Annotated in this window: 41 protein-coding genes and 3 pseudogenes; 24 read left to right on the top strand and 20 right to left on the bottom strand. The window is 59.0% G+C overall.

Annotation, left to right across the window (positions count from 1 at the left end):
- Window positions 1–317 precede the first annotated feature (317 nt).
- The 4 genes from IVA82_RS10670 to IVA82_RS10655 all read left to right on the top strand — a co-directional run bounded on the left by IVA82_RS10670 (window position 318) and on the right by IVA82_RS10655 (window position 3,942).
- Window positions 318–683 carry a hypothetical protein gene (locus IVA82_RS10670; RefSeq protein WP_247380720.1) on the top strand — a complete coding sequence of 122 codons (366 nt, stop codon included), beginning with the start codon at window positions 318–320 and terminating at the stop codon, window positions 681–683.
- Window positions 680–1,696 (top strand): 3'-5' exonuclease, encoded by a 1,017-nt coding sequence (locus IVA82_RS48515; protein WP_247380722.1) that lies wholly within the window; start codon window positions 680–682, stop codon window positions 1,694–1,696. The genes IVA82_RS10670 and IVA82_RS48515 overlap by 4 nt, the downstream gene beginning before the upstream one ends.
- 991 nt (window positions 1,697–2,687) lie before the next feature.
- Window positions 2,688–3,445 (top strand): IS5 family transposase gene (locus tag IVA82_RS10660; RefSeq protein ID WP_247493288.1). Its coding sequence is split into 2 segments (ribosomal slippage): window positions 2,688–3,030 and window positions 3,030–3,445, totalling 759 coding nucleotides; the frame shifts between segments, so codons are not numbered across the junction.
- A 197-nt stretch (window positions 3,446–3,642) separates the two neighbouring features.
- Entirely contained in the window at window positions 3,643–3,942 is a 300-nt protein-coding gene (locus IVA82_RS10655) for a hypothetical protein (RefSeq protein ID WP_247380725.1), read from the top strand.
- 1,413 nt (window positions 3,943–5,355) lie between these two features.
- Here the strand turns inward: IVA82_RS10655 and IVA82_RS10650 are convergent.
- The 6 genes from IVA82_RS10650 to IVA82_RS10620 all read right to left on the bottom strand — a co-directional run bounded on the left by IVA82_RS10650 (window position 5,356) and on the right by IVA82_RS10620 (window position 9,488).
- Window positions 5,356–5,610, bottom strand: coding sequence for a hypothetical protein (locus IVA82_RS10650; RefSeq protein ID WP_247380726.1), 255 nt, complete (start codon window positions 5,608–5,610; stop codon window positions 5,356–5,358).
- 791 nt (window positions 5,611–6,401) lie between these two features.
- The gene (locus tag IVA82_RS10645) at window positions 6,402–6,665 is read right to left on the bottom strand and encodes a hypothetical protein (protein ID WP_247380728.1); all 264 of its coding nucleotides are present in this window, start codon (window positions 6,663–6,665) and stop codon (window positions 6,402–6,404) included.
- Window positions 6,666–7,177: 512 nt separating this feature from the next.
- Window positions 7,178–7,558 carry an FAD-dependent monooxygenase gene (locus IVA82_RS10640; protein WP_247380731.1) on the bottom strand — a complete coding sequence of 127 codons (381 nt, stop codon included), beginning with the start codon at window positions 7,556–7,558 and terminating at the stop codon, window positions 7,178–7,180.
- A gap of 133 nt (window positions 7,559–7,691) precedes the next feature.
- Window positions 7,692–8,021 (bottom strand): hypothetical protein, encoded by a 330-nt coding sequence (locus tag IVA82_RS10635; protein WP_247380733.1) that lies wholly within the window; start codon window positions 8,019–8,021, stop codon window positions 7,692–7,694.
- 16 nt (window positions 8,022–8,037) lie between these two features.
- Entirely contained in the window at window positions 8,038–8,826 is a 789-nt protein-coding gene (locus tag IVA82_RS10630) for a type I restriction enzyme HsdR N-terminal domain-containing protein (protein WP_247380742.1), read from the bottom strand.
- 239 nt (window positions 8,827–9,065) lie between these two features.
- A complete protein-coding gene (locus IVA82_RS10620) occupies window positions 9,066–9,488 on the bottom strand; it encodes a M10 family metallopeptidase C-terminal domain-containing protein (RefSeq protein WP_249815204.1) in 423 nt (140 codons plus the stop codon).
- Window positions 9,489–10,193: 705 nt separating this feature from the next.
- Between IVA82_RS10620 and IVA82_RS10615 the strand changes: the two genes are divergently transcribed.
- Window positions 10,194–10,397, top strand: a complete 204-nt coding sequence (locus IVA82_RS10615; protein WP_247380744.1) for a hypothetical protein — start codon at window positions 10,194–10,196, stop codon at window positions 10,395–10,397.
- Between the two features lie 32 nt (window positions 10,398–10,429).
- Here the strand turns inward: IVA82_RS10615 and IVA82_RS10610 are convergent, their stop codons facing one another.
- A complete protein-coding gene (locus tag IVA82_RS10610; RefSeq protein ID WP_247380746.1) occupies window positions 10,430–10,636 on the bottom strand; it encodes a cold-shock protein in 207 nt (68 codons plus the stop codon).
- A 1,795-nt stretch (window positions 10,637–12,431) separates the two neighbouring features.
- Between IVA82_RS10610 and IVA82_RS10605 the strand changes: the two genes are divergently transcribed.
- Window positions 12,432–12,605, top strand: coding sequence for a hypothetical protein (locus IVA82_RS10605; protein ID WP_247380748.1), 174 nt, complete (start codon window positions 12,432–12,434; stop codon window positions 12,603–12,605).
- 202 nt (window positions 12,606–12,807) lie between these two features.
- Here IVA82_RS10605 and IVA82_RS10600 read toward each other — a convergent pair whose 3' ends face one another.
- Entirely contained in the window at window positions 12,808–13,011 is a 204-nt protein-coding gene (locus tag IVA82_RS10600) for a CsbD family protein (protein ID WP_247380750.1), read from the bottom strand.
- 397 nt (window positions 13,012–13,408) lie between these two features.
- On the opposite strand from IVA82_RS10600, the pseudogene IVA82_RS10595 reads away from it, so the two are divergent.
- Window positions 13,409–13,597 (top strand): annotated as a pseudogene (locus IVA82_RS10595) (hypothetical protein); the annotation flags it as partial.
- Between the two features lie 46 nt (window positions 13,598–13,643).
- On the opposite strand, the gene IVA82_RS10590 reads toward IVA82_RS10595, so the two are convergent.
- The 7 genes from IVA82_RS10590 to IVA82_RS10560 form a co-directional block, all read right to left on the bottom strand.
- Complete coding sequence (locus IVA82_RS10590) at window positions 13,644–14,252, bottom strand: integrase core domain-containing protein (RefSeq protein WP_247493287.1); 609 nt, start codon at window positions 14,250–14,252, stop codon at window positions 13,644–13,646.
- Between the two features lie 247 nt (window positions 14,253–14,499).
- A complete protein-coding gene (locus IVA82_RS10585; protein ID WP_247384048.1) occupies window positions 14,500–15,549 on the bottom strand; it encodes an HD domain-containing phosphohydrolase in 1,050 nt (349 codons plus the stop codon).
- 37 nt (window positions 15,550–15,586) lie between these two features.
- Window positions 15,587–15,850, bottom strand: coding sequence for a hypothetical protein (locus IVA82_RS10580; RefSeq protein WP_247384046.1), 264 nt, complete (start codon window positions 15,848–15,850; stop codon window positions 15,587–15,589).
- Between the two features lie 8 nt (window positions 15,851–15,858).
- Complete coding sequence (locus IVA82_RS10575; RefSeq protein WP_247384044.1) at window positions 15,859–16,182, bottom strand: PilZ domain-containing protein; 324 nt, start codon at window positions 16,180–16,182, stop codon at window positions 15,859–15,861.
- Window positions 16,183–17,594: 1,412 nt separating this feature from the next.
- Window positions 17,595–17,888 carry a hypothetical protein gene (locus IVA82_RS10570; protein WP_247384043.1) on the bottom strand — a complete coding sequence of 98 codons (294 nt, stop codon included), beginning with the start codon at window positions 17,886–17,888 and terminating at the stop codon, window positions 17,595–17,597.
- Window positions 17,889–18,248: 360 nt separating this feature from the next.
- Window positions 18,249–19,478: a TAXI family TRAP transporter solute-binding subunit gene (locus tag IVA82_RS10565; protein ID WP_247384052.1), complete on the bottom strand. Its 1,230-nt coding sequence runs from the start codon at window positions 19,476–19,478 to the stop codon at window positions 18,249–18,251.
- 782 nt (window positions 19,479–20,260) lie between these two features.
- Window positions 20,261–21,358 (bottom strand): FAD-dependent oxidoreductase, encoded by a 1,098-nt coding sequence (locus tag IVA82_RS10560; protein WP_247384041.1) that lies wholly within the window; start codon window positions 21,356–21,358, stop codon window positions 20,261–20,263.
- A gap of 476 nt (window positions 21,359–21,834) precedes the next feature.
- Between IVA82_RS10560 and IVA82_RS10555 the strand changes: the two genes are divergently transcribed.
- The 4 genes from IVA82_RS10555 (at window position 21,835) to IVA82_RS10540 (ending at window position 27,413) form a co-directional block, all read left to right on the top strand.
- Window positions 21,835–22,545, top strand: coding sequence for a gluconate 2-dehydrogenase subunit 3 family protein (locus IVA82_RS10555; RefSeq protein WP_247384039.1), 711 nt, complete (start codon window positions 21,835–21,837; stop codon window positions 22,543–22,545).
- Window positions 22,546–22,554: 9 nt separating this feature from the next.
- Complete coding sequence (locus IVA82_RS10550) at window positions 22,555–24,333, top strand: GMC family oxidoreductase (RefSeq protein ID WP_247384037.1); 1,779 nt, start codon at window positions 22,555–22,557, stop codon at window positions 24,331–24,333.
- 43 nt (window positions 24,334–24,376) lie between these two features.
- Window positions 24,377–25,570: a cytochrome c gene (locus IVA82_RS10545; protein ID WP_247384035.1), complete on the top strand. Its 1,194-nt coding sequence runs from the start codon at window positions 24,377–24,379 to the stop codon at window positions 25,568–25,570.
- Window positions 25,571–25,634: 64 nt separating this feature from the next.
- The gene (locus tag IVA82_RS10540) at window positions 25,635–27,413 is read left to right on the top strand and encodes an adenylate/guanylate cyclase domain-containing protein (protein ID WP_247384051.1); all 1,779 of its coding nucleotides are present in this window, start codon (window positions 25,635–25,637) and stop codon (window positions 27,411–27,413) included.
- Between the two features lie 76 nt (window positions 27,414–27,489).
- On the opposite strand, the gene IVA82_RS10535 is transcribed toward IVA82_RS10540, so the two are convergent.
- A complete protein-coding gene (locus IVA82_RS10535; protein WP_247384054.1) occupies window positions 27,490–27,942 on the bottom strand; it encodes a hypothetical protein in 453 nt (150 codons plus the stop codon).
- An 18-nt stretch (window positions 27,943–27,960) separates the two neighbouring features.
- Here IVA82_RS10535 and IVA82_RS10530 point away from each other — a divergent pair.
- Both IVA82_RS10530 and IVA82_RS10525 read left to right on the top strand, forming a co-directional pair.
- Window positions 27,961–28,183 (top strand): annotated as a pseudogene (locus tag IVA82_RS10530) (IS5/IS1182 family transposase); the annotation flags it as partial.
- 627 nt (window positions 28,184–28,810) lie between these two features.
- A complete protein-coding gene (locus IVA82_RS10525; protein WP_247384033.1) occupies window positions 28,811–29,059 on the top strand; it encodes a hypothetical protein in 249 nt (82 codons plus the stop codon).
- Window positions 29,060–29,262: 203 nt separating this feature from the next.
- Here IVA82_RS10525 and IVA82_RS48930 read toward each other — a convergent pair whose 3' ends face one another.
- The 4 genes from IVA82_RS48930 to IVA82_RS10500 form a co-directional block, all read right to left on the bottom strand.
- On the bottom strand, window positions 29,263–30,321 hold the full coding sequence (locus IVA82_RS48930) for a DUF417 family protein (RefSeq protein WP_346659670.1): 1,059 nt from the start codon (window positions 30,319–30,321) through the stop codon (window positions 29,263–29,265).
- A gap of 66 nt (window positions 30,322–30,387) precedes the next feature.
- The gene (locus tag IVA82_RS10510; RefSeq protein WP_247384031.1) at window positions 30,388–30,885 is read right to left on the bottom strand and encodes a zinc-binding dehydrogenase; all 498 of its coding nucleotides are present in this window, start codon (window positions 30,883–30,885) and stop codon (window positions 30,388–30,390) included.
- Window positions 30,858–31,361: an alcohol dehydrogenase catalytic domain-containing protein gene (locus IVA82_RS10505; protein ID WP_247384030.1), complete on the bottom strand. Its 504-nt coding sequence runs from the start codon at window positions 31,359–31,361 to the stop codon at window positions 30,858–30,860. Before IVA82_RS10505 ends, IVA82_RS10510 begins: the two co-directional genes overlap by 28 nt.
- 16 nt (window positions 31,362–31,377) lie before the next feature.
- The gene (locus IVA82_RS10500; RefSeq protein ID WP_247384028.1) at window positions 31,378–32,268 is read right to left on the bottom strand and encodes an alpha/beta hydrolase; all 891 of its coding nucleotides are present in this window, start codon (window positions 32,266–32,268) and stop codon (window positions 31,378–31,380) included.
- 245 nt (window positions 32,269–32,513) lie between these two features.
- Here IVA82_RS10500 and IVA82_RS10495 point away from each other — a divergent pair, with 245 nt between their 5' ends.
- The 11 genes and pseudogenes from IVA82_RS10495 to IVA82_RS10445 form a co-directional block, all read left to right on the top strand.
- Complete coding sequence (locus tag IVA82_RS10495) at window positions 32,514–34,160, top strand: ATP-binding protein (RefSeq protein ID WP_247384027.1); 1,647 nt, start codon at window positions 32,514–32,516, stop codon at window positions 34,158–34,160.
- Entirely contained in the window at window positions 34,157–34,777 is a 621-nt protein-coding gene (locus IVA82_RS10490; RefSeq protein WP_256469640.1) for a response regulator transcription factor, read from the top strand. The genes IVA82_RS10495 and IVA82_RS10490 overlap by 4 nt, the downstream gene beginning before the upstream one ends.
- 296 nt (window positions 34,778–35,073) lie before the next feature.
- The gene (locus tag IVA82_RS10485; protein WP_247384023.1) at window positions 35,074–35,454 is read left to right on the top strand and encodes a response regulator; all 381 of its coding nucleotides are present in this window, start codon (window positions 35,074–35,076) and stop codon (window positions 35,452–35,454) included.
- A 148-nt stretch (window positions 35,455–35,602) separates the two neighbouring features.
- Window positions 35,603–36,196: a sigma factor gene (locus IVA82_RS10480; RefSeq protein WP_247384021.1), complete on the top strand. Its 594-nt coding sequence runs from the start codon at window positions 35,603–35,605 to the stop codon at window positions 36,194–36,196.
- Between the two features lie 58 nt (window positions 36,197–36,254).
- Window positions 36,255–36,959 (top strand): TMEM175 family protein, encoded by a 705-nt coding sequence (locus tag IVA82_RS10475; RefSeq protein ID WP_247384020.1) that lies wholly within the window; start codon window positions 36,255–36,257, stop codon window positions 36,957–36,959.
- Window positions 36,960–36,961: 2 nt separating this feature from the next.
- The gene (locus IVA82_RS10470; RefSeq protein ID WP_247384018.1) at window positions 36,962–37,672 is read left to right on the top strand and encodes an alpha/beta hydrolase; all 711 of its coding nucleotides are present in this window, start codon (window positions 36,962–36,964) and stop codon (window positions 37,670–37,672) included.
- Window positions 37,673–37,797: 125 nt separating this feature from the next.
- The gene (locus tag IVA82_RS10465; protein ID WP_247384017.1) at window positions 37,798–38,616 is read left to right on the top strand and encodes a haloacid dehalogenase type II; all 819 of its coding nucleotides are present in this window, start codon (window positions 37,798–37,800) and stop codon (window positions 38,614–38,616) included.
- A 152-nt stretch (window positions 38,617–38,768) separates the two neighbouring features.
- Window positions 38,769–39,671: a DUF427 domain-containing protein gene (locus tag IVA82_RS10460; RefSeq protein WP_247384016.1), complete on the top strand. Its 903-nt coding sequence runs from the start codon at window positions 38,769–38,771 to the stop codon at window positions 39,669–39,671.
- Window positions 39,672–39,705: 34 nt separating this feature from the next.
- Window positions 39,706–41,469: an MOSC and FAD-binding oxidoreductase domain-containing protein gene (locus IVA82_RS10455; RefSeq protein WP_247384015.1), complete on the top strand. Its 1,764-nt coding sequence runs from the start codon at window positions 39,706–39,708 to the stop codon at window positions 41,467–41,469.
- A 117-nt stretch (window positions 41,470–41,586) separates the two neighbouring features.
- Window positions 41,587–41,880, top strand: coding sequence for a VOC family protein (locus tag IVA82_RS10450; RefSeq protein WP_247384014.1), 294 nt, complete (start codon window positions 41,587–41,589; stop codon window positions 41,878–41,880).
- Between the two features lie 827 nt (window positions 41,881–42,707).
- A pseudogene (locus IVA82_RS10445) lies at window positions 42,708–43,037 on the top strand (transposase); the annotation flags it as partial.

The raw sequence follows: 43,037 nt of genomic DNA, 5'->3' as shown, positions 1-43,037 counted from the left end.
GGGGCGTCGAGATGGCCCGCAAGGGCGGCGTGCCCGCGGACCGGGTGCTGAACGCGATGTCGCTGGCGCAGATCACCAAGTACCTACGGCAGAAGCAGCACTCGTTCGCTAGGGCGGCCTAGCCGCTCATTCGTTCTTCGGGCCGGCTCCCCGAGATGAGCGGAAATGTTCTTCGAGGTCCTCGAGCGCGTCGCCACCCCTACTGGAGCCGGAGCATCGGGTCCGCAAGCCGGCGCGTCATCTAGGTCAGCGTTTTCGTGGTTCGAATCATATCAGGCAGCCTCGGCGAGTCGGTAGGACCAAGTGTGGACAACCGGGTGGCGATTGACGTCGTCGATGCCGGCCATGATGCGCTCCTTAAGCTCGTGTTTTGGCGCCCTCCTGAAATTGAGGCCAGCATCGATGAGGCCTTGGGGCAGAAACCCGAGGAGCAGTTGCGGCGGGCCAATATCCGCGATCCGGCCGATTCCGCTTACATGTCGAGCGAATGCTTGGTCCATCTGGTCCGCGAGGCACGACTGTCCGGCGACAAGCGTGCCGTGGACAGGCTCCTGATTCCCCTCATGTCGCGCTGCGAGCGCCGGCTCAAGCGCACGATTCCGGATAGCCGGCCGGATGCACAAGGTCGCGACACGCCTGCTCGAGTCCCTCATGAAAGCGCGGCCGATCCATCGAGATCGTGACGGTCCATAGCTCTAAAGGCCTTGAGTGGCCGGTCGTCATTCCTATCAACCGGGCTTCGATGCCCCGCCCGCCCGAACCCTTTGTGTACCGCCGGAGCGACGAGAGCCTGCACTGGGCGCTCGGCCAGGTGACGCCGCCCACGCTGCAGAGCGCGCTGCAAGGAGAGAACCGGGAAAAGCGTGACGAGAACCTTCGGCTGCTCTACGTGGCTTGCACGCGCGCCATGGAATTGCTCGTCATTCCCGACTTCTCCTGGTGCGACGAGAGGTCCTGGGCGAAACAGCTCGACTTCGGGCTCGACGACATCCCCGAACTGGACGTCTCGAAGCTTCGGCGCGCCGTCGTCGCCGCACCTAAGTCGAGCGAGAATCGACAGTCGGCGGAGGTCTTCGCCGAAGAACAGTCGCGGATCGAGCGAGGCTTTCCACCGATCGCATGGACCAAACCCAGCGAGAGCGACCCGGATGTCCTGCCGACCCAGCCCCCGGATTCCGCCGAAGACGCGGCGCTCGACGCCCCGGTGCTGATCCAAGGCAGTCGCCTGCGCGGCGTCATTCTGCACAAACTCATGGAGGAGCTGGCGACCAGAGAGCTCGCCGCGAAAGCCGGCGAAATGAGAGAGCGGGCTCACCTCCTTTGTCGACAACTCGCCACGGACGCGACGGCAACCGGCAAGCCCGATCCCGGCGAGATGGCGGACACCGCCCTCCGCACATTCACCCTGCCCGAATTGCAGCCGTTCATTCATCGGTTCGTTCCGGAAGTGCCGTTGTACGGCGCAACGACCGCGGGTGCCGGCGAACTGATTTCCGGGCGCGCCGATGCGGTCGCCCTGGCAGACGACGGCGATCTGGTCGTGTTCGATTGGAAAAGCGACGTTGCGACGAGCGGACGAAACCGCCTGGCCTATCGGGAGCAACTCGGTCAGTATCTTCATGTCTTGGGCGCACAGCGCGGCGCGATCGTGTACATGACATCCGGCCGCATCGACTGGATCACCGCAGCAGGTTGAACGGACAGGCCGGCACAAGTCGCGTAATTCTCATCGACGAATTCCGTCCTCTTTTCCGGACGGACGTCCCGCTGCCAGAGCCTCACATTCCGCGCGTGTTGCAGGGGTCTAGCTGCAAAAACCACCCGCATCGGACGGTCCTCGCCGCCCCAAGCCGCATTTCCGCCGACGACAGGGTCTTCGTCAGGGCCATTGCCGGGTGCGGCAAGGCTTGGCACCGGCTCTGGACGAAGGTCGGTATCCTTCTCGGAACCGAAACCTTTCCGGATCTCGGTGAATTGACCCGGCAGGCTCGGGGCTTCGCAAAATGTGCGAGGCACGCCATGAATTCGTTTTCGCCGGGCGAGGCGTTCTGCACCGTTGCCGTCATGACGGCCACGTTCCTGATCGAGGTCGCATTTTTCGTACTGATCGGGGTGTTCTGATTCCGCTAGTTCCGTCACCCGCGCTGAGAACTTGCGCGAAGAGGCCTTAGATTCCCACCCTCGGCCCGCCCCGATCAGCCCGGCAGCTCGATCGCCGATCCTCCTACCAGCGGTCGCGACTGGGCGGAACGGACGAAGCGCTTGGCCGAGCGGATGCCCGGTCTAGACATCTTTTCGCAAGCTGTTGTTGAGCGTTCAGGCGGCGGTTGGCGCATCACGGAAGCTCGCCCTCGGGATCCGGAGCCGGCGGCCGAGGCGCATATGGAAGGCCTTTCAGGCCAGGTTTTGGCCCATTGGGTTGGTTGGCACACCGCAGCGAAATGTCTGGAGTGGGAGGTAGAGCAGAAGTCGTCCCACTCAGCGACCGACCGCCGCCTCTAACCCAATTCAGACACCGGCTCTCACTCTTTTTGGTGTAGTAGTCTTTGAATTGAGACGCGCCGACCAATTGTCGGCGCGCTCGTCGATTTCATATCGTCCGCGAACTAGGGCCGATCGACATTCAGGATTCCCAATCGGTTTGATCGCTGATTCATAGAGCTCCATGATTCGACACGGAGCGGATGATGGCGGCGAAGCGATACGAGTTGAACGAGACGCAATGGGCGAAGATTTCGCCATTACTGCCGGGCAAGGCTGGCGACCCGGGACGGTCAGCTGCGGATAACCGTCTTTTCGTGAACGGATGTTTGTGGGTGTTACGGTCGGGCGCGCACTGGTGCGACCTGCCGGAGCGGTACGGCAAGTGGAAGACCGTGCACCAGCGCTTCAGCCGCTGGTGCCATGCCGGCGTCTGGGAGCGGGTATTCGCCGCGCTGACCGCCGATCGCGACAACCAGTATCTGATGATCGATAGCACCATTGTTCGCGCCCACCAGCAGGCCGCAAGCGGAAAAGGGGGGCCAAAGATCAGGCGCTGGGGCGCTCCCGAGGCGGACTGACCACCAAGATCCACATGCTGGCTGATGCGCTCGGCCGGCCGCTCCGCTTCATCGTCACGGCCGGACAGGTTGGCGACATCACCCAGGCGCCTGCGCTGCTCGACGGGCAAAGCGGCGATGCAGTGCTCGCCGACAAAGCCTATGACAGCAACGCCCTGCGCGCGATCATCGCCGGGATCGGCGCAACGGCGGTGATCCCGTCAAACCGCACCCGCAGGATCATCATTCCGCACGACGCCGACGCCTACAAACAGCGCAACCGCATCGAGCGCTGCTTCTACCAGCTCAAACACTTCCGGCGCTTCGCTACCCGTTATGACAGGCGAACCGCGAGCTTTACCGGCTTCATCCATCTCGCAGCCGCCATGATCTGGATGCAATGAATGTCGATCGGTCCTAGCAGGGGCTGGGGGCTTTGGAGCCCGGAGGCCGCGCAATCCTACGCTCGACGGCCGAGAATGATGACTGCCCGAAAGAGGCACCCCTTCGGAGTGTCGTCCATATGGCCTGTCCGGAGAGGTTTGCCTGGCACTATTTTAGCTGCCGGGGTTTAGTTCGCTTCTAGCCAACGGCAACCGCAATGCCTCTTACCCTCCGGAAGATCGGCCCTGATGACTACACGGTCCACGAGGACCGGCAGCTAGTCGGCCGCATCGTCTACGCGACCGAACGCTCTCCCGGGCTCTGGCTGTGGACCTGCGTCGTGACACTTCCCGGACCGCCTTTTGGGGACGCCGGCTCGCTCGATGAAGCGAAGGGCCGCTTCAAGGTCGCATGGGAGAACTTCAAGGCGAAGCATACCGCGGAAGCGTTGGCGAAGGCCTGCGCTGAGATGGACCAAGCCAACCGGCCAGATCGTTATCTGCGTTCAGTGCGTTAGTGCGTCGGCTGGCAGACCTCTCTTAGGGAGTCTCTAGAGAGCGCAGTAGATCCCAACCCATTTGAACGTAGCGAAAGAAATACAGCTCAATTAAACGGGCAAATTGAGGCGAGGAAATGATGGCTACGCCGAGCAAGATTATGCCAGCTGACCCGATGAGAATCTCTTTGATCTCGCGGTGCATGGGAGCAATGTAGCTGATGCGACGGCAGGCTGCGAGTGGCGATTCCAGGCAGCGGATTTGTGCGGAACCCGCGCAAAGGTCTATATCGGCGGCCGTGCCGGGAGTGACGTTCCCAAGTTGAACGTCACTTGCTCGACCGTGTGATGAAACCTCGCCGAGGTGTTAGGGTGGCGGTTCACGGCTGGGATTTCTCTTTCTAATGACAAGCGACGACAACGTGCCACCTGGGGTGCTTGGCCTGTCGCATGGTATAACGTCTAATCCCAATCCCTAATGAGTCGGGGGTGCCGTGGGTATTGTCTTACTCTCGCTCGCGGCGTGCGTTGTCGGTGTTCTTCTCCTACTGGCATTCCGCCGATAGGGCCGACTGCGGCCGCAAGAGTTGCCTTGAATCCTCAGCCCAGCGCCGAAATTAAGCTTTCCTGCGGGTTGTTTTTGACTGTACGCGATTGAGCGCGTTCACTCCATGGCGCGGATGGAGACGAACGTGATCAGTTGGCTGGTAGTCATCATCATCGCGGTCAGCGTTGCAATCCTGATCGCCCACGCGATTGACGCTATACGTTCCTGAGGCGCAGCGCAGCGGCGCGAGATGCCTAGCGTTATCTTAGCTTCTGGGCCGGAATCATACCGCCCAAGCAACGAGAGGAGATATGATCTTAAGCACTCACGCAGTTGTCGGCGGCGCCATCGCTAGTCTGTTCCCGTGGCACCCAGTCCTGGTTGCTGTCGCGGCCTTCGCAAGCCACTTTGCGATCGATGCAATCCCGCATTGGGATTATCCACTTCGAGCGATGATGTTAAAGCATGGCGCCAACAACCGCCGCCTGCTAGCGGATCCGAGGCTTTTTCTCGATTTGACCCTTATCGGCTTGGATGCGTGCGCGGGTCTATTGATAGCAATTTGGCTTTTCGCGACACCCGCAACGATTGGAGTAATCGTGCTCGGCGCCCTTGCAGGGATGACGCCCGACCCCTTACGGGTCGTGCACAGGATGCTTCCGAGGCAGCCCCTGACGACCTTGCAACGTTTTCATGGATGGGCCCACACGAAGCGGAGGCTTAAGTGGCCGCTCGGCATCAGCTCGCAAGCACTCTTTGCCGCATCCGTATCATGGATAGTTTTGACCGTCGGTTGAGGAAGCGCTGCCGCTGAGTGCTTGCATCGCCGAATTCATGGACGCCGCATGTGCAGTCCGTTGATTGCTGGCGACCCGGGGTAAACGGCCTCAGGCGGCGCGCTCCGATGCCGGTGGGAGGATGGTCAGTTGCTTTTGCAGGGTGGCGACGGTCGTCTGCAGGTTGTCGCGACGTTCTCGCAAGCTCAGAGCCAGCATCGGGTAGGAGTGGTTGGCGGGGTTGAAGACACGAGACTTGCGCTCTTCCTCCTCAATGTCGGCATCTAGGAGTTGAACGCGCCGTCGCAGGTCGGAGATCAGCGCATGGAGCTGGGCGGTTGCTTCGAAACGGAGCATCGGTTGCATCGGCTCGCCTCAATATGAAACAGGCCCACCTTGGGTCTGACGGATTGGACATTGCAGAGCAAGTGGAGTGCCAGTCCGCACGCGAGGCGATTTTGATGGTGCTTCAACCGGCCCCCACGGCGCGCCCGTAAAGGAGCAATGGTTGCGGACATCGGAGGCTAGGCCCTACTAATCGGCCCCCGTGCTGGCCGGAGGTCCGCACATGAATCCGCAGCACGGGGGCAGAGCGTATCGGCGCCGCCGCCGACAGCAGGCTCATGATGCACGTGCCTCGACGGGACGCAACAAAGTAAGTTTCAAAAGCTCAGCGGCATGGCGACCGAGGCAAAATGCCAAAATAGCTTTGGGCGAGGGCAACTCCAATGATGCCACCCGCGAGCCCGAGCGGGCAGGTTCATAAATCTTCGCGTTCCAGAATTAACGTGCAGCGCCGACGTCAAGCTTAACACCGGAGTTAAGTTGCCGGCGATCGGGAGCCTTCTAGTGTGCTTACAAACCGTGGCACCATCCGATGTGGCGAAATTTTCCTTACCGTACTAACGGGCTCGGCCAAATCATTCTGGCTGCGCTCACTCCAGACGAGACTTTCGAATTTGAGTGGTTAGCCAATCAGATTCACAGAACTCCTGCTGACGAAATGCGCTTTCGGTCCTTGGCTATGGAGTGCGGTGTGGCAGAAGCCGGCCCAGGCGCAACTCACGTTGCCGGCAGAGATCAGGGCCTAGAGAAGTCCACTGCCGAAAAAACGGGGTCGGCAATACATCAGGTATCGATCGCCCTTGCTGCCGTGGCTAGATGGCGCCGATCTTCAGGCATATCGCGTGAGCAATCATGAACAGCGGGAGCGCGATGAGGAACCATACAATGGCGTCCGAGTCGCGACCCGGCGCAAACTCGCGGTTCGCGTCCGTCTCTTGGCCGTGAGGTACGACTGAAAAGACCTGACTCGGTCGCGTGTGCTTGGCCGCGCGGCGCAAAAGCTGTTTGACAGTTGCTTCGCGCTTTTGCGTGATCTCCGCGCGCTCTTCTAAGTCGGACATCAGCTTAACCTTCAACCCGATCTCACTCCTTCTCGGCGGGCGGCATGCTAGGCGGCGGTGGCGGTGCTCGCTGTGGGGTTTCCGCTGCAGGCTCCGCTGCAATGCAGTCGCCCGCCCAGATCTTGATGCCTCGGACCGCACCGACTAACTTGCAGCCTATCGGCGCTTGCGGCTTCAACTGAGTTGGTGGCGGCCTTTTAGCGGCTTTCGGGGAAGATTGAGCAAGGGCGGCGGTAGTCGCAAAGACCAGCGCGATAGCTCCGAAGATTAGCTTCATGGTCTTTATCCCCTGTGAGTGTCGAGGCACTTATTTCGCGTTTGCCTTCAGCCCGATCTCGACTAGGCGCCGGACGGCGCCTCTGCGGCAGACGCTAACGGGGCCGCTTTGGCTGTGGCCTCGTCCCTCGCGGAAACCTTCTGAAGCTTTTTCACATATGCCGATGCAGCGGCGCCCTCCTCGCTATCAATGAGTTCGCGTTTCACGATTTCATTCTCTAGCAACGAAAGCAAATATTCCGAATCTAACCTTATCCCAGAGAGCCGACGAACTTCCTTGCGGATGGACTCCACCACTTTTTCCGTATGCAAATGGGGCCAGGAATTTCCGGCAGCAGTTTAGTGAAATCGAACGCCCGCTGCTCGGCGACGTCTGGCGACCAATCTTCATCGTAAGGAACGTTGCGCTCCACGTGGATTGCGCCTTTCTCATACAGGAGGTTTAGAAGGCCAAGCCGCTTGAATTCGGCAACGCCCCAAGGCGCAATCCATTCACCTCGTACTCGATCAGGGTAAATCGTTTCACGCTCCAAAACGATGACTTCTAAGCCGCTCCTGGCCAATACCGTGGCCATGGTGCCACCACCAATCCCTCCGCCAATAATCACGACGTCAGGCGACAAATTGGCCATGCAATTTCCCCAATATTAAAAACAAAGTAATCACCAAGTCGGGCGCTTCCAAAGTTCGAATCATATCGCTTCTCTCGAAAGAGCGACGTTGGGCACCCTAGGATTTTCGCATGCGAATCTCACTCTTCAGGCACTATTTCTTGTGTTCCGAATCCGTCGCCGGGCTTGTTTTTAGTACACCGCTCTGAACCATTCTGGCTGTAAGTTGCTGGATCTGATTCATCAGCTCGACGGCTGCCCCCGCAGTGAGAACCAATCGGCAAGAGGGAAATCGCTTCGCGATCGCTGGAGCGGTTTGCTCCGACTTTTCAAATCTCGTCACACCGAAATTTATCCTGGGCGTTTGTCCATCGAAAAAAACCAGATCGATTGCATCAGCGAAAGTCTCGCCGAGTTCGGGCAAATCGACGTGTTGGATTTTCAGCGTTTGCTGTTCCGTTGCTTCTTGAACTTTCTTGACCATACATCACTTCCCATTCCTAAAATGCGCCTAGCGCTCCGGCGTGGGGCAGATCATTCTGATATGAGTTTAAGCATGCAGGAGAAAGTCGGACGCGCTCAATGAAGTCACGCCGGTCAGATTGATCTGCATAGCCTTCGCGCGCCACGTAAGCTCTGTCTTCGCGCCGAACTGGATTGAATACGTGAGCTAGGTCGGCTGAAAGGGTCGCACCGAACGAATTTAAGCCGACGATATCGGACTGAACGGATGCTCCACCGACCAGCCGTCGGGGCTTCCAATATCGTTGGGGTTTCACGAGAGCGCTTAGGCGAGCGTACTCCCTTTCGAGGGTATCGCGACCCAAGAACTCATAAAGGGCGGACAGCTTTTCAGAGTATGGATCTACATCAGCATAGGACAGCACGAGGTGAGGCTTAGCCTGATCGTGAAAGCCCGCCCACAAATGATCGCCATTTACGGCTACGACACGGCCAAGTGGATTTAGATTGGCTGGGAACATCGCATTCATTTCAGCCGCATAGAGACGTGCTTCCCTAAATGCGTCATCAAGATCACTACCGCGTTCTTTGGCTTCAATGACCAGCAGCGGCAGGTTTGCTTTCACAACAAGATAATCTGGAAAGTAGCTCTTCTGCTTTGTGCCCTTGTCGATCAAAAATTTTCGGACGTTTCGCTTGGTTACGATGCTCTCGCTCGAAATACCCAATCCGTAGGGGTTTTCGGTAAGCAGAAGTGGCAAGACAAACTTCTGCTCGACGTCGCTTTCGTTAAGGAGTTCCGATAGTTTTGGCTTCTCGAATGGCATGATCATATCCCCCAGCGACGTAGTTTAGCTGCTGACTGCGGCCTTGTCTTCCTTGTCTGTCCCACACGTGACAATCGGTATCGGCCTGGACTTCTAGCCCGGTCGCGCATGAATTCGGTCCAGATGCCCGCGAACGCGCACAGCGGGGCGGGCCTCGTTCCACATCCTTTTCTCGCTCTTGGGGGTTCGGCTCAGGCGCACATTCGGCGGAGCTGTCGAATGGCACGAGGCAACCGTTGTCAGGCTTCAGCAAGCCGCGCCAATGCGGCGATGTTGTTGATCGTCTCCGCTAATGAGCTGGCGTTCGCATAAATGATCGTATTCTGACCAATAGTGACCACGTCGATGGTGTGAGCTGCGATACTTGTGGGCGTCGAATTCGCGATGAAATTTATCGCTACGTTTTGAACCGCGCTGTTCAATCCGCTGATTGCAGAAAAGTCGAACTTGTCAGCATTGTGAGTGAAGTCGGTAATGGTATCAAACTTACCAGCCCCGGGCTGCGAATCGCCGATCGAGGTATAGACAAAGATGTCGTTGCCGGCTCCTCCAGTGAGAGTGTCGCGGCCACCCCCGCCCTTGATGACGTCATTACCGCCATTGCCAATGATAATATCGTTGCCCGCCCCACACGTCGCCTGCACCGTTGATGCCTGACGCAACCGTGTACTGCGTGCCCGGCGCGGGAACATCGTGCTGGGGGTCACCGGCGAGGGACCTTACCGGCGCGACTGAGCAGCGCGCGCAATTTGATGCCGATGTCCGGTGCGCAAACCTAATCGTTCAATGCGCCGCCGCAATCAAAGCCTCAAATTAAGATTGATGTCCGCGCTGCAGGTTAATTCTGGAACTGGTCGGGCGTAGTCTGCTCACGATGCTCTGATGGGCTGAGGTGGATTCTGGTTTCACCTCGGCGCCGGGAGATTTATCCAAAGCAGCATCAAGGCTGCGATGATGGAAAAGCCTCTTAGGCAAGTCGGCAAGAGCATGCCTTCACGATGACCTTCATCCGGTTAGTAATGTGAGAGCGATACCGACTCGGCTTGTTCTGGGGCGACTGTGTGCCGACCAGCATGGCCTGAAAACCAACAAAGCCGCCGCGGCGGAATATTGGGTGCGACAGCTTCGGCATGGTGAGCCGGACGGCCCAAATGCTCGATGCGGGCGAAACTACCTGAGCTGATGGTCGTCGCAATCCATCAAGCTTCATCTCAGCCCTCAGAATTCGTTTTCATTGAGAACTCAATTCTTTCGGAGACATTGCAATGGCAAAACCTGCCGTTTCCCGTGATGCCTTTCGTGGATTGTTCGCTTTCTATGCTGCGAAGGCTCATCACGACCATTAGCGCGAGGGCGAACATTGCCTTTTGAAGCTGTTCGGATCTGCGGAAGACATTCCTGAAAGCTTATTGCAGCAATGGTCGGACAGAGTTGACCTGCTCGGCTTCGAAACCGTTGATCGCATAATGGAGCCGCGCGCCCGTCAAATCACGGATGACAGCGCGCGTTACGACCATGCCAGCGACTTTCTCCACGCGCTCTTGAGAGACCTCGGACAAAAAGTGCAGTGATCAAAACCGCCGCGCTAATTTTGCGGCCGTCGTCAAACGCGCAGATTTTCTGCGCTGCTCTTGCCGCGCTTACGATCAACTTGGACTTCATAAGAGACCTTCTGGCCCTCAGCCAAGCCCGATAGGCCAGCGCGCTCCACTGCGCTAATATGCACGAAAACATCTTGGCCGCCGTCATCGGGCTGGATGAAGTCGAAACCCTTGGTCGCGTTAAACCACTTCACGATGCCTGTCGCCACGTCCGCCTCCCGTTGAACAATGCCAACAGCTTAGGTCGAGCGCGCAGGAGCGAGCAAGGAAAAACTCCCAGCGTTCGAGCGCTGGCGGCGTTTCGAAGCGATGCTTAGGTGTAGCAATGGTTCACCAATAGCAGACGATGCCTCTTGCGTTTGTGAAGTGGTTCACAGATCGGGACAAAAAGGCCAGCCGGCGGGCTCATGCTTTGAACCTCATCGCTTCCCAGACCTACAACTGGAATGGTGTCAGAGGACCGCCTTAGAATGAGGTGCCCAAATGGTCCCATCCTTTCATAATGCCGATAGACCCACCCACTGGCGCGTGATGGCAGTCGGCTTGGTATTTTGCCTAGCGTTCGTCGCGGTCAGCTTTGCGCTGCGACCGCCGCCGGCTGACGATCGAGTGCTGGTGAAGGCGGATCGCCTGGTGCGCACCGCGGGCGAACCGAGCAAGGCGAGATAGTCTCGCCAGTTGTCGGGCGGCTTTCAGCTACCTAAACGCTCGCGGCCCGACGCGTCTTCGTCCGGTGATCGCGCGCCGGGCCTAACCATTCCCCGCTTCCCCCGTGAGGTTTGGCCGAACCGAGCATAAATCGATTCTCAGGGCACTCATACGTGGCCGTGCGCCCCCCAGAAGGCAATCGAGATCACCCCGCGGACTGTATGACGCGCGGCGGCGGCTCGGCACAGGGCCCCGCCGAAATGATGTGCCGAGCCTAGCCGGTGTCGCTGGTCAATTACTGACCGGATGAGGCCATCATGAGGGCAGAAGGTGCTGTTGGATATTGCTCGGCTGCAACACACGCTAGATTTCAAGAGGCCACAAGCGCCATGCATTGGCCGCCAACCAGGATTGACATCGGTTTTCATGATCCCGCTTTTGCTGAATTTCCTGACAATCCTTTTCATCATCGCAGGCTTAGTGCTGCTTTGGATGAACCTCCGAGCATCGCGGCGAAACAGAATCAACCTCAGCCCGCAGAAGCCTGGTGAGCGGACTAAGCCTGACCAGTTCCAGAATTAACCTGCAGCGCGGACATCAATCTTAATTTGAGGCTTTGATTGCGGCGGCGCATTGAACGGTTAGGTTTGCGCACCGGACATTGCCCCGTCCGGATCCACCCAGGCGAAGCCCTCGCGCATCGCCAGCGCAGACCACATTCTAAACGAAATCCGAACTGTACTTTCCTACTCAAACTCGGGTCTTCGGGGGCCGCGACGTCTTGATCTTAAAAACGGGCCTGAACACTTTCAGAGTGACATTCGCTATTCCTATTGATGGTACCAAATGTCATTTGTCCGAACCTACCCGAGAGCGTGACGGCCACCATCCTTGAAAAGAGCAGCACCGGGTTCACGGTGATTTTCACGCCGAGCCGTGTCCCCATCGAAATACTACCTCTCTTCCAGGCAGACGCTAGGCTTTAGAACTGCCTCGACGGTGGCAATCGAGAAATCCAGGAAGCTTCGCCGACTTCTAGCCGCTGAATGGTCCAGAGCCCGCCCGAATTGGTTAGCGGGTTGTTAATCGGCGTTCGGCAGGCTTGCGGTCAGCGCTGCCGATCAACCCCCAGCCCAAGGTGGCGCGAGCGATGGCCGGCGGCAGTGATGCCCGCCGGCCATTGTCCACATCCACGAGCGGCAGTGGTCGGCCAGCTTTTCGACACGCGAGCAATTGACAATTTGCAGGCCTCATCCGTTTAGCGCCTTCCTATCGGCATGCCCGTCCTCAGCCGCTGTCGCAGCAAGGACGCTCCCCACCGCGTGGCTGATCTACTTCGGCGACGCCCGGGTCAGCGTGATCGGGCGTCGCGTCGGCGTCCCGAATTCGTCGCCGCAATGGGGCTGCTCTTGCGGCATCTACGCGGCGCGCAAGCTGGTCGAGATCGCCGCCCGCATCGAGCCGACCATGCCGCGAAAGAACTATCGTCCGTGCGGCTTCCCGGGGCCCGACTGGCCGGTCGGCTCTTGAGCAACACACTCGCGTGCATCAGCCGTTAATCTGAGCGGATTGCCCACAGTGCCTTGGTAAAATTCGATACCGTCGGCCAGTGTGAGAACCGGTGACTTCGAAATAACCTTCGCGAATAGCTTCGGCCGTCCTGATAGTCCTCCTCGTACTCCCCGGAACGTGAGCACTTTAAGAAAAGCTCCGCAAAAAGCGGGGCTTCTTTTCACCACCTCTGGCGGCCATACCAATCGTCGACCTCTTTTCTGGCTTGGTCCTTGGCGTATCCATATCTCTTCTGCAGATTGCCTTCGAGCTGTTCTTGCTTGCCGTTGATGACGTCAAGATCATCGTCAGTAAGCTTGCCCCACTGTTCCTTGACCTTGCCTTTCATCTGTTTCCAGTTGCCTTCCACGCGGCTCCAGTCCATGGGGCTCCTCCTTTGATTGCCGGAATCATCAACGGAAAGACACGTGGCTAGTTCCTCCCCTTATTGCGCTAAGCGGCACAGAGAATTCCTGCAGCTCCGGAAATGTGTGGCTCCTCGTTTGTTTGTTAGTGAGTGAGTGAGTGAGTGAGTGAGTAAAGACCTACAGAGGAGATTGGTCATGCGACTGTCGACTTTAGCGGTGCTCCTGGTTACTGCCGGCGCTATCGGACCAGCTTTGGCCCAGCAGTCAGGGAGTGCCCAGAACCTTCAGAGTGAAGCGGACAAGGGCATCAAGACCGAGAATTCAGGGGCCTCCGGCTACGTCGGAGAGCAAGAAAAGTCGGGCTCTGCTGCTCATCCGCCGGGCCAACCTAACCTCACAGATATGTCAGGCGCGACGGCAACAGCCCCAAGCGCCCAGAATTCAGGAGCAAGCATCAGCGGCGCTCCTGGCAATAAGAACGGCCCTGCTGCCCAAAAAGGTACGGTTGGCTCCGCCTCCCAGAACCTGTCGGTCCAGGAGCAGGATCCGGCGAACATCAAGGGAATGCCCGGAAACAAAAGCGGGCCGCCTGCAAAGCGATAAAGCTCGCTTTGATGCCGATCGTGCTGGCGGGTGTGCCTGCCGTAAATCACATCCGGCCATATTGATGGTGCAGTCCGCCCAAGATCGGGCGGCAGACGACATTCCCGGCCCACTCAACGCCGCGAGGGACTGGGGCATCCTTGTTCAATGACAAATGAGTGCGCGTGTCGTTGTAGTAGTCTTGGTACGACAGCAGAACGTGGCGCAGATGGCGTTCGCCGAAGACTACGACATGATCAATGCATTCCCTCCGGATTGAGCCGATCAACCGTTCTGCGTAGGCGTTTTGCCAAGGTGAGCGGAAAGACGTCGGGCGGTCTCGAATGCCGATCGACCGAACCCGGCGGACAAAGATCGCGCCATAGGCTTGATCGCGGTCCCTGACTAAGTAACGAGGGATTTGCTCCCAACCGCAGGCTTCCGTGAGCTGATTGGCGATCCATTCGGTCGTCGGGTGCGCGGTCACCCCAAACCACAGGATCTGCCGCCGTTGCATTGCAGGGCGTTCTCCTTGCAGCAACGCCAACTGCTGAGGCCCTTCGCAAATGCTCTCCGCGCTGAATTCGAAATCCTGATGGCTGCGCCTGTCGCCGCTTGGGTGCCGCCTTGTAGGAAAAGCCTGGAGCCAGCCGACGAATATCGAAACTGAGAGCATCTTTTGCTTCTGCGTCTTCTAAAGCAAAACCCGTAGGACGCCCTCGTGGGGCGCGCTGCATAAGCATTGCTTAGAGAAATGGTGCCCAGGAAAGGACTGGATCGCCACCGTCGGAAAACCCATGAATGCAGGCTTTTTTGAGCCGTCCGGCGGATTGTTGTGACCGGAATTGTGTACCGGTCGCAATGGCAACGGGGGCCGTCTTGATGCGGGTCTTCACAATTCCGTGTCGACCGCCCGCTATCGGTTACCGGGTCAGAGCGACGTCCTTGAACGCAACCACTAGGGCCTTCTCCAGCTTTCCCCCCATCCCGGAAAGAACGCTGTACGCCTCCGTCCGAGGCATAGCCGGCTTGTAGTGTCGATGCTCGATCAGCGCGGCGAAAATATCTGAAATGGTAAGCAGTCGAACGATATCGCTGATGCTGTCAGCACAAAGTCCGTCCGGATATCCGCTGCCATCAAGGTATTCGTGATGATGTCGGACAGCATCCAGGATTTCGCTAGAAATACCCGTGTGAGTCTTCAGGAAATCGTATCCTGCCACGGGGTGCATTTCGATAATTGCGCGCTCCTGGTCATCCAGCCGGCCCGGCTTGTCCAGGATCGCCAGCGGGACGTTTGCTTTACCGATGTCATGAAACATGGCGGCAGAGTACAGCCGCTCAAGATCGGTCTTCTTCAAGCCCAGGCTTAGCCCAAAGTCGATGGCTATCCCGGTAACGAGGAGGCAGTGCTGATAGGTCCCCTCGTGGTGGCGCCGCACGGTCGCGAGCCATTCAGTGAGGCCGCGCTCCGCGATGCGATCGGCGATTTTTCTCCCGGCTTCTTTCGTCCCGATGACATCTATCGGCTCGCCCAAGGACACCGCAGTAAACATTGATCCAATGGCAGTAGCGGCGACCTCAATCGCATGGTCTCTCTGCGGCTCGCCAGTTAGCAAGGCTCTTTCAGCGTTTGCAGGATCTGCCAAAGCAGCAAACAGTTTGGCCTGATTGACGATGCCTGGCAGCGCGAGCGTGGCTCCTAGAGCATAGGCCTGCGAGATACAAACGTGAGACGGCTCTTCGACCAGGAATATCCGCTTGGGGATCTTGGTCAGACGGGCACTTCTCTTCTTGAGAGCCGCGATGTTCTCGACGAGGCGTAGGTCGGCGCGGACAACGACGGCGTGAGGCACCTGCGAAAGCTTTGCATCGACATCCAGCCGTTCCGCCGCTATGCGAAATCTGCGGTCAAGAACGCGACAAAGATCAGACAACTTGGCTGCATTGTCAGCCAGAACATGTACAAGCATAATGGCCGCCTCCGTTGAGCGGCTTACTCGCGCGGCTTCATACCCAAAATGATCCTTGATCCTCAGGAGGTTCGTTCAACCACACCAGCGCCTCACGCAATTCCAGAAAGAAGACTCGCTCTTCCATGGTTGATGATGAACCTGCGCCGGACAGATAGAGAATGAAGCCTCCACTCTGGTCATGAAGCAGAGCTTCTTTGGCCTCACAAACTGCAAGAGAGGGGACATCGATGAAGGAGATCGTTCGCGACGAGACTAGCTGCATTTTGGATTTTTGGTCATCTAAGGTCTGGGCCGACAACATTCGCCTCATTGCGCAGGAGCGAGATGATTATTCTTTCCCAGGCGCTCTTTCTTCTTCGTCTTTTCCGTAACGAATTTGATGCCTACGTGCGCCCCGTTGACCCAAACCAACTCGCATCGGCGAAATGCCAGGCCGGTGGACGATAGAAGCAGGAAAAATTCCTGTGCCTTGAGTGCGTCGATAGAGCCTTCTACCTCAAGCTTGGCGCCGATTTCAGAAGCGTCGAGGAGGATGCAACTCCGTCGCCATGTGCCATCGACCCCGATGATGTTGACCATGTGCTTGCGTTCAAACTGAACGCGGGTCGCCTTTCGATTATTCCACCTCATCGCAAGTCCTTGAAGTAACAGCGGCGAGTTTAAGTAATCATTTTCCGGAACTTATAGCTGCATCTCGCAACGCGCAGTCTCAAGGAGCTGACCGATCTTCGCGGATTGGGCCAGTAGCTGTTTTCTGGTCAGTCCATTCCGGATCTGGCCGACGATCAATCGGATGCACATGTTTGCGAGATCGAGCATGAAGATGGCGGGCGCAGATCCTCGGTGGTTTGAATTTGAAGAGATGCCACTCTCGACAGCAGCGCAGCAATGTTGGGCAGAATGGCAGATGGTTCCTGGAGCAAACGATCCGGTTCGGGTCTCCGTTCATCAGGTCGAGGAAATCTTAGGACCTTAGACATTGAGTGGCCCAATAGCTGTCGTTGTCGCTCCCCCCAGTCGGAAGCGATTCAAAGGAATGGCAAAACTAAATTAGAACTCGACGGAGCAGCCCAGTCAGACCGCGCAACTTCATACGTGAGCTCGACCAGAAAGAGCCGAGTCGATTGAAACAAATCTATGGTGCAATCTCACGCCGAAATTCTTAACAAAGGTTGTACGTCGGACGCGGTTCGCCTTATTTATCGAGCATTGGTGCCCAACGCTATCGAGATCTGGTAAAAGGAGCAAAGTGACTAGCCCGATCCTCGTGCGGCAACGTCAAGCACGGTCTCTGGTTACACAGGATCATTGCAAGTGACCGGTAGGGGCCGTTGGCACTTTTTGTTCGCTGGTCGCCAACCGGGCCTGCAAGCGCTTCGAACTTCGTGCTCACAGCTCGCCCAACATCCGAGCCACAGCGGTAGGTGCATAGCACCTTCCGGCCTCGCTCACGAACCCGCCCTTCTCCAGTTCGACCGCGATGGCGCGGAGCGATCGGCGTCCTCCTTTGGGGCTCTTGCGCCGCAGCTTGCGGGCAAGCGCGACCATCCTCCCTCTGTGCTCAGCCGCGTCGATTTCCGCATGGCTCTTCCCGCCCTCCACCTTCACCCCAGTGGATGCTCTGAAATCCGTGCTCACGATCCCGCGAAAGCGCATTACGTTGTGGAGTTGGAGAATGTCTCCACAAACTACAAGCCGCGCCACAACCATCTTTGGAAGATTTCATCCAAACGCTCTCGACCAGCGAGCCTGCGACGGCGACGGTCCGACAACGAGCCTAGACACCCTAGAGATCCAAGGCCCGAGAGTTGCGATCTTATGGCGCGCTCGGGGGCGGAGAAGATCTAAGAAATTTCAATGGCTTGCCGGGATGGCAAAACGGCGAAGTGCATGTCCGGCCTACAGGTACCTTTCAGGCTCAATCACACCGTCGAGGGTTGGACGAGAGGTGGAGGTCGCGGCGGCGCTCAGGCAGAGCGATTCAACGTCGCGGATTGAAGCGGCGGCGCCGAAAATGCCGAACCGGTTCGCCGAGGACCGCGTCAGTTCGCGACGCGCTCCTCCTCCTTCTTGGTCACGTGCCAGATCACGAAATGGTAGTGCGGGACGTCGACTCCGGGATGTCCCGGGTTGAAGTAGATGTTGACGTGGTCGGTCGCGCCGGCGAACGCCGGCGCCTCGAACGCCTTGTGATCGTCGATGTCCTTGATTGAAACCATGTATACGGTCGCTATCAGGCGGTCCTTACGGTCGAAGCACAGGAACGGTCCGAGCGGCAAGGTTTCGGGCTTCACGAACAGGATGCCGAGACTCGGAAAGAACTTCGGGAAGTTCACCAGATCGCTTACCCGCTTGTATCCCTCTCCTTCGGCGATCTTCCGTTGATTCTGCGTCGGACGAACGACGTGGTGTTTCGTATGCGCGGGACGGGCTCGGCGAACAGTCCTTCGAGGAGCCTCGGTCCTCCGAGGAGGCTCGGTCCTCGCCGCTGGCCGCGATATGGCTGGGGCGAAGGGATCCGGCAACCTCTGCGGCGCGGGCTGTTGGAACGGATCCGGCATGGTCCCCTGCGGCGCGGGCCCCCACCCTTGCAGGATCGGCTGCGCGCCGGGCGACACGGGCCCGACGGTTAAGGCGAGCAATGCAGCCAATCCCGAGGCGGCCAACCGATGGCGCATCTCGCAATCTCCCTTCGTTCACTTCGCCTTGTTGCGCTCCCGCCACCGCAGGAAGTCCCGGAACAGCGCTTCGCGGTCCGACTGATCGTTCGTTGGATGCTGCTCGAGAAAGCGGTCGAACGCTCCCTGCAACGCCTGACGCTGGATCCAGCGATCCGCAGGGCGAAAGCGCTGCCATCCGGGGAGCGGTTCCGCCAGGTTCACCTCGCGCCATCTCGGGTGATGGCCGTCCCCGAGAAATTCGGAGAAGCGCGAGAAGAAAGTCTGCACGAATGACTCGAGCAGCTGGTAGCGCTGGTTGCGGCTCGGCCAATTGTAGGCGAACAGGGCCGATTTGATCGCGATCGTGTCGATGCTTTCGTCGACCCCGAGGACCGACGGATAGTCCTCGTGATGCAGGGTCGAAGGCAGGTAGTCGCGCCGCAGCGGCGAGGAATAAGGAATCGGCAGGAAGCGAACCGCATTGAACTGGGCGTAGCTCGCCAGCGAGGCGACCGGCTTCGCCGAAACCAGCAGGGTGGCCGAGAGCCGCCCCTTGCGCATCTCGTCGAGCGCCGTTTCGAGGCTCAGGTTCGCTTCGTCGAATTTCACGCCCAGACTGTTGAGCACCTCGCGACCCAAGACAGCGCCGGCACTGCCTTCTTCGCCCAGATTGATTCTCTTTCCCGCAAGGTCGGCCAGCGTTTTGATTTCGGGCCGCGCGATCAGATGGAATTCTTCGCCAAACAGAACGGTGATGTAGACTAGCTTATCGCGGATATCGCCAAGGGCCCTGGCGTCCCGGAGGCGATCGACCAGAACGACAGGCGCGATCGCCATGTCGGCGCCCGCCAAGGTAAGGACGTCGACGACGTTGCGGACGCCGCCGTTTCCAACTAGTGGCAGCACCCGCAACGCCATTTCGCCGTGTGGTCCGGTCTCCTGACCGGTGGCCAGCGTGGTCGCTATTTCCTGGGCTATGGCGAATTCGGTGCTTTGCGGCATGCCGGTAACCAATCCGGCCGTGTAACGGCTCTCCGATACCGTCACCCCCTTATCGCCGCCGGCGCTCTGCTTGCGCGGAGGCGCCTTCGCGGGCTCGGCCAGAGACGTCTGCGCCGCACATCGATCGACCAGTTCGCCGATCCCAGCCGTTGCGATCAATGCGGTAAACAGGCCGATCCGAATCGCTCTGCAGACGCTCATTGCTGTAAAACCTGTTCGGTCCGGATCGGCCCGTTCTCCGCCGGGGCGGCGCCGTGCCGTCACCTCGATCAACAGGCAATTCCGCCAGAGCGTGACGGACGGAATGGATTCGTCTTGTCCCTCCAACGCATCCAAACCAGGGCAGTTCCTGCACTCGCAGGCGGCGTGCGCAAGGCGCGGGCCGAGGCCTACGCGACTATCCCGAGAGTCAGATGATGATGATGTTCGGTTGGACCGATCCGAGATGCCGGCGCATCAGATCGCGCAGGCAAACCGGGAAAAGCTCGGCACGAAACAAGATGTGTTTTCTGCTTATGGGCGACGCGAAAAAAGTCGCAACGATGGCCGAGAATAGAAGGTCTTTGGTGCGTTCGGAGGGCGGTCGCATTTCTCGCGATTTCAATGACTTGCCGAGATGGGTAAAGAAACTAGGTGCATTTCCTGCCTATAAGTGACTTTCAACGCGGACGCCCAAGCTGGCACCAAGTCGGGCGTGGCTCCCCTTCCCTAAGCGCCAGCGGCATAGAGCCCTGCCCTCCGAAGGCAAAGGTCACACGTTCGAATCGTGTCGGGTGCGACAGTTAAATCAGCCACTTACTGCGAATCTTTGTTTTCGACTGGTCGCCGAGGTAAGCACCGGGTAAGCAGGCCGCTTACATCAACCGATCGACACGGCTACCTGCAATATGGCTCGAAGATCAACGCCCGCCCCACCGCCGCCCCTCGCAGTGCGTTGCGGCTAGGGGACGCGCCCGACGACTAGGCGCGTCCCAAGCAAGACCCCTCAGCAAATCCAGCAGGGCATTGTGCGACTTCAGCGTCGGATAGCTGACGTCGAAGAATTCCTACCCGAATCCGTTAAGGAGCGCTGGGCGCCGGAGACTAGAGCGATCGAAGCCTCGATCGCTGATACGCTTGACGCGGCCTTTGGACACAACACGCAAAGGCACTCGCGGTTCAGCGGAGCTGCTGATCTCGATAAGGGTGGTCTCGTTCTTGGTGGAGCCGATGGCCCACACGCCGGGCGCCGTCGTTTCCAGACGTTCGTTGACCTTGACGAATCCGCGGGCATCGAGCGCAACGTCCGCAATATTGAGGCCGATATCGCCGGTGTTTGCGGTACGTCCCACGGCCACAAGCAGATCGCGGCCTTCGACCTTCCGCTCATCCGCCGCCATCCGCAGCCTCACGGCGATCTCGTCTCCAGAGAGGCCGTGAACGCTGGCCGGCTGAGCGCCGAGCAACACCTGGATGCCCTCGGCGGTCAGGATACCCAATATCTCTTCCACGACATCGGCATCCTCGCGGCCCATCAGTTGCCGGCCAGGCTCGATGATCGTCACCCGGCTGCCGAGGCGCCGATAGGCCTGCGCCATTTCGATGCCGATATAGCCTCCGCCCAGCACGATCAGGTGCGATGGCAGATAGTCGAGCTCCAGCGCCTCGATGTGCGTGAGTGCACGGGCCGCTTCAAGACCCGGAATGTCCGGGATCGCAGCGTGCGTGCCGACATTGACGACGACCTCATTGCCGGTAAGCACGCGGGTGCCGCCGTCGTTCAAGGCGACCTCGATCGTCTTCGGACCTACGAAATGGCCGTTACCCATGATGAGTTCAGCGCCGCTGCTCTTGTATGCGCCCAGGTGGAATTCGACCTCGCGATCGATCATGTCCTGTTTGCGGCTGCGCACCTTGCGCATGTCGGTCTTGACGGCGGTCGCCAACGTGCCGAACTGCGCGGCGTTCTGGACGAGATGGGCAACGCGCGCGCTCCATAGTTCGTTCTTGGACGGCAGGCAGGCGACGGCGGGGCACGACCCGCCGACCCAGCGGCGCTCCACGACGGCAACCTTCTTGCCGGAATGGCCCAGATGCCATGCGAGCAGCTTTCCTCCCTGGCCGCTGCCGAGGATTACGACATCGAAGTATTCGGTCTGGGGCATGACTAGACTATTCCCACCGTTTCATCGTTGATTTCGGCATTAGCATCCTGGCGGATCGCCCGTTCTCACTCGACTACTTTTCGTGGATTGCTCGGGTTTGGTTACAGGCAAGCGGAGTTCCGCAGGGAAAATCTCCTGCCTGTCGCATCGCTCCACTTGAGCATCTCTGGTTCCAAACCTGGGGCTGGATCCAGGTCGCGCAGCACTGAGAATTTTCTTCGAGCGCTTGTAACCGCGAGCCTTATTGTCCCGAATTACGTGTTGTACGAGACATCAAGGTTTCGCACGTTGTCTTCGTCTCTCACGAAGAGCGCGAGGGCCCATGCCTGAACTGGACCTTGAAACCGACCGATTCCCAATCGGAAGGGGAACCTGCGTACGGCCAACGTCCAAGATCGACGAACCTCTCCTGCCAAGAGGGCGAGAATGCCATGGATAGGAACGACAGGGATCATCTCCACTTTCAACGACGCGAGTTGCTGATCGGCGCCGCCTACCTGACACTGGGTCTGTCGAAAGCGCACGCGACCATCATCGTCGACCATCTACCCTGGACGCCAAACGCGGGCAATCCGCCAACGGCCGCCCTGCCGGGCCGCTGGATGTTCTTTACCGGCGAGGAAGGCAGAGCCATCGAGGCGCTCGCGGATTGCGTCATTCCAGCCGACCCGCAAACCCCTGGCGGCAAGGATTCCGGATCCGCCATATTCATCGACCGCCAACTCGCCGGTCCCTACGGCCGCCGGGATGGCCTCTATGTCCGCCCACCCTTCATGAAAGGCACCAGGAGCCAGGGTCATCAGTCCGAAAATGGACCAGCCCAAGAATATCGTGAAGGCCTCGCGGCTCTGAATAGGACCTGCAAGGCGAAGTTCGCTGGCAAGGCGTTCGCAGACCTGTCGGACCCGGACAAGGATGCAGCCCTCAAGGGACTGGAGAGCGGCGAGCTCACGCTCGACGGGGCGGATGGCAAGACGTTCTTCGCCATGGTGATCAAGGACGTCCAGATGGGGTTCTTCGCCGATCCGATTTATGGCGGCAATCGCGACATGGTCGCCTGGAAAATGATCGGGTACCCGGGATCCCGCTACAACTACCTGGATTGGGTGAACCGGCACAACGAGCGCTTTCCGCTCCCGCCCGTCAGCATGACAGGCCGGGCGGAATGGACACCGCAAATGCGTTGAGGACGATTCATGGCGAAGAGACTCCCGAAAAAAGACGTAGTGATTATCGGGCTCGGATGGACGGGATCCATCATGGCCAACGAACTCACGGACGAAGGCCTCGAAGTGATGGCCATCGAGCGCGGGCCCTGGCGCGACGCACCGACGGAGTTTCCGCCGAATTACATGCAGGACGAGCTTCGCTACCGCGTGCGTCACGAACTGTTCCTTAGGCCGGACCAACTTACGTTCAGCTTCCGTAACAAGATTGACCAGACCGCTCTGCCGATCCGAAGCTGGGGCGCCTTCATGCCGCCGAACGGCGTCGGCGGTGGCGGCGTTCATTGGAATGCGGAGATGTGGAGGTTTCTGCCTTCCGATTTCGTGCTGAAGACCCATCTTACCGAGCGATACGGCGCCTCATTCCTGCCCGAGGACATGACGATCCAGGACTGGGGCATCACCTACGACGAACTCGAACCGTTCTATGATCGTTTCGAATACCTCTGCGGCACGTCCGGAATGGCCGGCAATCTCCGCGGCCAGATCATGGAAGGCGGCAATCCTTTCGAAGGTCCGCGCTCCCGGCCCTATCCAACGCCGGCACAAGCGCAGCCCTTCAGCCACACGCTGTTCGGCAAGGCTGCGCGGGATCTCGGCTACAAGCCCTTCCCTCAACCTTCCGGCAATCTCTCGCAAGCCTATACGAATTCGCTTGGGCTCCAGATGGGCCCCTGCACTTACTGTGGATTCTGCGAATGGTTCGGGTGCAGCAACTACTCGAAAGCAAGTCCGCAAACCACGATCCTTCCCTATCTCGTTCGCAAACCCAACTTCTCCGCGCGCGACCACTCGGAGGTGACCAAAATCAACGTCGATAAATCTGGAACCCGTGCGACCGGCGTAACCTTCATCGACTCGAGCGGCGTCGAATGGGAGCAGCCCGCCGACCTCGTCATCCTTTCGGCGTTCAGCATGTTCAACGTGCAGCTTCTGCTGCACTCAAAGATCGGCAAGCCATACGACCCCATCGCGAACGCAGGCGTTGTCGGCCGCAATTACACCCATCAGACCGTTTCGACTGTGAACGGCTTTTTCGACAACAAGAAGTATAACTTCAACCCGTTCATCGGGTCGGGCGCGATCGGCATGTGCATCGACGAATTCAACGGCGACAACTTTGATCACGGACCTCACGGCTTTGTCGGCGGCGCTTACATGGGCCAGGTCCAGACCGGCGCCCGTCCCATCGAGAGCGCACTCGTGCCTCCCGGTACGTCGAAATGGGGCGCGGCGTGGAAGACGGCCGTGAAGGAGAACTACCTCAGCACGGTGAAGCCAGGCGCCGGCGTCCACGGCAGCTTCTACGCCTACCGCGACATCTATCTCGACCTCGATCCCACCTACTCGGATCGCTTCGGCCGGCCGCTGATGCGGATCACAATGGACCTGAAAGAAAACGAGGTGAAACAGAACAAATTCCTCACGGACAAGTTCGCCGAGATCATCAAGACAATGGGCGCGGACAAGCTCGCCATTCAATATCGGACCGCGCCGTACGACATTTCGACCTATCAGACGACGCATCTCAACGGCGGGGCCATCATGGGGACTGACCCGACGACGAGCGCGCTCAACCGATATTTGCAGAGTTGGGACGTTTCGAACCTGTTCGTGCTGGGTGCCAGCGCCTTCCCGCAGAACCCCGGTTACAACCCGACACTAACGGTGGGTGCGCTCGCATACTGGGCAGCCGCGGCGATCCGCGACAAATATCTCAAGAAGCCCGGGAGACTGGTGGATGCTTAGCAACAGTCGATCCATTTTTGCAGGCGCGGGGATTGCTCTGTTCGTGGCTACATCTGCTACCGCCGGCGATTCAGATCCGCAGGAGCTCACGCAGATCGAGCGCGGACGGTATCTTGCGATTCTGTCCGACTGCGCGAGCTGCCACACCGTTCCCGGCAGCAACCAGCCGTTTGCCGGCGGACGCCCGATCGAAACGCCCTTCGGCAAAATCGCGGCACCGAACATTACGCCGGATATCGAGACGGGAATCGGAAGCTGGAGCGATGACGCGTTTGACGCGGCGATCCGCAAGGGTCAGCGACGGAACGGTTCGCGACTTTATCCGGCGATGCCCTACACTGCGTACACGAAAATGTCGCGAGACGATGTGCTGGCGATTCGCGCCTACCTAAACACGGTGACACCAGCCCGCAACGACGTCGTCGCGAATACCCTACCTTTCCCGTTCAACATTCGCGCCTCGTTGCGGGTGTGGAACGCGCTGTACTTCAACCAAGGCGACTACAAGCCCGACACTCGGAAATCCGCCGAATGGAATCGCGGTGCCTTCCTCGTGGACGGTCCCGGTCACTGCGGCGCCTGCCACACACCCAAGACCGTTCTGGGAGGCGACAGAACTGACCAATATCTGCGCGGCGGCTTCCTGCAAGGATGGTCGGCGCCGGACATCACCGGCGATACCAGAGTCGGCGTGGGTGCCTGGTCGGCGGAAGACCTCGTAGCCTACATGAAAAGCGGTCACAATCGCGTGTCGGCCGCTACCGGACCGATGGCTGAAGTCGTGTCACTCTCGACCGAGCAGATGACGGATCCCGATGTGAAGGCCATTGCGACATACCTGAAATCCTTGCCTGGCAAACAGGACCATCCGCAAACACTGCCAAAAGAGAATCCTGCCATGGTCGCCGGGGCCGCCATCTATCGCGATCAGTGTTCGACTTGTCACGCCATCGACGGCAAGGGCGTCGCCAAATTGTTCCCGTCTATCGCGGATTCTTCGATGGTGAAGTCCGACGATCCTACTACGTCGATACGCATCGTACTGCGGGGCGCTCGAAGCGTCGGAACCCAGGCCCAGCCGACGGCGCCTGGCATGCCATCCTATGGTCGCCAACTCGACGACGCACAAATCGCCGCGGTGCTCACCTACATGCGCAACAATTGGGGTGCCGCGGCACCCGTCGGAGCCGCCGACGTCGCGCGAGTGCGTTCCGATACAGCATTGCGACCGGACTGAATGGTTGCTCGCGTATGGGTTCGAAAATGGTCCAAGCCCGTTCCTTGTCTCCGCCAGTGCAGAAATGGCTGCGTTGATTGGTAGGCACCAGATGCAACGGAAGATCGTCGCGATTCTCGCCGCCGACGTGGTGGGATATAGCCGTCTCGCGGGGGCTGACGAGGATCGAACGCTGGCGCGCCTGAGGGCTTTGCGCAGTGATCTGATCGACCCAACCATTGCCGTGCATAAGGGACGCGTGGTGAAGCGTACTGGGGACGCCGCTCTCGTCGAGTTCAGCAGCGTAGTCGACGCCGTCCGCTGCGCCATCGAGATACAGAACAGCATGGTCGATCGCAATGCCGGGGTGCCATCCGATCGGCGTATCGAATTTCGCATCGGTATCCATCTCGGCGACGTCGTCGAGGAGAGCGACGGCGACCTCATGGGGGACAGCGTCAATATCGCCGCTCGGCTTGAGGGGATCGCCAGGCCTGGCGCGATCTGCCTTTCCGAAGACGCCTATCGGCAGGTCAAGACGCGGCTCGATCTGGTGGTTGGCGATCTCGGGGAGCAGAGTCTCAAGAATATCGCCGAGCCAGTCCGGGCGTATTCGCTGGAGGTCGGCAAGCCGGTACAGACGGAAGTTCGCTCGGCAACACCGGCGCGGCTCTCCATCGTTGTTCTGCCCTTTGCCAATCTGGGTGGCGATCCTGAGCAGGAATATTTCGTTGATGGCGTGACCGAAAGTCTGACAACGGACTTATCGCGCATTGGCGGCTCGATCGTGATCGGCCGGCATACCGCGTTCAGCTTCAAGGGCAAATCGGTCGATCTCAGGCAGCTCGGCCGCGAGCTCGGCGTGCGTTACGTGCTCGAAGGCTCGGTACAGCGCGGCGGCAGCCGGCTGCGGGTAAACGTGCAGCTCATCGATGCCGAGACCGGCAATCACCTGTGGGCCGAACGCTTCGACAAACCCGTCGCGGATCTCTTCGACATGCAGGACGAGATCGTATCGAGGCTCGCAAACACGCTTAATGCCCAACTCATCGCCGCAGATGCCCGCCGCGCGGAACTCGCCCCGAATCCGGGTTCCATGGATCTTTATCTCCAAGGTATGGCTTGCGCCAATAGAGGAGCAAATCCCGAATACATGGCGCATGCGCGTAGCTACTACGAACGTGCGCTCGCTCTCGATCCCAACAATGTCGAGGTGCTGGTTGGTTTGGCGCTATCCGATGCATCCATTGCTGCGTGGTTTATGACCGACGATCGGGCCTCGCGTCTTGCGATGGCAGAGGCGGCGCTGACGAGAGTGCTCTCGCTTGTACCAGATCATGCCATGGGTCATTATCTGCTCGGGACCGTCCAGATCTCTTCCAACCGCGCGGCCCAAGGCATTGCCGAATGCGAGCTGGCACTGTCGCTGGATCGCAATTTGGCTGCTGCTCACGGGTATATCGGGCTCGCCAAGTATTTCACCGGCCACAGCGAGCAAACCGAAGCTTATATCCGGAATGCACTACGCCTCAGTCCTCGCGATACGAACGTATATCTCTGGACGTTCTTTGCAGGCCTCGCCAAATTTGCCCTCGGTTCCGACGAAGAGGCCGTCGCGCGTTTTAGCGAGACGATAGGCATCAACCGGAATTATCCCCTGGCGCATTTCCATCTCGCCGCTACCCTGGCCCTGCTCGGCCGGCCAGGCGACGCCCAGGCCGCTGCGCGGGCCGGAGTGGCTCTCGATCCGACTTTCACCATCCGGCGCTATCGTGCCGGCGTATCGAGCGACAATCCGACCTATCTTGCGCTGCGCGAGCGCGTCTATGACGGAATGCGCCGGGCCGGACTCCCGGAGGGATGACGCCAGTCAGACTTCGAAGTCGCGGATGCGAAAGGTAACAGCGACTTTTATGATTTCGTGTGTCGGCGCCGCTTGTCTAAGCTTCGTTAATTCCGCGACCCTTCAGAAGGCATACTTGTTTTCCCAGATGCTCCTCAATGCAATCGACGACAACCCGTTTCCGCCAGCGCGCGAGCCCTCCACGACTCACCGGCGGCTCGCGAGCGACCCCTTGGTGGACACGCGACACTTCATGGGCAAGGACGCCCGAGAGCGCCTCCAGATATGGCATAGAGTTGACCTCGCCGCCTTCAATCGCACTCCTTAATTTGGACGGAACGTGAATGCTTTCCGAAAACCACCAGTGCCGGCCGGTTCCGAGACGCTTTACAGGCTCGGCAGGGGTTATCTTAACGACCGAATGAAAACCGATCTTGCCGGTTGACGTCCGCAGATCCGCCTCAGATCTTGCTCGACCATCCGCTATGCCGACACAGAGATGGTTGATGCCATCGCGGAGAACCACCTTGTTTCCATCGGAATTAGCCACGCACGTTTCCATCGATGCTGGGATGCGCCCGCGGTCTATGGCCCTCATAAGACGCTCTACAACCGGTTTCGTTCGCTGGTCGCGCATGGGGTATCTTGGACAGAATCTTCGCCGACCTTGGCTCCGCCCGGCCGCGTGATGATCGAACAGCACGTATCTTAAGGCGCTTCGGACAGCCGCCAGTCTGCGAAAAAGGGGGGTTCAGCCCCGTCTCATCGGCCGCACGAAAGGCGGGCTAAACTCCGGTGACGCGTATCATCCGGCGATCGGCAGGTACTTTTGATGCCATTCTGTATTGCGCGTCTATCCGGTGTTCCGTCTAGCACGCATCGATTTCCATCAGCAGTTGGCAGACGAGCCCTGCCTGATCAAAGCTCAGTCCAACCTGCGCATTCCTGAGCACCTTCGTCACGAGACGCAAGCCGAACCCCTTTTGAGCCGGCTCTCGTACCTCGGGCCCGCCGCGTTCGCGCCACTGCAGAGCTAATCTCCGGCCTGCATCGTCGGAGAGCAACTCCCAAAGCACCTCGACCTGTCCGGACGTAGCGGTAAGCGCACCATATTTGCAAGCGTTGGTTGCAAGTTCGTGCAGTACCAAGTGACGCGAAAGGGCAAGTCGTGGCTCGAGTTCAAAGTCTGGCCCAGCCGCACGGATAGCAACTCAGCCAAAGGAATTTTCTGCGCGTCCGTTTGCTCGATCAGATTGCAGGCGTCAGTGAGACTGGCGATCCTCGCTGAAGGTGCAGCACGGTATCCCTCCGCAGTGAGGGAGTCCGTCTGACTCACGAGGCACTGGACAACAGTCAGCAGGTTTCGAATCCGGTGCTGAAGTTCGTCCACCAACAGGTGGCGCAATGGGTCGGACTCCATGCGCTCAGAATTGCGAGAACCGGTCGATCTCTCCGGAGAGTTGACAGCCATTCTATCTGACATGTCCGATCCCATCCGCATCTCTTGGGGTGGATTGATGGTCAATCTCGCGCCCTTATCGGCAGCGCCGAGCGGCGTACTAACAGCGGCGACAGATAATCAACTTCTTGTCGAGCATCTTGCCCAGATCCTGCTCCGCCTTGTTGAAGCTATCGAGCTTTCTCTGGATGTCATCATCCTCGGCTGAACCTGGCGCGAGGGTCCGTTCTCGTGGCTGCACATGCACCGCCGCAGCCGTTTCGCTTCGGATCACGTCCACCGGTTGATTGCAGCCTGTGGCAAAAATCATTCTGGTGAGACCTGCTGGGTGAGACCTGCTGGCGCCGACCCCGCGAGCCGCCCCCACGGCTACGAGGGCCTTGATGCCAGAGCGGCATTGGCGTCCCACGGTCAGGCGTGGGCATCAACAGGCCGGGCCGTTTGGACGACATTTGTCGAGCGCATCTCGAGTCCCGCTTCGGCTTTCCTGTTGGAAAGCGACATTCTCACGACGTCCTGCTTCAGCAAATAGACTGATACCGCAAGAAGGACGATGTCCTTCATCAGGAACGGCACCGCACCAGCCATCGCGGGAAAGCCGGCCGTTGGATCCCAACCATCCGGCATGAACGGGATGATAGTTACGGTCGTTAGAAATGTACCGGTTGAACCAAGAGCTCCGAGAATTCCGAATCTCCTATCCCAAAATCCCGCATACAACAGGGCCAAGATCGTCCACTCTGACGCACCCAAGAACCGGGCGCCTCCGCGCAGGCCGAAAGCCGGATACAGCCAGGAGATGAACGGGCTATTGCTGATAAACGGAATCATCAGTTGCGCCGCATACTGATGCCATTTCGTGAATCCGAAGAACGCGAATATGATCACCATCGAGGCGCGTAGTACGTGGTATTCGATATCTTCACTGAGAAGACCGAAGCCAGCCAGGATCTTTGCAAGATTCCTGGTCAGATAATTCGTTGTGCCGCGACGCATCGCTCTTACGATGTCTTGCTTAAGCAAATAGAATGACGCGGCAAGAAGCACGACATCCTTCATGAGGAACGGAATGTTACCAGTCATCGCTGGAAAGCCGCCGGCGACCTCATCCCATCCGTTCGGCATGAATGGAATGATTGTAACAGTTGCCACGAATGTCGCGCATGACCCGAGAGCACCAAGGATTCCGGCTTGCTTGTTCCAAAATCCCCAGAACAGCAGCAAGCAAATCAACCATTCCATGGCGCCCAAGAACCAGCTACCCCCGCGCACACCGAAAACGGGGTACATCCAGGAAATGAGAGGCCCGTTGCTGATATAGGGAATCAAAACTTGCGCTTCGTACTCAAACCATTTCTGGTATCCGAACGATAGAAATACGATCACCATCGACGCGCGTATCAACTGATAATCTAGATCCTCCTTAAGAAGACCAGATCTGCTCATAGTTTCCGTGAGATATTTCATCATGATCGCCTCGCTGCTTGACTATTGGGTCACCAACAGATGCCCGTTGACTCCTGACTCGGACGCGGCTCAGGCGTGAACCACGACCAGTTTCCCTTTGGCCTCGTTGGCCTCCATCACGCGATGGGCCTCGCGGATCTCTTCGAAACGGAATGTTCTGGCGGGCTTGACATCGAGCCGACCGGCCGCGGCGTCCGCGGCAATTTGTTGAAGCGGCACGTCAGAGAGACGAAACCCCGGAGTTCCGAATACAAAGCTGCCGAAGAACGTCAGATAGACGCCGCTCGCCATCTGCAGCAATGGGTTGAAGTCAGAGATAGGATCGAGATCGTCAAGCCAGCCGGCCAGACAGGAACGGCCCCCCCGGCGAAGCATGGCAAGGGAATCGAGCATGACGGTATTGCCCACCAGGTCGAGCACCGCATCTATCTTCTTTGCCTCGGGAATATGCTTTGACAGATCGCGGCACTCCAATTCGCAGCGCCAGGCTCCCAACTTCTCCAGCATGTCGAAGCGATCGCCATTGCGCGTCGTCGCGATCACCCGGACCCCGGCGTTGACGGCCATCCTGAGCGCGGCCTGACCGAATGAGGAGGTCGCGCCGCGGATGACGAGCACCTGCCCCTTTCGATCTCGAGATTGCGAAACAGGCAGGTCCAGGCGGTCGCGCAGGTCTCCGGGATCGCTGCGAGTTCGGCCCACGGCAGGCCCGATTCGATCAGCGCAACGTTTGAAGCCGGTACGCTTGTATATTCGGCGTAACTGCCGTTGATCGTGCGGCCGAGGCCGCCCATCAACGCAGCCACCTTCGCACCGATCGGAAACTCGCCGCTAGGGCAGGATTTGACCAGGCCCACGCATTCGATGCCGCTGACGGGAGCCGACTCGGACCACTCGCCCCGACGCATATGAATTTCAGCGTGATTGATGCCGAACGCCTTTACCTGGATGACGACATGTCCCGCCTTCGGCTCAGGCTGTGGGATCTCTTTCATGACGAGGCTGTCGAGGCCGCCGAATTTTTCGAGGACAATTGCACGCATCAGATCACTCCCTGGATCAGATTGCTGGGGCAGTGGCTGCTTGCGGATTCTTAGAATGCGGGAGAAAATCGCGGATCACTGCCGCGATTTCGTCGCAGTGCGTCTCAAGCGCAAAGTGGCCGGTTTCGAAGAAACGCACCTGCGCACCTGGAATGTCACGCTTGAACGCCTCCGCACCCGGCGGCAGGAAGAAGGGATCGTTCTTGCCCCAGACCGCCAGGAAGGGCGGCTTGTGTTTGCGGAAATAGGCCTGAAATTCCGGGTACATGGCGACGTTATTTTTGTAGTCGCCAAAGAGATCGAGTTGCACTTCATCCGCGCCGGGACGCGCCAGATAGAAGTTATCAAGCGAATATCCATCCGGAGAAACCAAGGACGTGTCGGCGACGCCGTGCGTGTACTGCCAGATCGTTGTTTCTGGAGAGAGGAAGGCACGCAGTGCCTTCCGGTTCGCCTCGGAAGCCTCCCTCCAATAGGCGCGGATAGGATTCCAGCCGTCGCTCAACCCTTCCTCGTAGGCGTTGCCATTCTGAGAAATGATTGCCGTGATGCGCTCGGGATGACGAACGGCCAGTCGAAAACCGGCCGGCGCACCGTAGTCAAAGACGTAGATCGAGAAGCGAACGAGGCCGATCACTTCGGTGAAGCGCTCTATCACTTCGGCCAACTTCGCGAAGGTGTAGGGAAACCTGTCGCGAGGCGGCATATCGGACTGCCCGAAGCCGGGTAGATCCGGCGCCACGACGCGAAAATGGTTCGATAGGGCCGGGATCAGCTCACGAAACATATGGCCGGCGCTTGGAAATCCGTGAAGTAACAACAGCGGCGGCGCATCGCGGCGGCCGGCCTCCCGGTAGAACACTTTCAACCCATCGACGTCGGCTTTGCGGTAATGGATGCTGGTCATGAACGGTTCCCTTCGCGGTTCCGGACATCGGAACTTGTTGAACCCAATCGGGTTGAACCCAATTAGGGAGTTTGCGATGCGCAACTCCGGCTACTTCGGACGCATCTCGTGCGTAACTACCTTTCGTGGATCGCGCCGGTTTGGTTACAGGCACGGCGATACTCGCCAACAATTTCTTACCCGCCGCGTTGCTACGGGCGAGATATGCGGAGGCTGGATGTGCCAATCGGGTGGGACGTCTCGCTATGAGACTGGAAAACGAAACGTCAGAGTTAGAGCTGATCGCCAAAGCGATTCAGGCAATCTCGAAAGAGACCGGCTACGAAGGATTGGCTAAAGCTCTTCTCAATGCCACGCTCGGCTATTGCGGAGCGGCTCGTGGCGCTGTGCTGCTGAGCGACAGGGGCGAACTGCTCGACAAGGCCGACGCAAGCTTCTCTCGTGAAAGGGCGAGGTTCTTTGCCTCACAACCTCCGGCCGGCGACTTCCGATTGCCGCCGAACCTCACCGAAAGGGTACTCATACGCCAGGAGACCGTGATCAGTGAGGATAGCTGGGACGGGTTAGCACTGATTGATACGGCGAAGTACGGACCGGGGCGGAAGATGACCCAATTATGCCTGCCCCTAATTCATCAAGAACGAACGATCGGCGTCCTCTACCTCGAATCTGAGCGCAAGGAGACATTCGCGCCAAGGTATGTCTCCGTAATCTCGATGCTGGCTTCGCAGGCTGCCGTCTCTTTTGAATCCGCGCAGCTCTTCGAGGCGCTCCGTGAGACCAATATGTGGATGATCAAGGGCCAGCAGATCGGCCGTATGGGCAGTTATCGATGGAACACACGGACTCTGCTCTCGCGTGCTTCTCGCGAATGCTATCGCATCTTCGACATCAACCTAGACGTAAATCCGGTGCCGTTCGAGGCTTTTAAGGACCGCATACATCCGGACGACTTCCCTGGCTTGGAGCAAGCGCTCGTGGAGGCCGTCAGCACCAAGTCACCATTCAGTCACGAGTACAGAGTAGTCCATAGAGATGGCACGACGTTGCGCGTCATCGCCGAAGGGGAATTCGACCTCGGCCCGACCGGTGATGTCGAATTGGAAGGCATCATCGCCGACATCACGGCACGAACGGCTGCGGAACAATCGCTTACGGACGCGCGAAGTGAACTTGCTCGGGCCGTACGCCTCGCATCGCTCGGCGAGCTCGCGGGTTCGATTGTTCACGAGATCAATCAGCCGCTGACTGGAATCATTGCGAGCGCGGAAGCGTGCCTCCGATGGCTGGCGCGGGACCCTGCCCAGCCCGATGAAGCCCGCAAGTCTGCGACGCGCGTCATCGAACAGGGACGCCAGGCGAGCGATGTCGTCGCGGGCCTCAGGTCCTTGGTCCGCGACGAGCAGCTCCGATTTACCGACGTCCAGATCAATGACGCCATCGAAGAGATTCTCGTTCTCCTTAAGAGCGATTTTGAACGTGCTGGCGTCGCACTCAAGACCACCCTGGATAGATCGATACCGACTATCGCGGGAGATCGAGTGCAGCTTCAACAGGTCGTACTCAATCTCGTGCGCAATGCAATTGAGGCGATGGCAGGCATCAACGGAAGGCCACGCGTTCTGAGCTCTTCTTCAAAGGTCGCCGACGATCACGTCGCCGTCATGATTGCAGATACGGGCATTGGTATCGCTCCCACGAACAGGGAGCGAATCTTCGATGCGCTCTACACGACGAAAGGTGACGGCCTGGGCATAGGCCTGTCGATCTGCCGAAAAATTGTCGCTGTCCATGGAGGACGCCTATGGGTGGAGCAAAGCACGGCGCACGGCGCGACATTCACTTTTACGCTTCCGCTTCGCCAATCCATCCAGATGTCCGGGAGCCACTGAGAGTGTCGCCGTCTGTTCTTGTTCACATCGTCGACGACGACAGGGCGGTTCGTGAGTCACTTGGAGATCTGCTCCGGTCCATGGACTATGAAGTCGCGCTTTATGGATCCGCCCCAGAGTTTCTCAAGGTCGAGTTGCTCGATGTTCCTGCGTGTCTGGTGCTGGACGTTCGGCTGCCGGGCACGAACGGGTTGGAGCTACAAGAGTATCTGGCACGCATCAACATCCGGCTGCCTGTCATTTTAATGACCGGCCATGGCGACATTCCCATGTCCGTGAGGGGCATGAAGGCCGGCGCTGTCGACTTCCTCACCAAACCGATACGGCATCAGGATTTGATTGACGCCGTTGCCAGGGCGATTCAATTGGACCAGGACCGGCGTCGAGAGAGCGCGCAGATTGCTCCATGGCGGGAGCGGTATGCACTCCTGACGCCCCGCGAACGGCAAGTAATGGCGCTTGTGGCGTCCGGACTCATGAACAAGCAGGTCGCGAACGAATTGTCGATCAGCGAAGTCACCGTGAAGATGCATCGCGGCAGCGTCATGCGAAAGCTCGGAGCAAAATCCGCAGCGATGCTCGCTCGGGTAGCCGAGGCCCTCGACATCCCGTCGTGAGGGCGCGCAACCGTTGAAAGCCGAAACCCTACCAACGTATGGGTCTATCCCATCACAACCGAGAGATTTTCACCCAGCGAGGCCGAAGGCATAGTTCGGCTTCGCCTTGTGCTGCCATTCGGCAGCCGGTGAATTTTCAGATTACAGGGAGACGATGCCATGCAGATTCATTCTCGGTCCTATAACTGTCCTCCGGCATCAAATGTCAAACCACGCGCGACCCAGCCTCGCTTGGAATGGAGCCTTCCCTCCGATTACCTTTCCAGGATTGTGCACACTTGGCGAGGTTGCATTCGGTGACAAGCCCGCTCGTCGCTGTCATCGACGACGATGGAGCGCTGTGCTTGTCCCTTGTGGATTTGATGCGCGCCATCGGCTATCGGGCCGAGCCGTTCATCTCGGCGGAGGCGTTCTTGGCGTCTTCCAACCTAATCAGTTTCGATTGTGTCGTTGCTGATGTTCATATGCCTGGGATGGGTGGACTTAACCTCATAAGCAAGCTCCACGAACAGGGCATCATGACACCTGTAATCGTCATCACGGCTCTGCCTGACAGACACTTGGACGATGAAGCGATCGCGGTCGGCGCGCAATGTCTCCTCAGAAAGCCGTTTGAAACAAACTCCCTGCTTGATTGGATCAAGAGGAGCCTCTCCAATGACCGACCTACACGATAATACCTCAACATTCCACTCATCGTCAGGCGTCACCGATGCCATTCAGAGGCCGTCGTCGTCCGATCTCGCGGTTCGCCCACGGCAAATGGCGCGAACAGAAATCCGGTCCGAGAATTGGGACCGGCGCTCCGAGCGATGGGGCTGCCTGATGACCGCCGCACAAGCCGGCGACAATCACGCCTACGAGCAGTTGCTGCGAGAATTGGATGCATGGTTGCGCCGCTACTATGCACGTCGGCTTCCGAGCCCCGCTGCCGACGATGCCAGGCAGGATGCACTTCTTGCGATCCATGCCAAACGGCACACATACGCACCATCGAGGGTCTTCGGAGCATGGATCACCGCGATCGCGCGCTACAAGTGGGTCGATCGGGTTCGTGACGCGTCTCGATACGCCACGTTACCGCTCGACGAGGAAATACCGGTCGCGGACCATGGGGGAGCCGCAATCAGCGCCGCGGTGATGGACAATCTCCTCGGCCGGCTGAAACCCGCGCAAGCCTGCGTGATCCGCCTCGTAAAACTGAAGGGCCTGAGCATCGCGCGCGCATCCGGCGCAACTGGCCAATCCAAAGCGCTCGTCAAGATCAATATCCACCGAGGCCTCAAGAAACTGGCAGCCCTGGTTTCCTGTGACGTCATTTCGTCATCGGCGTCCGGCAATTCTTCGGAGCCTCGGTGCACAAGCCCCTCAAAAAGTCCGTCTATCAGCAAGCCGCACAATCCCGCGACCGAATTATGAAAGGACATGCGATGACGATGGACCTCGTGTCAAGTGGCACTTGATAAAGGAGAGCGAGATGACTGCACGAGAGGTGAAACCAGATCGGCTGAGTGCATTTTCAGACGCAGTGTTTGCGGTCATCATCACCATTCTTGTGCTCGAATTGAAGCCGCCTCAAGCCCGGACCCTAGAAGCTCTCATCTCATTGTGGCCGACTGCAGTGAGCTACGCGGTTAGCTATCTGTTTATCGCGATCGTTTGGATCAATCATCATCACCTATTGCGCTATGCCGACGTCGCGACAGGCCGTCTGATTTGGGCGAATTTCGCGCACTTATTCTCCGTTTCTGTCATGCCGTTCTCGACCGCCTGGATAGCGCAAACGACGCTCGCGGAAATTCCCGTTTCATTTTATGCAGGCGTGCTCGCTTTGGTGAACGCGACGTACTTGCTCTTGTTCATGGAGACCATTGATCGGCCTCAAAGCAAGGATGTGCCAGCCTCCGCACGAATGATAATGCGCGTCCGCTCATTCGTAACTCTCGGACTTTTTGCAATGGCTGCGGTTGTTGCGCTCAAATATCCGATCGGCGGCATGGCCTTGATTTGCCTCTGCCTGATTATCTACCTCCGCCCAGAAGCGCCCAATATCAGATCCAGACACGATCGATCGGAAGTGGACGCAATCAGCCGACTGCCGGGAAGTGTTGCAGTCCCGCCAATCGCCCCGACATCACGATCAAAGACCATTCAGAAACTAGTCAGTGATGAAAGGAAATAGCCATGAAGACAACCAGGGAACCCGTTAGCATTGTTCTGGTTCACGGCGCTTGGGCCGACGGCTCGAGCTGGACACGCGTTATCAAGCCGCTCCATTCCGAGGGACTGCGGGTCCTCGCCGCTCCGATTCCGCTAACATCATTGTCAGATGATGTCGCCGCGCTTGAAAGCGCATTGGAGCGGACCAATGGGCCGGTCGTTCTGGTTGCCCATGCTTATGCCGGCGCGGTGATAGCGGCAAGTACGAACCAAAGAGTTCAGTCGCTGGTCTTCATTGCGGCTCTGACACCTGACGAAGGCGAGACGGCTGGCGAGGTCTTCTATCGCAAAAAGCCGCATCCGGAGGCCCCCCAACTGGCTCCTGACAAGCATGGCCTCCTTTGGATGCCCGACGATCGATTTGGCACCGCCTTTTCTCAGCACGCTTCACCCGAGCAGGCAGCGCTCTTGGCAGCAACCCAGCGTCCCATAGCCCTCGCATGTATTCAGGAAAAGGCACCGAGGCCGGCGTGGAGGTCAAAGCCCTCCTGGTATCTCGTTGCGCAAGAAGATCGGATGATCAACCCGGCTACACAGCAATTCCTGGCGCTACGTATGGGCGCGCAAACGAGGTCGGAAAATGTCGACCATGCGCCCTTGGTTACCGCGCCGGAATTGGTTGTCGAAATAATCCTCCAGGCTGTAACCGGTTTGGCCATGCGTCCGAATACCTAGAGGTGCTCGGTACGTAGGGCAAATAGAGACGCCCAAGACTGCATTCAATTGTACCCGCCGGCCGAGCGCGGCGTGCTGCCAGGACGGAAGGTGAGTGGCCGACGAAACGGAACGGGAGAACTGCAATGACTAATGACATTCTGAACTCGGTGGGGCGCCGCAAGCTGCTTGTGGGGCTTGGTATGGCCACCATTGGCGCCGTGGCAGCAACTCCTGTCGGCCGCGCTGCGATTGCAGATGATCAAGAAACCAAGATGGACGCCGCGAAGCCGTCGATATGCGTCTTCGATGTCAATGAGACGCTGCTCGATATTGAATTCATAGCGCCGCTGTTTCAACGGCTGTTTGGCGACCGGAAGGTCATGCGCGAGTGGTTTGGGCAGCTTATCCTCTATTCGGACGCAATAACCTTGTCGGGCCCCTACACGACGTTCTTCACATTGGGACAGGGTTTGTTGAAGATGCTGGGCACGATCCACAACGTCTCCATCACCGAGGCGGACATTGACGAATTGAGAACGCGGATGCTCACGATGCCGGTGCACCCCGATGTACCGGCAGGTCTGAAGCAATTAAGGGACGCTGGCTTCCGTCTGGTGACATGCACCAATTCGCCTCCCGATCCGCAAAGCAGCCCGCTCAAGCATGCCGGCATTGATGGCTGGTTTGAAAGGTCACTCAGCATCGATCGCGTCCGTCGCTTCAAACCTGCCCCGCAGGTATACCATATGGTGGCCGAAGAATTGAATGTACCGCCCGCCGCGATTTGCATGGTGGCGGCGCACGTGTGGGACACGATTGGTGCACAAAGCACGGGCTGCTCAGGAGCGCTCATTGCCAGACCCGGCAATGCTCCTCTGCCCGTGCACGGGCTGCCCCAGCCCCAGGTTGTCGCTCCGGATCTGCCTGGGGCGGCCACCCAAATGATAAGGCTTTGGCGCTGATCAGCTAGAATTGTCAGACTATCCAATCAACGCCAAATCCGGACGGAAGGTCGCCCATCCTCTCGCGGAACCTTGCCGCCGGGTCCGCGTTCCACGGTAATATCTGGTGGGTGTCTACCGGCCTCGATCATCAAACCTATTGGGAGAGAGCAATGGGACTGTCCTGGCAACAAGGCCCGCTCTCAACGGGAGCAGTCGGCCGGTTCCTCGTACCCGAGCCGCTGCCCAAAAGATTGTTGTATGTCGAGCGGTTGCGTCGGCGCATGCGCGTGCGCTTCGGGGGACTCTGGATCGCCGATAGCGAGCATGTACTCCTGCTCTTCGAACCCGGCCGCTATCCGGTAGCCTACTTCCCGGAGACCGAAGTTTCTCCACGCGTCCTGGAACGCACCGAGCAAACCACCCAACACCCCGATCTCGGGCTCACGTCCTGGTACAGTGTCCGGGCGAACGAGCAAAACATCGCGCCGCGAGGGGCATGGCAGCACACCACCCTGCCCGTCCACGCGAGCGACCTGCAGGCACGCGTCGCGTTCGCCTGGCGGGCCATGGATGCTTTCTATGAAGAGGACGAAAGAATTGTGGGCCATGCCGCTGACCCCTACCACCGCATCGACATTCGTCCGACCTCTCGTAACCTCGTGGTCCGCCACCATGACCGGTCCATCGCCGATACAAAGCGGCCGGTGGTTCTCTACGAGTCCGGCTTCGCACCGCGCTGGTACGTTCCACGCGCCGACATCGACGAGTCCGCTCTCACTGCCGTGAAACTCCAGACCTTCTGCCCATACAAAGGGCTCTGCAGCTACTACACCATTGGTGACGCACGTCAGGCGGCATGGTCGTATCCTGACGCCTATCCCGAGGTCGGCCGCATCTCCAACCTGGTGTCGTTCGAACCGGAGGTCGTCTCGGTATATCTGGATGGCACGCAGCTCCATCTTGAGCCGGGCCAGACGGTGGTTCCACACGGCCCTGATCGCAACCTCGATGTCGCCGAGGTAGTCCACGAGCGAGCATCCGGTAGCGGGTCCGCGACCGCTGCGAGCGGGTAGGACGACTTCCGGTTCCATCAAGGCGGAGCGCGACATGGCTCGACTGCTATCGGTGAACGTCGGACTTCCGCGCGACATCGAGTGGAAGGGGCGCACGGTGCACACGGGGATCTGGAAAAATCCGGTGCGTGGCCGCTGTCGAGTCGGCCGGTTGAATCTTGACGGAGACGGTCAAGGCGACCTGGGCGGCCACGGGGGTGAGCAGCGAGCCGCCTTCGTCTACCAGATCGAATCGTATCGCTATTGGCAGAATCAACTGAACAGGACCGACTTCGTCCACGGACAGTTCGGCGAGAATTTTACGATCGAAGGATTGCCTGACGATGACGTGTGCATCGGCGACCGTTATCAGATCGGCAGCGCACTGTTCGAGGTCACTCAGCCTCGTGTGACCTGCTATCGCGTTGGCATTCGGACGAACGAGCCGCGGATGCCGGCATTGCTGACATCCAGCGGACGGCCCGGGTTCTACTTCCGCGTTCTCGGGGAAGGCGAGGTCGGCGCCGGCGACGAAATCGTGAAGGTGGGAGAGGCGAACGAGCGAATGACCGTGGCAGAGATCAACGCGCTTCTCTATTCGCCCAATCATGCGCGCGATCGATTGGAGCGCGCCTTGCGGATCGAGGCGCTTTCGCCTGGATGGCGCACATCGTTTGAGGCGTTGCTGCGGAGTCAATTGATTGGCGCGGGGAGTGGCAACGCGGGGCTCGCGCCGGCAGCAGCTGCGCATCCGGTTGCACCGGGATTTTGGCCGCTCGCGGTGGCGGCGATCGATCAGGAGTCCGCAGACGTCCTCTCCTTGTCGATGCGGCCCCCAGACGGTCAGCCGCTGCCACCGGCTCTGCCTGGTCAGTACGTCGTCTTGCGTCTTCGACAGACCGGCGGCGGCCCGCCACTCTTTCGCAGCTACTCGCTCTCGGGTCCCCCTTCGACGGAGCGCTATCGGGTCAGCGTAAAGATCGAGCCGAACGGGGCCGCTGGAACCTACCTGCGCGAGCATGTCCGGATGGGCGATGTTCTCGACGTCAGCTCGCCGCGCGGAAGCTTCGTTCCGCAGTCCGGGAAGCGGCCCGTGGTGTTGCTCAGTGCGGGAATCGGGGCCACGCCTGTTCTGGCCATGCTGTACGCGCTGGCGGCGGCCCGCTCGACACGGCCGGTCTGGTGGCTGCACGCCGCTCGCGACCGGCAGCATCATCCATTTGCCGCCGAAGTCCGCCGCCTCACGCTCGCGCTCGCCCACGGCCGCAGCTATGTTTGTTACAGCAGGCCTGGCTCGCGCGACAGGATGGGCGAGGATTTCGACGCTACCGGTCACCTGTCGCGATCGGTCTTCGACGAGGTCGGCATCCCCAGAGAGGCGGATGTCTACCTCTGCGGGCCGACCCGCTTCATGGCAGACATGAAAGAGGCGCTCGCAGCCTTCGGCGTGGCGCCGGAGCGGATTCACGTCGAAATCTTCAACGGCAGCGAGTCGATGACTCCTGGTGTCGTCGGCCCAGCGACGCGAGTTCCGCATCTGCCGAGGGACGACGCCAACACCGGTCCGCTCGTATCGTTCGCGCGTAGTGGCATCGCCGTACACTGGAAGGCGTCAGCCTATCAGAGCATTTTGGAGCTGGCCGAGGCGTGCGACGTCCCGGTCCGTTGGTCGTGCCGGACCGGTGTTTGCCACAACTGTGAGAGCGGCTTGGTTTCGGGCGCGGTCGCCTATGGACCGGAGCCACTCGACAAGCCCGCCGACGGCAACCTTCTAGTTTGCTGCTCGCAACCGATTCGCGACGTCGTCATCGATTTGTGAAGCCTGACCGGATTCGAATTCCAACCGAAGAACCGTCACGGTTCACTTCCAGGAGCGTCCAGCCGCAAGTGAAGGATCAGGGCGGCGCATATCGGACGGAAAACGACGCGAGGCACGATGAACACAACCTGCATGGCAGTCCTGAAGCTCTCAGTCGAGGCGATCACATTGCCGGTGAGCGATGTCGAGCGAGCGCTGCGGTTCTATGTCGACCAGGTCGGCTTCACGCTCGACGTCGACTATTCGCCGAATGACGCATTCCGCGTCATACAGCTCACTCCGCCGGGCTCCAGCTGCTCAAACCAATTCGGTAGCGGACTCACCGACGCGCCCGTCGGATCACTTCGCAACGGGCGACGATTGGCCTCGAGTATTCTTGTTGAGACAAAAGCCGTAGAGAACCGCCGCTGAGCTTTTCAAATTCGGGAGCGAACGGGCGCGATATTCGAAGCCTCCACCACCTCGATAAACGAGATAGAACGCCGCCTTCGTTCGAAGGAGCACAATCGCGCAGATTGGCGTAGTACGCTGCGCTACGTGCCAGTGACCCAATCCACACCAAATTGCGACATCAATCGCCTGCGTACGCCTCAAAACCAGATCGGTACTGCATCTGGTACTGCACAGCCGATCGGGACGCGCTTAAGAGCTGATTGCACTTCGCTTTTTGAGATGTCCCGGTCCAATCCATCATAAGGAAGTTTGAGCTAGGTCCAGCCAGCTGGAAATAACCAAATCTGGCATTGGGCGGGCTTCAACGGCAGCTTTGCGCCAGAAGCGACCAGTCGAGGCTGTGCGCAACCTTGCCGAGTTAGACGATCCAACGATTGGATCCGCCGTTCCTGACGCGATCAGCACAAGCGAACTCGGGCAGGTCCGACCGTTACGTAGCGCTACGGTATCTGCTGCTATTGATGACGAGTCGTTCGGCTGGCCCTGTTGCTTCGATCCACGCCTCCTCCGTCTTCAGCGGCCGAACTGCAGTGCCGGCGGTTCGGGTGCGTCGATTTTCCTTCGGCGAACAGGTTCGGAAAAGGGGTTCGTGGTACTCTAGCTAGGGGGAAAGCAACACGGACCGGCCCCTTTCGAGTGCTCGATTTCAAGAATCCTTGCTCGGTCCGCTTCGATGTCATTCGGCCTGCAATATTGACCTACGACGCATTGCCTCATCAAGAATGTTACCGGAGAACTGACCGTCAGGAGTGGGGCCGCGATACCGAATCGGATCGGTGTTGCCGATGGCAGGACGGATCAGCATGGGTGCGCGGCGCGAGATCACGGCGGCGGTGGTAGACCGCTATCGATCAGCAGGGCGGGCAGATAAGGGGCGCATTCTCGACGAGCTTTGCGCGGTGACGGGCTGGCATCGCAAGCACGCGGTTCGGGCGCTGGCCAGCCATGTCGCAATTTCGCCGGAGGCCCGGCGGCAGCGAAAGCCGACCTATGGCGCCCCTATCAGGGATGCACTGGTGGCGCTGTGGGAGGCCTCGGATCGGATCTGCGGCAAGCGGCTCCGGGTAATGATTCCGACGTTGCTGCCTTCGCTGGAGCGGCATGGCCGGCTCAAG

The organism is Bradyrhizobium sp. 142 (assembly GCF_023074015.1).
GTDB lineage: Bacteria > Pseudomonadota > Alphaproteobacteria > Rhizobiales > Xanthobacteraceae > Bradyrhizobium.
This window is presented reverse-complemented; position numbering and strand designations above follow the sequence as displayed.

Excerpts from the sequence above, each read along its gene's own strand:
- IVA82_RS10655 (WP_247380725.1), top strand. The coding sequence starts at position 3,643 with ATGCCTCTTACCCTCCGGAAGATCGGCCCTGATGACTACACGGTCCAC.
- IVA82_RS10650 (WP_247380726.1), bottom strand. The coding sequence starts at position 5,610 with ATGCAACCGATGCTCCGTTTCGAAGCAACCGCCCAGCTCCATGCGCTG.
- IVA82_RS10640 (WP_247380731.1), bottom strand. The coding sequence starts at position 7,558 with ATGGCCAATTTGTCGCCTGACGTCGTGATTATTGGCGGAGGGATTGGT.
- IVA82_RS10635 (WP_247380733.1), bottom strand. The coding sequence starts at position 8,021 with ATGGTCAAGAAAGTTCAAGAAGCAACGGAACAGCAAACGCTGAAAATC.
- IVA82_RS10630 (WP_247380742.1), bottom strand. The coding sequence starts at position 8,826 with ATGCCATTCGAGAAGCCAAAACTATCGGAACTCCTTAACGAAAGCGAC.
- IVA82_RS10600 (WP_247380750.1), bottom strand. The coding sequence starts at position 13,011 with ATGGACTGGAGCCGCGTGGAAGGCAACTGGAAACAGATGAAAGGCAAG.
- IVA82_RS10590 (WP_247493287.1), bottom strand. The coding sequence starts at position 14,252 with ATGCTCTCAGTTTCGATATTCGTCGGCTGGCTCCAGGCTTTTCCTACA.
- IVA82_RS10585 (WP_247384048.1), bottom strand. The coding sequence starts at position 15,549 with ATGCTTGTACATGTTCTGGCTGACAATGCAGCCAAGTTGTCTGATCTT.
- IVA82_RS10575 (WP_247384044.1), bottom strand. The coding sequence starts at position 16,182 with ATGAGGTGGAATAATCGAAAGGCGACCCGCGTTCAGTTTGAACGCAAG.
- IVA82_RS10560 (WP_247384041.1), bottom strand. The coding sequence starts at position 21,358 with ATGCCCCAGACCGAATACTTCGATGTCGTAATCCTCGGCAGCGGCCAG.
- IVA82_RS10550 (WP_247384037.1), top strand. The coding sequence starts at position 22,555 with ATGGCGAAGAGACTCCCGAAAAAAGACGTAGTGATTATCGGGCTCGGA.
- IVA82_RS10540 (WP_247384051.1), top strand. The coding sequence starts at position 25,635 with ATGGCTGCGTTGATTGGTAGGCACCAGATGCAACGGAAGATCGTCGCG.
- IVA82_RS10525 (WP_247384033.1), top strand. The coding sequence starts at position 28,811 with ATGCGCTCAGAATTGCGAGAACCGGTCGATCTCTCCGGAGAGTTGACA.
- IVA82_RS48930 (WP_346659670.1), bottom strand. The coding sequence starts at position 30,321 with ATGATGAAATATCTCACGGAAACTATGAGCAGATCTGGTCTTCTTAAG.
- IVA82_RS10510 (WP_247384031.1), bottom strand. The coding sequence starts at position 30,885 with ATGGCCGTCAACGCCGGGGTCCGGGTGATCGCGACGACGCGCAATGGC.
- IVA82_RS10505 (WP_247384030.1), bottom strand. The coding sequence starts at position 31,361 with ATGCGTGCAATTGTCCTCGAAAAATTCGGCGGCCTCGACAGCCTCGTC.
- IVA82_RS10500 (WP_247384028.1), bottom strand. The coding sequence starts at position 32,268 with ATGACCAGCATCCATTACCGCAAAGCCGACGTCGATGGGTTGAAAGTG.
- IVA82_RS10495 (WP_247384027.1), top strand. The coding sequence starts at position 32,514 with ATGAGACTGGAAAACGAAACGTCAGAGTTAGAGCTGATCGCCAAAGCG.
- IVA82_RS10480 (WP_247384021.1), top strand. The coding sequence starts at position 35,603 with ATGACCGCCGCACAAGCCGGCGACAATCACGCCTACGAGCAGTTGCTG.
- IVA82_RS10475 (WP_247384020.1), top strand. The coding sequence starts at position 36,255 with ATGACTGCACGAGAGGTGAAACCAGATCGGCTGAGTGCATTTTCAGAC.
- IVA82_RS10470 (WP_247384018.1), top strand. The coding sequence starts at position 36,962 with ATGAAGACAACCAGGGAACCCGTTAGCATTGTTCTGGTTCACGGCGCT.
- IVA82_RS10465 (WP_247384017.1), top strand. The coding sequence starts at position 37,798 with ATGACTAATGACATTCTGAACTCGGTGGGGCGCCGCAAGCTGCTTGTG.
- IVA82_RS10460 (WP_247384016.1), top strand. The coding sequence starts at position 38,769 with ATGGGACTGTCCTGGCAACAAGGCCCGCTCTCAACGGGAGCAGTCGGC.
- IVA82_RS10455 (WP_247384015.1), top strand. The coding sequence starts at position 39,706 with ATGGCTCGACTGCTATCGGTGAACGTCGGACTTCCGCGCGACATCGAG.
- IVA82_RS10450 (WP_247384014.1), top strand. The coding sequence starts at position 41,587 with ATGAACACAACCTGCATGGCAGTCCTGAAGCTCTCAGTCGAGGCGATC.